This is a genomic window from Salipiger pallidus (genome assembly GCF_014643635.1).
Classification (GTDB): domain Bacteria; phylum Pseudomonadota; class Alphaproteobacteria; order Rhodobacterales; family Rhodobacteraceae; genus Salipiger; species Salipiger pallidus.
In genome coordinates this window covers 672,062-725,788 of record NZ_BMJV01000001.1, presented here as the reverse complement: position 1 = coordinate 725,788, position 53,727 = coordinate 672,062, and the positions used below count along the sequence as shown (strand labels likewise).

Sequence of the window (53,727 nt, the reverse complement as noted above, 5' to 3'; positions counted from 1 at the left end):
GCTACTGCGCGGCGCGCGCCTGGGACGGCCGACTGGAACAGGGCATCCACGGATGGCATGTGGCCTGATATGGGGCCATTCGCGTCGAGTATAATGCGCATTGGCCGCCCGCCTGCCAGTTGCATATGTGCCCGACAGCCCGCGGCTAGGACCACCTGTCCGCACCCCACCAGATCTCCGCTTCTGGCGGGGCGAACGGAGGCCGCACATTGCCTGTCCAGGAGACGCGTAAGGCTGTCACCAAACCCGCCACCGGTGTGTTGCACAATGAAGGTGGGGGGGCAATCGGCGGGAAAACTTGAAAGGACATTCAATAAGGCATCTACGCCACCAGTAGAAGCACCGATGAGGATGAAGCGGTTGCTGTGCTTCGCCCCGCCGTCGGACATCACAGTGGTCGTGCCGTGAGGTGCGCTCGCCAATCTCGGGACCTGACTGCGACCATATCTCCTTGCAGTACGCGTCACGGTGCGCAACGTGCAGGCCAGCTGATCCCCCGGGATGTCATGGTGTACAGGAAACAGGTCCGAATGCTTGCCCCAAGGTGAGGCGGATGCATTCCCTCCCTGGTCAAGGTCCTCGGTAATGACAAGCCATCGCACGTCGAGTGCCGCGAACAGTGCGCGCATGACCTCGAATTCCGGAAGCCGTGCCAAGCGCCCGGCAATTACCACCGCAAGCGGCTCACGCTCTTCCACCTCGGTGTAGGTGGTCATCAGGTCATCTGTTTCAGCCACCACCTCGATTTCCGACGATGCCCGGAATTCGGTGGCAAGCCGGCGACGCAGAGACCTGTCCGGAGTTGCGATAATCAAGGATATCATGCTCATCTGCGCCTCTTTGGTCCGGCATGGTTCAGGCATCATGCGCAATCGGTCTGGTACGGGAACGCCGCGGCTTCGGGCTCTGTGAAAGCGAGACGTACGTGAAACGGTCAGAAGAGCTCCGGGCTATTGGCGGTGAGAGTCACCTGTTTGAAGCCACCCAATCTGTGCCCCAGCTCACGTAGCGGAATCGCTGTAAGTTCGGGGGTGAGATCAATGGGGGTATCATCATCAAGACGATGTGAAAGGTCTGCCATATATGTTGCGATCGCCTCTGTGGACTGGGCGAGCATGTCCAGCTCCTGCAGGGCAGTGATGGTGACGTGTCCAAGACCTGCCTTATCGGACGAATAAAACGCTTCCATGCCGTGCTCCAGCCGGGCGATCCGCAGCTGAAGAGATCGGATTTCTTGCGAAATGAGCAAGATCGCTTCACAGGGAGAAAGGTGTATGTCCTTCAGGGGCATGTCAGAGCTTTCCAACCACGTTTTCAATGCACTGCTTCATGGCGACGGAGGTAAAGGGCTTCTTGATCATGTTGTTGAGCCCCCATTTCTTGGCAGCGGCGACCATGTCCGGGGTCGGTTTGCCGGTTACGAGGATAAAGCCGATCCTCTGGGTTGCCTTGTTCTGGCGCAAGGCTTGCAGAAGGGCGAGACCATCCATGTTCGGCATATTGAAATCGGACAGCACAAGGTGGACTGGGTTCGCAGCCATGCGGGCCAATGCTTGTTGACCATCATTTTCGGTCAAGTAGTTCTTGATCCCAATTTCATCGAGTGCCTGCGTTATCAGGCCACGACTGGTCGCCATGTCATCGACTACCATAATGCGGAGTGAATCCTTCAGACTCATCGTGTTCTCCTAGTTCGCTAAGGCCGCTTCCGGCCCTTTGATTCTTCGATAGGTTGTGACGCCCGCTGTCGAGAGAAGTTCGAGTGCGGGGCCTGATACTCGTTCTGAATGACCGATGAAGAGATACCCACCGACCCTGAGCTTGTCGGCGAACCGCTGCCAGAGCACCTGCTGTGTGTCTTGATCGAAATAAATAGCTACGTTCCTGCACAGGATCGCGTCAAATGGGCCTTGAAAAGGCCATGTTTCCATTAGGTTTAGCTCGCCAAAGGTAATGAGCTCGCGAGCTTCAAGTGCAATTTCGAATTGTCCGTCCTGCACTGTTGTTTTCGTGGTGAAGCGTTCTCTGAGTTGCGGCGGGATCGACTGCAGATCCTCCTGCGGGTAGGTGGCGGTTCTTGCCTTTCGGACGATGACCGGGTCGATATCTGTTGCAAGGATGCGTAGATTACGCACGGCATTGTCTGGCAACTCAGCCATAAGTGTCATGGCAAGAGAATAAGGCTCTTGGCCGGACGAACAGCCCGCTGACCAGAGACGGATCCGTTTCTGGTCTCTTAGTTCCGGCACGAGCTGCTGCTTGAGCGTTTCGAAGTGATGTTTCTCGCGGAAGAAACTGGTGACGTTGGTTGTGAGCGCTGAGATGAGCTCAAGCCTTTCATCTTCTTCTCCCGGCGCTTTTAATAGTGACATATAATCTTGGAAACGTGACAACTGTCGTGATCTAAGACGCCGTGCCAGACGAGAATAGACGAGGGGCTTCTTGCTTTCGGCGAGGCTCAGACCGAATTCGGAACGAGCGAGGGATGCTAGCGAACGGAAGTCTTCGTCCGTAAAGCTGAACTCTCGGGCCCCGGTTTCGGTCGGGAAGGTTGTCATACGGCACCCCCCATGTCGTTATCCAGAACCGCATCGAGATTGACGACACGCACCATGCTTTCACCGACAGAGATGACACCCAGGATAGCCTGTCGTGCCGCCTCGGACTTAATATCGGGCGTCTCCTGAATGGCAGATTTTGGAACAGACAGAATTTCCGAGACAGATTCAACCAAAAGGCCGATGGTTGTGCCGCCCGAGGCCGCAACGATTACCACGTTGCGTTCGTTGTCGGCGGTAACCCCCAGGCTGAAGCGGGATGCCAAATCGAAGATAGGGATCACGGCACCGCGCAGGTTCATGACGCCAAGTACATCTGCCGGAGTGTGTGGGAGCTTGGTGACAGGCGTCCAGCGACGGATTTCGCGGATTTGTGTGATCTCTAGGCAAAAGCTTTGGTCACCGGACGAAAAGGTGATGAATTCGAACTGGGTTTCGGTCGGGGCTTCGACAACATCAAGCATGGCGCAGTTCCATTCTGGGGGCTGAAGCAGGCATCATGTAAGGTGCCGCAGGGTTGAGTTTCACAAGTTCGTCAGGATCGAGAATCAGCGCGATTTTTCCGTCTCCAAGTATGGTGGCAGCCGAGACGCCGGGAATGGCTCCGTAGTTGCTCTCAAGGCTCTTGATGACCACTTGCCTTTGATCGTGGATCGCTCCGACGCGAAGGGCGGTAAGGCCTTGCGCTTCGGTGGTGACCAGCAACAACACCCCGCTGCTGATTTCCTTTGCACCACCTGACAGACCAAGGTTTCGTGCCACGTCCACGATGGGCACATAGGCCCCACGTACGGAAATGACCTCGCCCGTCGTGCCGATGTGGTGCAGGTCTTTCTTGTTTGGGCGGATGGTCTCGATGATCGATGCAATCGGGATCACCATGGTCTGATCCGCAATCGAGATCACGAAGCCGTCCATCACGGCGAGGGTAAGTGGCAGGACAATCGTGAAAGTGGTGCCAGCGCCCGGTGATGAGGCAATCGATACCCGCCCTCCGAGGGCTGCCACCGCGTTCTTCACCACATCCATGCCAACGCCACGCCCTGACAGGTTCGACACTTCAGAGGCGGTCGAGAACCCGGGCAGGAACAGTAGGTTATCGATTTCTTGCTCCGAAAGTTCGGCCTCTGCGCCGATGAGCCCTTTTTCGATGGCCTTTTCAAGAATGCGGGGACGGTTCAGGCCAGCTCCGTCATCTGCGATCTCGATGAACACGCTACCGGATCGATGAGACGCGGATAGTCTGATCGAGCCAATGGGATCCTTTCCGGCCTCCTGCCGCTTGTCAGAAGTTTCCAGTCCATGATCTACAGCGTTGCGCACCATGTGAGTCAGCGGGTCTGCGAGGCGTTCGATCACGGTCTTGTCGACCTCGGTGGAGTCGCCGACGGTGACCAACTTGGCTTTCTTGCCGGTAGCTTCTGATGCCTCTCGCACGATCCGGGACATGCGCTGGAACAGCGGTTTCACCGGCTGCGCCCGGATCGCCATCACTCCCTCCTGAATGTCTCGGGCGAGCAGCTTGTAGGCTTCCAATTCGTTGGTGAGATGTGCCACCGCAGGCAGCTCGAGCTCTTCGATCCGCTGCGAAATCATCGCTTGGTTGATGATAAGCTCGCCCACGGTATTGATGAGCCGGTCCACACGTTCAAGATCCACTCGAAGCGTCGGGCGAGGGCCGCGTGGTTCATCCTTCTGTGCGGCTTGCTTGGTAGGCGGCGCCGATTCGGACTTGGCCGCCTTGGGCGTCGGCGATGTTGCAACGGGTGTGTCTGCGACTGCTGGGGCGGCCACCTTGGCATCGGTGGTTGCGCCGCCGGAGATGGCAGGGGGGATGGCCTCCTCGGATGAGAACGTTTCATCCACCGAGATTTCGAGCTCGCAAAGAGAATCCACGAATTCAAAAACTTCATGAAGGACGGTTTCGTCCTCGGCAGTTTCCAACGTAAGACGCCAGTCGATCACCGCGTCGTTTGGATCGAAGGCATCGAAATCAGGCAGACGCGACAGGTTGGCAGTGACCTTCAGCACGCCGAGTTCCGCAAGGGCATCGAATAGAAGCAGAGGCTCATGGCCGTTGGCATAGAGGGCGGCAGTGGGCTTGAAGCTGATCTCGAAGCTCTTCACTGCGCTTTCCGCGCCCGCGTCGTCGGCTTCGCGCTCATCGCCGTCCATGTCGATGTCGATAGGGGCAGCATCCAGATCAAGGCTCATGGCCTCGAAGGTGAACTCCTCTTCTTCGTCGGTATCCCCAAGATAGGCTTCGAGCTCCTTGAGAATTGCCTGTTCTGACTCGGCATTTGGCTCTCGGTCATCGCGTGCTGCTTCCACGAGGTCGGCAAGCTGGTCACCCGAACGGTGGAACAGGTGCATCAAATCTTCGTCGACCTTGATCTGGTGAGAGCGCACCTTGTCCATCACCGTTTCAAAAGTGTGGGCGAAGCTAACAAGCCGATCGAGGGCAAAGGCGCCGGCGCCACCCTTGATCGAGTGCACTGCGCGGAACACGGCGTTGACCACGTCCATGTCCTCGGCGTTTTCTTCCATCGCCGACAGCCCTTCGACGAGCGCTTCCAGAAGCTCCTCGCATTCCTCGAAGAAAGTATCGCGGATCGAATTCATCGACATGTTTTACACCACGTGTCCTGTGAGCCTGCGAAGCACCGAAACAAGAGAACCGTCATCGAACGGTTTCACGATCCAGCCCGTTGCGCCTGCATCCCGGGCCCGCGCCTTGAGGTCCGGGCCGCTTTCCGTCGTCAGCACAATGATCGGGACCGTCGTGCGGTTGGGGCCATTGCGCAGGGTTTCAATCACTCCGAAACCGTCCATGTTGGGCATGTTGATGTCGGTGATCACAACGTCTGGCTCCACCTCGGAGAACTGTTCGACCCCCTCTACGCCGTCACAGGCGGAGTGATACTCGAAGCCCGCACCCTCGAGAGAGACGCGCAGTAGGTTCCGAATGGTTCGGGAATCGTCGATCGCGAGAACTTTGGTGGTCATTGAACGGCTTCCTTGTCGAAATGGTCGGGGGCGAGGCCGAGCCTTTCCAGCCCGGAACGGAACGTTTCATTGACCTCGACGAGTTCGAACGGCAGCCCTTCCGCTGCCCATTGCCGTCGGGCAACGAGCAGGATCTGAAGCCGATGGGAATCGATCCGGCTCACGTCCTGAACGGAGACCCTCACGGGCATGTGGCGCGCCCCGAGAAGGAAGGGGACAAGCGCATCCTCACCGTTGCGGTTGCGCGCGGGTTCTAGGGCGTGGAACTGTACATCGGACATCGTGGAATCGGCACCTCTGGCAGCGTCGAGAACGGGAAGGCCGGACGGCATGATGGCTCTACCGGACCTGCACGATGCATAAGGGCGGTGTCTTAACAAAGCGTTCTGGACCGATGAGAATCCGCCCCCGGGTTGCAGCCTGTCACGAATGCGCCCACTACTTCGCAGGTGACGACAGGAGGTTTCGACATGCGCAATGGTGGACAGCTCGTGGTGGAGTGTCTTGAAGGCCTCGGGGCGCGGCGCGCGTTCGGGGTTCCGGGCGAAAGTTATCTCGCGGTGCTCGATGCGCTGCACGGCAGTCGCATCGATTTCGTGAATTGCCGGCAGGAAGGTGGCGCGGCCTTCGCCGCCGCAGCCCATGGCAAGCTTACCGGAGAGCCGGGCATCTGCATGGTCACCCGCGGCCCCGGCGCGACGAATGCCTCCATCGGGGTGCACACGGCCATGCAGGACAGCGCGCCGATGATCCTGCTGGTGGGGCAGATCGCAACGGACATGCGCGAGCGCGAGGCCTTTCAGGAGGTCGACTACCGCGCTGTCTTTGGCACCATGTCCAAGTGGGTGACCGAGATCGACCATGTGGACCGTATCCCAGAACTCCTGTCACGGGCCTGGACCGTGGCGACCAGCGGACGGCCCGGGCCCGTCGTCATCGCGCTGCCCGAGGACACCCTGTCGGCCACGAGCGCCGCTGCCCCCGTCGTTGGGCCGATTGCCATCCATCCCGCCGAGCCTGCGCCTGCCGCCATCGAGGAGGCGCGCAGGCTGCTGGCCGGCGCCGAGCGTCCGCTGATCGTCCTTGGCGGGGCGCCGTGGGATCGTGCTGCCTCGGAGGCGCTGATGCGATTTGCCGAAGGGTCTGACGTGCCTGTCATCACCTCGTTCCGCTACCAGGATCAGGTGGATCATGGCTCGGACGTGTTCTGTGGTGATGCCGGTGTCGGCATGGCTGGCAGTGTGCGCGGGCTGTTGCGTGACGCGGATGTGATCCTCGCGCTAGGCACCCGGTTCGGGGAGAACATGACCGACGGCTACGAGCTGCTGTCCGTGCCGGACCCGGTTCAGAAAATCGTCCATGTGCACGCTGGCGATGGTGAAATCGGCAAGGTCTACCGCCCGGCGCTGGGCGTCACCGCATCCCCCGAGCGTTTCGCGCTTGCCCTCGGCGCGCCGGTGCAGGGGAGCTGGTCGGACTGGCGACGTGCCGCGCGCAAGGCGCACCTTAGCTTCATCGACAAGGCACCTGCGCAGCCCGGGCCGGTGGACATGGTCGCGGTCTGTGCGCACCTGCGCGAACGCCTCGCGGGGCAGCCGCTGGTGCTGACAAACGGGGCAGGGAACTTCACCGTCTGGCCGACGCGCTTCTTCCGCTTCACGCCGGGAATGCGGCTGCTGGCGCCGCAGTCGGGCGCCATGGGCTACGGGCTGCCGGCGGCCATCGCGGCCAAGCTGGAGCGTCCCGGGGCTCCGGTGATCTGCTTCGCCGGCGACGGGGACATCCAGATGACCCTTCAGGAGCTCGCCACCGCCCGGCAGGCGGGTGCGGGCATCATCGTGATCGTGGTCAACAACGGCACCTACGGCACCATCCGCGCCCACCAGGAGCGGGAATTCCCCGCGCGGGTCAGCGGCACCGACCTCGTGAACCCTGATTTCGCCTCCATCGCACGGGCTTGCGGGCTGCACGGTGAGCGTGTCGAGAGCACCGGGGCCTTCGCCGCGGCGTTCGAGCGGGCCATGGCGTCGCCCACCGGCGCGCTTCTGGAGCTGACCGTCGACAAGGAGGCCCTCACTCCGTACCGCACCCTGACCCAGATCCGGGAGGGGAGCTGAGCGCGGATCAATCTTGTGTCCGGATGACCACTTTTCCGGTCGATTTGCGGCTGCGCAGAAGCTCGAGCCCCTCCATGGCGCGCTCGAGCGGCAGCACGTGGCTGACGTGCGGGCGAATGCGACCTTCCTCGTACCAGCTGAACAGTTGCGCGAGTGAGCCGGTCAGGATGTCGGGGGCGAACGTCAGGTAGCCTCCCCAGTAAAGGCCCATGACGGTGAGGTTCTTCACCAGAAGATGGTTGGCCTTGACCTGCGGCACTTCGCCGCTGGCAAACCCGATGCTGAGAATGCGCGCCTCGGGCTTGCAGGATCTGAACGCCGCGGTGAACTGGTCGCCGCCAACCGCATCGTAAACTACATCCGATCCACCAAGTGCCAGAACTTGCTCACGAATATCTTCTGATTGTGCATCGATGAGATGATCCGCACCGGCCTTTCGCGCGATCTCGAGCTTTTCCGCGCCGCGAGCGCAGGCGATGACCCGCGCGCCCATCAACTTTCCGATCTCGACCGCGGTCAGCCCGACACCTCCCGCAGCGCCGAGAACAAGCAACGTTTCACCGGCTTGCAGTTTCGCGCGATGGGCGAGCGCCAGGTGGCTCGTTCCGTAGGCGATCTGGAACGCAGCGGCGTCCTCGAAGCTCATTGCGCTCGGCATCCGGACCGCGCGGCGGGCATCGAAAACCCCCTGTTCAGCAAGGCCACCTTGGCCACCAAAGACCGCCACCCGATCCCCGCGCGAAAGCCCTGACACCCCGTCTCCGAGGCTTTCGACGGTCCCTGCAACCTCCATGCCAAGAGTAAACGGGAGCGCTGGCGTGTCCTGGTAGCGCCCCTCCATCATGAGGAGATCGGCGAAATTTAGTCCACACGCCATGATTGTAACCGCCACTTCGCCCGCCTGTGGAGTGGGGGTGTCGAGGATGGCAATCTTGGGTTGCAGGTCATGTGACGTGAGATGCAGTGCGCGCATAGGGTCCTCAAATCTTTGAGAGAATGGTCGATGATCAATTTATGGATGTCAAATATCTGTTTTGCGTAAAACGTTAATACGAAAGGATAATAACGCAATCTTAAAGTGTGCGTGATTTGCTATGCCTACCGCTACGCGCGCGCTTGGCTTGCCCTTTCCCGTTATGCGATGTATCTTTTGGCGCATCGGGAAGAGGGGCCATCGCGAACGTCAGGCCGGCCTTGTCGGCACCTTTCGTGTGAACTAATGACAAACGCCCTGATCGGGTGAAAGAAGGAAAAAAACAAAATGACGCATCCGGTTGATGTCCATGTCGGCAAACGCATTCGCCATCGCCGCTGGCTGGTGGGCATGACCCAGCAACAGCTGGCCGAGCAGGTCGGGATCAAGTTTCAGCAGATCCAGAAATACGAAACCGGGGCCAACCGCGTCAGCGCTTCCCGTCTTTGGGACATCGCCGATGCCCTCGACGTTCCGGTGAGCTTCTTCTTCGAGGGCATCGAAGGTGAACAGGCCGAGGCAGAGGCTGCCGGCGAGGCAGCCGCAATGCCTGCGGACATCCTTGGCGACAAGGAAGCCCTGGATCTCGTGCGGTCTTATTATGCGATCCCCGAGAACCAGCGCCGCCGTCTCTTCGAACTTGCCCGCGTTCTCTCCGACGTCGCTTGAGCCTGTTGCGCCGCTGCGTTAACTGATCTCTTGATCAGTGACGGAGCGGCGCAATGGCAGATATCTCGAAAGAGCTCGTTTCAGACCTCTGGAAGACGGCTCATGCGCTCGCGGATGCCGCGCGCGCGGCAATCCTTCCACATTTCCGGGCCACTGGCCTTGACGCTGAAAACAAGCTGGCCGGCGGCTTTGATCCTGTCACCGTCGCCGACCGTGCCGCCGAGGTCGCGATGCGCGACATCCTTGCGGCTCAGCGCCCGCAGGACGGCATTCTCGGTGAAGAGTTGGGCACCACCACGGGCACCAGCGGCCTGACATGGGTGCTCGATCCCATTGACGGAACACGTGGATTTCTCAGCGGCACGCCCACTTGGGGCGTTCTGATCGCGGTCAGTGACGAGAGCGGCCCGGTTTTGGGCATCATCGATCAACCCTACATCGGAGAGCGGTTCTGCGGCGGTCCCGGCCTCGCCGAGGTGACGGGGCCACTTGGGACGCGCCCCCTTGCAAGCCGCGCGCCGCGCCCCCTGGATCAGGCGATCATGTTCTCGACCTTCCCCGAAGTCGGCTCTGCCGAAGAGCGTGCCGGGTTCGAAAGGGTTCGCGATGCGGTTCGCCTGACCCGCTATGGCATGGATTGTTACGGGTACGCCTTGGTGGCGGCAGGCCAGGTGGATCTTGTTATCGAGGCGGGACTGTATCCCTATGACGTCCAAGGTCCGATCGCGGTGATCGAGGCGGCTGGCGGTATCGTCACTGACTGGCAGGGCAACCCCGTGCACATGGGCGGGCGCGTCATTGCTGCTGCCAATGCTGAAATTCACGCAGAAGCGCTGGCACTGCTCAACGCCTGAACGCCACCCTGAAGACCTGCCGGTCCGTCCCGGAAGGGGCTTCCCATTGGTCGGGCAGGGCGGCAGCATGGGCCAAACCGCAGGAGCGTTCCATGCCCGAAACGTTGATCCGCAACGCCCACACCATCCTGACCATGGATGACACCGCCCGCGAGCTCTGCGGCGCCGACGTCCTTCTGAGGGACGGTGTCATTGCTGCGATCGGTCAAGGCCTGCAAACTTCCGGAGACATCGTCGATGCCGCCGGCTGCGTGGTCACTCCGGGTCTGGTGAACACGCACCACCATCTCTACCAGACCCTGACCCGCGCGGTGCCTGGCGGCCAGGATGCGCTGCTCTTCGGCTGGTTGCAGACTCTCTACCCGATCTGGGCGCGGTTCGGCCCGGAAGAGATGCGCGTCTCGGCGCTTACGGGCCTCGCCGAGCTGGCCCTTTCGGGATGTACGCTGACCTCCGATCACCTTTACCTTTATCCCAACGGCGCACGGCTGGACGATACCATCGATGCCGCGCGCGAGATCGGCTTGCGATTCCATGCGACCCGCGGAGCCATGTCGATCGGCGAAAGCGCCGGTGGCTTGCCGCCTGACAGCCTGGTGGAACGCGAGGAGGCCATCCTCGAGGATTGTATCCGCGTAATCGATGCGTTCCACGATCCGCGCGACGGGGCAATGGTGCGCGTCGGCGTTGCGCCCTGTTCGCCATTCTCGGTCAGCCGTGAGCTGATGCGCGACGCTGCGATCCTTGCGCGGGACAAGGGGGTGATGATGCATACTCACTTGGCCGAAAATGATGAAGATATCGCTTATTCCCTCGAAAAGTTCGGCTGCCGCCCCGGTCAATATGCCGAGGAGCTGGGCTGGACGGGGCCTGATGTCTGGCATGCCCATTGCGTGAAGCTTGACGGGCAGGAGATTGATCTCTTTGCAAACTCCTTGACCGGCGTTGCGCATTGCCCCTGCTCAAACTGCCGCCTTGGTTCGGGCATCGCGCCGGTGCGGGCGATGCGCGACGCGGGCGTTCCGGTCGGGCTCGGGGTCGACGGCTCTGCGAGCAACGACGCTGGAAACCTGATGGTCGAAGCGCGGCAGGCGATGCTGCTGCAGCGGGTAAGCCGCGGCGCCGACGCCATGAGTGCCCGCGAGGCTCTTTATGTCGCGACGCGGGGCGGGGCCGAGGTGCTGGGGCGCCGTGATTGCGGTCAGGTCGCCGTGGGCAAGCGCGCGGATCTGGCGCTGTGGGATGTGACTGGCATCGATAGCGCCGGCAGCTGGGACAAGGCGGCTCTTCTGCTGGCCGGGCCGCAGCGGGTGCGCCATCTGTTCGTCGAGGGCAGGCAGATCGTGCGCGACGGGATGTTGACCAGCATTGATCTTTTCTCAACCATCGAGAGACAGACTGCACTGGCGCGGCGGCTGGCCGGATAGGCGGGTCTGTGCCTGATCCCTGCTTGGACGGGGGATGGCCTTGCACTGCCTTGGTTTGGACATAACGCTGAATGACACTGGCTGTGAACGCGTGGCCATGCCCGGCAGTGCAGGGCGTGCTGCGCGCTTGTGCTGACGGCGTACCGGGCCGCTGTGATGGTTGCAGTATACAAGGTTCAAGACGGCCTAAACTGCACAAGCCGGCGATCCCAGGCATTGCCTGGTCGCATCGATGAGACCGCTCGGCGGCAGGACTTGAGATGACGAAGGAGCTTCCCGCAATGTCCCTGAACGAACACAAGAGCCGCAGGTCCGTGCTGCGGGGGCTGACCTCATTGCCTTTGCTTGCCGGTGCGGGAGGCGTTTTGTCCGCCTGCGGCGCCTCGGTTCAGCCGACGCCTGACGTGGAGCTCGACGGTCGGAGCCTGCCTGCAGATGTGCGCGAAACCGGTTCGATCAATGCCTTCCGCGCAAGCCAAGGGCTTGGGGCGATTGAACCTGATGCAACCCTACAGCGCATCGCCGCGCTGCACGCGCAGGACATGCAGCGCATGGGCCAGATGAGCCATAGGGGATCGGACGGCAGCACCCTCAAGATGCGCCTGCAACGGCAGGGCTACCGGTTTCGCAACGCGGTCGAAAACGTCGGCTGGTCGGATCGGGGCATGGACCATGTCATTGACATGTGGATCGATTCGCCCGGTCATCGCCGCAACATGCTGTTGAAAAGCGGGGAGGAGTACGGTCTGGCGGGCTCGGGGGTCTACTGGGCCCTCGTCGTCGCCGAGCCACGCTGAGCCAGATCAGGCTCGTGGCAGGTAAAACCGGCAGGAACCCGCCTCAAAGTCCGATGCTACTGGCCAATGGCGCGGGGATGACTAGATCGGAAGCAACCGTTCTTAACAGGGGTGATGTACGACCACAGGTCTGCCCGCCCCGAGATGTCCGCGCCGGAGTTGCCATGAAGACCCTGTTTGCCACGACCGTCCTTTGCCTTCCCCTACTGGCCTGCGCCGAGATCGACGTCCGCTCTGATCCGGGCGCGGATCAGCGCAGGGGCGCTGCCGTGGTGACACCTGCTGCGGTCAGTACCTCACCCGCCACCAATGCGGCGCCGTCTCGCGACGGGACTGGTTCTGACGGGCTGTGGTACATGTACGGGCAGGGCAATGATGCACCCGATGCGGCAGTGAACCCCGGACAGGCGCTCAATGCCTATCGGCAGGCGCATGGTCTGCAGCGGTTGCAGCAGAACGGCCGGCTTGCTGCAGCCGCGCAGGCCCATGCCCGCGATGTGGCGCGTATGGGCAAGGTGGGGCACACCGGTTCCAACGGGTCGACCGTGGGGGCGCGCGCCAAGGCGCAGGGCTACAACTATTCCACCGTGGGCGAGAACGTCGCCTGGACCTCGCGCGGATTCCCGACCGTTATGCAGATCTGGGACGACTCGCCCGGCCATCGCAAGAACCTGCGCATGCGCGAGGCCACCCAGTATGGCATCGGCCGATCCGGCGACTACTGGGTGCTCGTGGTGGCCCGTCCGCTCTAGGCGCGGGCGAGCGCGCCGACCGCTGCGGTGATCGGCGTACTGCCGTCGGTAAGCTCGAGGATCTCGCGGCGGATGGAGGGGCGGTCGATGAGCTCGGCCAGCACCATGGCCACGCTTCCCCGGCTGACTGAGGCGTAGGGCAAGGCCTGCGACAATGCCACAGGGCGGGCCTCGTCGCTGTCGATAAGCGTGCCGGGGCGCAGGATCACCCAGTCGAACGCAGTGGCGGCGAGCGCCGAATCCGCGTTCTTCTTGGTTTGCATGTAGAATTCGAATTTCTCGTTCGGCTCCTTGCCACGCCCGGCGTCAGGCATGGCGGACACAAGGTAAAGCCGCGAGATGCCGTGCGTCCGCGCCGCGTCGATCATCCGCAGCGGGCCATCGCCGTCGATCTTCGCCGTCCGCTCGAGGCCGCTGCCCGCCGCACCGGCCGAGAACACGATGACATCATGCCCTTTGGCGAGCTCAGCAAAGCCGGAGCCGTCGATCTCCATGAGGTCGGCAAGGGCAGTGGCCGCGCCGGACTGCCTGAGTGCCTCGGCTTGGTCTGGGCTGCGGTGCAGTGCGGTGACCTCGTGGCCACGTTCGATGAGCAGGGGAAGCAGGCGGTGACCGACGCCGCCGGTGGCGCCGACAAGCAGGATGCGGGACATGAGGAGACTCCTTCGGTGATTGGCGCTGCCATCTAGGGCAGTGCCGCGCCAAGTCATCCCCGCATCGGCTTGCCTGCTACCCACGTGCCCGCGATGGCGCGGTCGTCGCCCATCATGATGGTGGGGAAAAGGGCCTCCCAGAGCGTCTCGGCCTCCGCGGCGCGCTGTGCGATGGCCGGGGTCGAGGCCATGTCGAGCACGGTGAAATCCGCCTCCATCCCCGGGGCGAGGTTGCCGATGCGGTCGTCGCAGCGCAGCGCCCGGGCGGAGCCCTGCGTCGCCAGCCACAGCAGTTCCGCCGGGTGGAGGGCCCGTCCGCGCAGCTGGGCGATCTCGTAGGCCGCCGCCATTGTACGCAGCATTGAGAAGGAGGAGCCGCCACCTGTGTCCGTTGCCAGCCCGATACGCTGGCCTTCGCGCAGCAGCCCGTCCATGTCGAAAAGGCCCGACCCAATGAAGGTGTTCGACGTCGGGCAATGCACCAGGCCCGCGCCGACCTCGCGCAGCCGGTCCCGTTCGCGCGGCTCGAGGTGGATGGCATGGCCGTAAAGCCCGCGCGTGCCCAGCAGCCCATGCGCCTCATAGGTGTCGAGGTAATCGCGTGCGCTGGGGTAGAGCGACTTGACCCAAGTGATCTCGTCGGTCTGCTCAGAAAGGTGGGTCTGCATCAGGCAGTCCGGGTTCTCGGCCCACAGAGCGCCGAGCGCCTCGAGCTGCGCTTCGGTCGATGTGGGCGAAAAGCGCGGCGTGATCACATAAGCGGCGCGGCCCTTCCCGTGCCAGCGCTCCAGCAGGGCGCGGCTGTCGTCATAGGCCGATTGCGCCGTGTCACGCAGGAAGTCGGGCGTGGTCTCGGGGCGGTCCATGCAGGTCTTGCCTGCAAAGACGCGCATGCCCCGCGCCTCGGCCGCCTCGAAAAGCGCATCCACCGACGCGGGGTGGATGGTGCAATAGCTGCACACGCTCGTGGTGCCATGGGAAAGCAACAGGTCAAGGTAGCGCCCGGCCACGTCACGCGCATAGGCGGGATCGGCAAAGCGCCGTTCCTCGGGAAAAGTGTAGAGGTTGAGCCAGTCAATCAGCCGCTTGCCCCAGCTCGCGATCATCGCGGTCTGCGGATAATGTGCGTGCGCATCGACAAAGCCTGGCACGATGAGGCGCTTGCCGTGATCCTCGACCTCGGCTTCGGGGTGGGCCGCGCGCAGTTGAGCTGCGTCACCCACGGCCACGATCCGGCCCACGTCCACCAGCATCGCGCTGCTGATACGCACCGCGTCGGGCCCGGCTTCGGTGGGGGCGGCGTCGAAGCTCAGCACCTGGCCGAGATGAAGGGTGGTTGCTTTGGGCATGAGCGATCTCGTCTGGGAACCATGGCACGATGGCCTCGGGGGGGCGGAAGTGCAATGCGCCCCTGTTGCATCTCGCGCCGATATCCTACCATTTGCGCGAAACGCAAGGCAGCGGAGCAGGCATGACCGAAGCGACCGAAAACAAGACCCGCCCCGAGGACGAAGAGCGCGCCGAGGATCAGCCCGGCGATCCTTCGGACACCCCGAAGGACCCCGAGGACGGCCCCGAGCTCCCGCCTGAAGAGGACGGGCCCAGTGACGACGACGCCTACGCGCTGCAGCCGAAATCGGTAGCCGCCATCCTTTATGCCGTGGACGTGGAGGACCGTGAACAGCTCGTCGAGCTGATGGAGCCTCTGCACCCCGCGGACATCGCCGACCTTCTCGAGCAGATCAACGCCTACGACCGGATGCGGCTGATCAAGCTTTACGACAAGGAATTCGACGGCGACATCCTGTCGGAACTCGACGAGTCGATCCGCGAGGACGTGATCGCGGCGCTGCACCCCGAGGTGCTGGCCGACGCGGTGCGGGATCTCGAGACCGACGACGTGGTCGACCTGATCGAGGATCTCGACGCGGCGCAGCAAAGCGCCATCCTCGGGGTGCTCGAAGAGGGCGACAGGGTCGCGGTCGAACAGTCGCTGACCTACCCGGAATATTCCGCTGGCCGCCTGATGCAGCGCGAGGTGGTAATGGCCCCCGAGCATTGGAACGTGGGTGAGGCCATCGATCATCTGCGAAGCTCGCAGGATCTTCCCGATCAGTTCTACCATCTTGTGCTGGTGGATCCCAAGCTTCACCCGGTGGGCAATGTCACCCTTGGCCGGCTCATGGCCTCGCGGCGCGAGGTAAAGCTGGCGGATCTCATGGAGGAGACTTTTCACGTCATCCCCGCCACCCGTCCCGAAAAGGACGTGGCCTATGCGTTCAACCAGTATCACCTGATCTCGGCCCCCGTGGTGGACGAGAATGAACGGCTGGTTGGCATGATCACGATCGACGATGCCATGGCCGTGCTCGACGAGGAACACGAGGAAGACATCCTCCGCCTCGCCGGTGTGGGCGAGGAAAGCCGCCTGTCGGACACAGTGCTGGAAACCACCCGGCAGCGCTTCCCCTGGCTGGCGGTGAACCTCGTGACGGCGATCCTTGCCTCGCTGGTGATTTCGCAGTTCGAGGCGGCACTGGCGCAGGTGGTGGCGCTGGCGGTGCTGATGCCCATCGTCGCCTCCATGGGCGGCAATGCTGGCACGCAGGCGCTGACCGTGGCGGTCCGCGCGCTGGCCACCAAGGACCTTACCGGCTCAAACGTCTGGCGGATCATTCGGCGCGAGATCGCCGTGGGCCTCGTCAACGGCGTGGCCTTCGCGGTGATCATGGGCCTCGTGGGCCTTGCATGGTTCGGCTCTCCGGCGCTTGGGGTGGTGATCGCCTCGGCGATGGTCATCAACCTGGTGATCGCGGGGCTTGCGGGGATCGGCATCCCGGTGCTGCTCGAGAAGCTGAAGGTCGACCCGGCGCTGGCCTCGGGTGCCTTCGTGACCACGGTGACCGACGTTGTGGGCTTCTTCGCCTTCCTCGGCCTTGCCGTGCTGGTGCTGCTGTGAGCCTCGCCGAGGCCAAGATCGAAGCGCGCAAGGCCGCCCGCGTCCGCCGCCGCGCGGCCCACGCGGCCGATGTCGGCGCGGGGGCAGGGCGCCTGTCCGAGCTTTTGGCTGGTCATCGTGGCGTGCCGCTGTCGGGCTACATGCCCATCCAGTCCGAGATTGACCCGATCCCCGCCATGGCCGAGGCCGCGGCCTGGGGTCCGGTCGCCATCCCGGTGATCGAGGCCGAGGCCGAGCCGCTGCAGTTCGCGCTGTGGGAGCCCGAGATGCCGCTCGTCGATGGCCCGTTCGGCGCGCGGATTCCCCAGTCGCCTGTGTTCATCCGCCCCGAAATCCTTATCGTGCCGCTGCTGGCGTTCACCCGGGAAGGCTCGCGGCTGGGCTATGGCGGGGGGTTCTATGACCGCACGTTGCAGGCCCTCCGGGCGTCAGGGCCAGTGCTCGCGGTGGGCTTTGCCTATGCCGCGCAGGTGGCCGAGGCACTGCCCTTCGACCCCAACGATGAGCCTCTGGACCTCCTCGTCACCGAGCGTGAAATCATATCGTTCTAGCGTGGAACCGGTCGCGGCTTTCGACGTTGTGACACCGAAGCCCGGCAGCGCGCCGGGGCTGCGACACCCGCAGCACCTAGAATTTTGACGCACGAGTGAGGAGCCGATCCATGCCGCAGAACTTTGTCCCCTTCCTGAAGGAAAACGCCCGCACCGAGATGATCGAGCTGCTGAACGCGCGGCTTGCCGACACCATCGATCTGGCGAACGCCGTGAAGCAGGCGCATTGGAACATCAAGGGCGTCGGCTTTATCGGTGTGCACGAATTGCTCGATGACGTCGCGGATCACCTGCGTGAAGGTTCGGACCTGATGGCAGAGCGGGTTGTCATGATGGGCGGGCTTGCGCAGGGTACGTCGAAGACCGTCGCCGAGAAAAGCTCGCTTTCGGCTTACCCGACCGAGATCGTGAAACTCGACGATCACGTTGAGGCATTGGTCGAGCGCTACAACGATTTCACCACCAAGCTCCGCCAAGGCATCGAAGCCGCGGACGAGGCCGGTGACGAGGATACCGCAGACCTTCTCACCGAAGTGAGCCGTACCGCTGAGAAAGATGCGTGGTTCATCGGCTCCAACGGCAACAAGGCGGTTTGAGCTAACTCAAGGCATGTACCAAAGGCGTCGCGTTCCCTCACGCGGCGCCTTTTTATGTACGTGCCTCACAACCTTGGCCTCTGCCTTGCTTTGCCCAGCCGCTATGTAGAAAGGGAGGCAAACGAGGTCGGGCAAACCGACCACAGTGCTTTCTCCCATCTTGCACAGACGTCCCCAAGGCGAGGGAACAGCAAAGAAAATAGAAACATTGAGCAGGTCTGCGCGGCATCACGTGTGGCGGCTCCCCCACTTGGCACGCCGCAGCGCTGTCGCCGGATGGGAGGCGGCCCCCGTCCGGCGCGGGCCCAGCATTCTACAGTATAGGCTGGCACACGGCATGCGGTTCAACTCGGAGCGGGAACACTCCCTTTTCACTGACACCGCGTCTGACTGTGACATTTCTTGAGTTCCCCAAAAGAGAGGCCACCGGCTCGCGCTCGCGTATGCGGGCGACCAGCAGCAGCTGGCAAGCGCCTGCTCCAAGGTCATGGCGCACCTGCTAAGAGCGCCAGTGCCTCCTGTTGGGTCCCGTGATCTCCGCCAACGCCCTTCGGTGAGGGCGGCATCCCCTTGTTCGCTTAATCCGTCAGATCGGTGAAGACGAGGTGAACATTGGCCGGCTGACTGCGCAGCCGCCGCATATCAAGTTCCGCGCCGCGCCTTTCTAACGAGTAGCTGAAGCGCCCGCACTGGCTCACAATGTGCGCGACCACCCCCGGGTCCGACATGGCGCCATAGACGAGCACCAAGTCTGTTCCGCTGAACCCTGACTGCCGGTCGAACCTGTAGTCACGTCATGACAGCTCAACCACCCCCAACGCCTAATCCGCGAAAGCACGCGGTTTGTAGACTTCCAGATCGAGCACCTGTGCCGGTCGCCGCACCTGCTGTCATGGCGCACGCGGTGCCACCGGGCCGCTCCCCTCCACCAGCCGCGCCTGCACGTCAGCAGTGTGCCAGAACGATGGCGCCTGCCGTCCGTCCTTGAGGATCGGCAGCGCCATGATCATGGCCACCCCGCCAAGGAGCAGCTTCCAGCCCTGCGTCAAACCCAAATCTCCCTTGGCCCATTGCGCTGTCATGTGCTCCGAAGATCGCCGCCTTAACGCGAAAGCCGAAGGGCCCGATCAGGGCGCTTAAGGCAGGGAGGCCGACAATGTAACGCGTGGCCCCGGGCCGGATGACGCGCCGCCACGCCTTCTTCTCGTTCCAAATACGCCGGGGGGGACTTGCGCAGCCAAGGTGGGCGGAGCCCCCGTCAGCCTCATCGCCGGGCGCAGGGCAGAGGGCAGCGCCGGACAGGTCCGGCCGGGCAGTCAGGGGCAATGCCAGACACATTCGGCTGGGGGGCGACGGGCCAACGCAAAAGGGCCGCGGATCTCTCCACGGCCCTCCTAACTGTTTCCGGTAACGGCATCAGCCGCCGAAATCGTCCAGCATGATGTCTTCCCGGTCCACGCCCAGATCGAGCAGCATGTTGATGACCGAGCTGTTCATGATGGGCGGGCCACACATGTAGAACTCGCAATCCTCGGGTGCCGGGTGGTTCTTGAGATACTCTTCCAGCAGCACGTTGTGGATGAAGCCGGTGTAGCCGGTCCAGTTGTCGTCCGGTTGAGCGTCCGACAGAGCCACGTGCCATTCGAAGTTGTCGAACTCCTCGGCAAGCTGGTCGAAGTCCTCGACGAAGAACATCTCGCGCTTGGAGCGGGCGCCGTACCAGAAGGAAATCTTCCGGTCGCGGTTCTCGAGCCGCTTGAGCTGGTCGAAGATGTGGCTCCGCATGGGCGCCATGCCGGCACCGCCGCCGATGAAGACCATCTCTTTCTGGGTATCGCGGGCGAAGAATTCGCCGAACGGGCCGGAAATGGTGACCTTGTCGCCGGGCTTGAGGTTGAAGATGTACGACGACATCTGACCAGCGGGGATGCCGGTCGAGCCCGGGGGAGGCGAGGCGACGCGGACGTTAAGCATGATCATGCCCTTCTCGTCCGGATAGTTCGCCATGGAATACGCGCGTTCGATGGGCTCATCCACCTTCGACTCGTACTGCCACAGATTGAACTTGTCCCAGTCTTCCCGGTACTCCTCGGCCACATCGAAATCGGTGTACTTCACGTGGTGCGCAGGGGCCTCGATCTGGATGTAGCCACCGGCGCGGAAGTTCACGTCCTCGCCTTCGGGCAGCTCCAGAACGAGGGCCTTGATGAAGGTCGCAACGTTCTCGTTGGAGCGCACGGTGCACTCCCACTTCTTCACGCCGAAGACCTCTTCGGGCACCTCGATTTCCATGTCCTGCTTGACCGCGACCTGGCAGGACAGCCGGTCGCCGCAGGCGGCCTCACGCTTGGTGATGTGCGATTCCTCGGTTGGCAGGATCGACCCGCCGCCCGAATGCACCCGCACCCGGCACTGCGCGCAGGTGCCACCACCACCGCAGGCGGAGGGGACGAACATCTTCTGGCCCGCCAGCGTCTGCAGCAGCTTGCCGCCGGACGGGACCGAGATGGTCTTCTCGCCGTTGATGGTGATGTTGACGTTGCCCGAGCTCACCAGCTTCGAGCGGGCCGCGAGGATCACGGTCACCAGCACGATCACGATCACCGTGAACAGCGCAACGCCTAGTCCGAAAGTCATCATGGGTTGCGTCTCCTTACAGGTTCACGCCGCTGAAGGACATGAAGGCAAGAGCCATCAGTCCGGCGGAGATGAAGGTGATGCCAAGCCCCTGCAGGCCATCGGGGATGTCCGAGTACTTGAGCTTTTCGCGAACGCCCGCCATCGCGGTGATCGCCAGCGCCCAGCCGAAGCCCGACGAGATGCCGTAGGTGGTCGCCTCGGCGAAATCGTAGGAGCGTTCCACCATGAACAGCGAGCCACCAAGGATGGCGCAGTTCACGGTGATCAGCGGCAGGTACACACCCAGCGCGTTGTAGAGCGGCGGGAAGTACTTATCGAGCACCATCTCGAGGATCTGCACCAGCGCCGCGATCACCCCAATGTAGGAGATCAGGCCGAGGAAGGTCAGGTCCACGTCCGGGAAGCCCGCCCAGGACAGGGCGCCCGGGGCCAGCAGGTAGTTCAGGATCAGGTTGTTTGCGGGCACGGTGATGGCCTGCACCACCATGACCGAGACGCCGAGACCGATCGCCGTTGCAACCTTCTTGGACACGGCCAAGAAGGTGCACATGCCTAGGAAGAAGGACAGCGCCAGATTCTCGACGAAGATCGCCTTTACGGCAAGGGATACGAGCCCTTCCATCAGTGAGCCTCCACCGTCTGGATCTTGTATTCACGCTCTTCGACCTGCGCCGGCTTCCAGGTGCGGATCGCCCAGATCAGCAGGCCGATAATGAAGAACGCCGAAGGGGGCAGCAGCAGCATGCCGTTCGGAACATACCAGCCGCCGTTGTTCACGGTCGGCAGAATGGTGATGCCGAACAGCGAGCCTGCACCAAAGAGTTCGCGGAAGAAGCCCACGATCAGCAGCAGCAGCCCGTAGCCAAGCCCGTTGCCGACGCCGTCAATGAAGCTCGCCACCGGCGGGTTCTTCATGGCGAAGGCCTCGGCGCGGCCCATCACGATGCAGTTGGTGATGATGAGGCCCACGAACACCGACAGGGTCTTCGAGATCTCGTAGGCATAGGCCTTGAGCAGCTGATCCACGAGGATCACCAGCGATGCAATCACGACCATCTGCACGATGATCCGGATCGAGCTGGGGATCTGGTTGCGCAGCATCGAGATGAACATCGAACTGAAGCCGGTCACCATGGTCACCGCCAGCGCCATGACAAAGGCCACGGACATGGACGAGGTCACCGCGAGCGCCGAGCAGATGCCAAGCACCTGCAGGGTGATCGGGTTGTTGTCGACCAGCGGGTCGACGAGTTGCGAACGATAGGTCTGTGCCATCAGTCGATCTCTCCTGCTTGCAGCCGCTCGAGGAAGGCACCGTAGCCGGTTTCACCCATCCAGAAGCGCACCAGGTTGTGCACCCCGCGCGAGGTCAGCGTGGCCCCCGCGAGCGCGTCCACGTAATACTCCTGCCCTTCGGGCGGCGCGGACTTGGCGACGGTGATCGCCAGGTCGCCATCTTCGGCGAACAGCTTCTTGCCGTTCCACAGAGCACGCCAGCGCGGGTTGTCCACCTCGGCGCCAAGGCCGGGGGTCTCGCCGTGCTGGTAGAACTGCAGGCCGAAGATGTCGTTGCCGTTCCCCTCGAGGGCGATGAAGCCGTAGAGGGTCGACCACAGGCCGTAGCCTTCGATCGGCAGAACCACCTTGTCGATCCCGCCCGCGTCGTCGCGCAGGATGTAGACCATGCGGAAGGCTTCCATGGAGCCACCGAGACCGGCGGGATCCTCGTCAAGCGCGCGGATGATCGCGGGGTCGTCGGCGGCCGCGAGGTCGCCGAAGCTGTCGATGTCAAAGTCTTCGGTGAACTCACCGGTCGAGAGATCGAGCACGTGGGGCTCGAACGCCTCGAAGGCATCGTTCACCGGAACGGTCTCGTCGTAAACGCCCGCCACCTGCAGGACGTTGAGCCGCATGTCGCGGGTGGCGTTCTCTTCCTGCACCGGGCGCAGCGAAACGGCGGCGGCGGACACCACGATCGAGGCGACGAGGCAAAGCCCCACGGCGACGGTCACGGTCTTGGCTATGCTGTCGGGCGGCAGATCCAGGAAGCGCCGGATCGGGCCCTTGTGTTCCTGTACGTCAGACATTGCGCTTTGCCCTCCGTTTGATGTTGGCCTGGACGACGAAGTAGTCGATCAGCGGTGCGAAGACGTTGCCGAACAGGATGGCCAGCATCATGCCCTCGGGGAATGCGGGGTTCAGCACACGGATCATCACGACCATGAAACCGATCAGGATGCCGTAAATGTAGCGCCCTGCATTGGTGTGCGATCCCGACACCGGCTCAGTCACCATGAACACCAAGCCGAAGGCATAGCCGCCCACCACGAGGTGCCAGTACCACGGCATCGCGAACATCGGGTTGCTGTCAGACCCGATGAAATTCAGCAGCAGGGAGAAGCCGATCATGCCCGCAAGGCAGCCCACCACCATGCGGTAGTTGGCGATCTTGGTGAACAGCAGGAAGCAAAGACCGATGAGCGCCGCCAGCGTCGAGGTTTCCCCTAGCGAGCCCGGAATGAAGCCAAGGAAGCTGTCCCACCATGTGAAGCCCTGTGCGGCCAGTGCCTGCATGCCGTCGGAGGCGGTCACGGCCAGCGCGGTCGCGCCGGTGAAGCCGTCGACGGGCACCCAGACGTTGTCGCCCGACATTTGCGCCGGGTAGGCGAAGTAGAGGAACGCACGGCCCACGAGGGCAGGGTTGAGGAAGTTCTTGCCGGTGCCGCCAAAGACTTCCTTGCCGATCACCACACCGAAGATGATCCCCAGTGCCACCTGCCACAGGGGGGTCGTGGCGGGTAGGATCAGCGTGTAGAGCATTGAGGACACGAGGAAACCTTCGTTCACCTCATGCTTGCGGATGGTCGCGAAGATAACCTCGAAGATACCGCCCGCGACCAGCGTCACGATGTAGATCGGCAGGAAATACAGCGCCCCGTGGGCCATGTTGGCGAGCGGGTTGGAAGCGTCGAAGCCGATGCCGAGGGTTTCGATGATCGCCGCGCGCCAGCCCGATGCACCGTATTCGGCGATGGCGAGGTTGCTCTGGTAGCCCGTGTTGTAGAGGGCCATCAGGATGCACGGGATCGTTGCGATCACGACGTAGGTCATGATCCGCTTCATGTCGATGTAGGACCGCGCGTGGGGCGCGACCGTGGTCACCGTCTTCGGCGTGTAAAGGAAGCTTTCGACCATCTCGTAGATGGGGAACCACTTCTCCCACTTGCCGCCCTTCTCAAAGCTCGGCTCGATCCGGTCGAAAAAGTTACGCAAGCCCAAGGTTCACCCCTCTTTCTCGATCTTGGTGAGGCTGTCGCGCAGCGCCAGCCCGTATTCATACTTGGCCGGGCAGGCGAACCCGCAGAGCGCGACGTCTTCTTCGTCAAGCTCGAGCACGCCAAGCGCCTGTGCCGTGTCGGTGTCCATCACCAGCAGGCTGCGCAGCAGCTGCGTGGGCAGATAATCCTGCGGCATCAGCTGTTCGAAGGTGCCGATCGGCACCATGGCGCGGCGGCCGCCATTGAGGTTGGTCGTCAGCTTCACCTTGCGCATCTTCGCCAGCGCCGAGCCGAGCACCGGCTGGAACGCGTACTTGGACGGCATCGGGCGGATCCAGCCCAGTGGGATCTGCTTGCGGTCTTCCTCGATCAGCGTGATCTGGCGGGCATAGCGGCCAAGGAAGGCGTTGACGCCCTCACCGGCACGGCCCGACAGGACGGACCCCGAAATGATGCGCACCGGCAGATCGCCGGGCAGATCGTTCGCGGCGAGCTCGGTCATCGACGCACCGGCCTGCGTGCGCAGAAGGCGTGGGTTGGCACAGACGGGGCCGGCGAGCGCTATGATCCGCGAACTGTCGTGCTGACCGGTGATAAGAAGGCGGCCGATCGCCAGCACGTCCAGGTAGCCGATGCTCCAGACGGTGCGCTCGGTGGTCGGCGGCTCGAGGAAATGCATGTGCGTGCCGGCAAGACCAGCGGGGTGGGGGCCCGAGAAGCTGGCGGCAGTGATGCCGTTCAGTTCGGCGCCGGGCAGCGCGTCGCGGTCGGCCTGGCACAGGTAAGTGTTGCCGCCCGACAGGGACGCGATTGCCTCGAGCCCGCGCTCGAACGCCTCGGGCTCCGCGAGGATCGCGATGGCGGGGTCGGCGGCCAGCGGTTCGCTGTCCATGGCAGTGACGAAGATCGCCGCCGGGGTCGACGCGGGCGCCGGTACCTTGGAATAGGGACGGGTGCGGAATGAGGTCCACAGGCCCGCGGCGCAAAGCCGTTCGACCAGACCCTCGCGGGTACTCACGTCACCGACGGCCGAGAAATCGACGGGCGCGGCCGCGCTGTCGTCCACCTCGATCTCGATGCTGATGAGCTTGCGTCGCGCGCCGCGATTGATAGCCTTGATCCGACCGGACACCGGCGAGACGATCAGCGCCTCGGGCATGTCCTTGTCGAACAGAACCGGCGCACCGCGCGCAATCACATCACCTTCTTCGACCTGGATCCTTGGTTTGAGGCCGATATAGTCGGCTCCCAGGATGCCGACGGTGCCCACTTGCGTTGCATCCCCGACATCAGGAGCAGGCGCTCCCTCGATCGGGAGGTTCAAACCTTTGCGTAGCGTAAAACGCTTCACCTTCGTCGCCCTCTTTTCGGAATCTCCGCTGGCTTTTGCAACAGACTGGCGCGAAGCGAAACCGCATACCGCGGCGGACGGCAAAAATTTTTGTGTTGTAAACCCACCCAATGTCGCGGAAAACGCCACCTGATCCGCTCATATCCGTTACGCCGATACCAGGCCGACACCAGCAAGAGGTTCGTTCGTGCACACCCCGATCAAGTTTTCCCGCCGTTCCTTCATGGTCATGCCGCTGGCATTCGCAGCCTGCAAGCCGAGCGCAGAAGTTTTTGAAATCAGCGGCTTGACGATGGGAACCTCCTACAACATCGTCGCCGTGGACAAGGGCAGCAATGTCGCCCGCGCCGATCTTCAGGCCGCCATCGACACCGCCCTCACCGAGGTCAACGGCCAGATGTCGAACTGGGATTCGGGCTCCGAGATCTCGCGCTTCAACGCTGTGCAAACAGGCGACGCCTTCGAGATGTCCGGCCCTCTCGGACACGTGATGCAGGCCGCTGCCGACGTCAACCTGCGCAGCGAGGGCCGCTTCGACACCACCATGGGCCCGCTCATCGAGCTTTGGGGCTTTGGTGCCCCCGGCGAGCGGTCGATGCCTGCCGATGTCGAGATCGAGCGCGCGCTGGCTGCCTCTGGCCATGACAACACGCTGTCGGTGGGCGAAACCAGCCTGTCGAAGGTGCGTGGTGACGCGCAGGTCTACCTTGCTGCTATCGGCAAGGGCTACGGCGCGGACCGCGTCGCCACCGCTCTGGAATCGCTGGGAATTTCCGACTACATGGTCGAAATCGGCGGTGACCTCTACGCCTCGGGCCGCAATCCCTCGGGCCAGCCCTGGCAGATCGGCATCGAAAAGCCGGACTCGCTGACCCGCGGTGTGCTCGACGTGGTCGGCATTTCGGGCGTTGGCCTCGCGTCCTCGGGCGACTACCGCAACTACTTCGAGCGGGACGGCAAGCGCTTCAGCCACGTGATTGATCCGGCCACTGGTCGCCCGATCGAGCACCACACCGCCGCCGCCACCGTCATCGCCGAGAACGGCATGATGGCGGACGCATGGGCCACCGCGATGCTGACCCTTGGTCGCGAGCGCGGTCTCGAGATCGCCGAAGCTCATGACATTGCCGTTGTTTTCATCGAACGCGATCACGCGGCGGGCGAAGGTCAGTTCAAGACACACGCGAGCTCGCGCTTCGGCGCAATGACCGCCTGAATGCGCCACAGCATGGGTTGACCGGCGCGCGCCGGTCCCCATCTAAGGCAATAGCCCCGGCCCTTCGGTGGGCCGGGAGCAGACGAAAGACATTTCTTTCGACGGAAAGGACGCCCCCATGACCACCTTCGCCCTGACCTTCGTGGTCTTCCTCATTGTCATGCTGGGCATGGCACTGGGCGTCATGCTCATGGGCAAGCGGATCAAGGGCAGTTGCGGCGGTCTCAACGCCATCGGCGATGCGGATCAATGCCTTGTCTGCAAAAAGGAAATCGACCCGGATAGTCCGCTGCGCGAGCGCCTGAGCGATTGCCCACGCGCCCGCAAGATGCTGGAGCGCGCAGGCGCCGAACCCGAGGCGCGCTAAGCCTTTAGCCCGCGTCCAGCGGCACGAATCCAAGCACCGCGAGGCCCGCGGCGGCGAAGGCTCCGAACAGCCAGAGCTGCCATCGCGGGCCTTCCTGTTTCCAGACCCTGCGATACTGGTAGCCGCTCAGGCAGGACAGCACGAACAGGATCGTGGCGAAGAGGGGCGTGAGGCTCAGGTCGTCCAAGACAAATCTCTTTCTGGTTTTTCGCTTTTCCGCGTTATGCTTGTTGCGGCACGCAACGGCAAACACTTCGGAGGAGGAGCGTTCACCATGCCTACATCCTATCAATCCCCCATGCGGCAGGACCACGAGCCGCAGCGCAGCAAGAGCCAGGGCGCCCAGAGCAACCTTGCCGCCGGCACGATTCGGGTGTCGGACCTGCTTGGGCGCAAGGGCAACGACGTGCATTCAATCCGCCCGCAGGACACGCTGGCGTTCGCGGTGGAGCGGTTGAGCACACTGCGCATCGGTGCGCTGGTGGTCACCCATTCGACCGGCGCCTTGGCAGGTATCCTGTCCGAGCGCGACATCGTGCGGAAGGTGGCCGATGTCCAGGGCGGCGAGGCGCTTGAGCTGACGGCGTTCGACGTGATGACCCGCGAGGTCGAGACGGCGGACGAGGACGAGCCGCTTATCTCTCTGCTGCGCCGGATGTCCGAGGGACGATTCCGTCACATGCCCGTTCTGGACGAAGACGATACCCTTGTCGGCATGATCACCATCGGTGACGTGGTGCACCATCGCCTGCTGGAACTCGAGCACGAGGCGCTTCAGCTCAAGCAGCTGATCGTTGGCTGACTTTTCAGGCGGTATCGGTGGCGGACTGTTATCCGGCCCTGCACCGCGAACCGGAGGGGGCCGAAGCCTGCACCGTCACGTGCGATGTGGGCGCACCTTGGCCTGTCTTGGTCAACCAAGATGGGGCGGCCTGCCTTCGTTGATCACGATTGGCCAAGCCATGGCAATAAAATAGGGGCGAGCCAATGCTCGCCCCCTCGATCGTTCCGGCGGACCTTGGCCCGCTGCCTGCAATGGTGGCCCGGAGGCCCGGTCAGAGGTTCAGGGCGTGGTCGCCCCGGGAAGCTCGATGTTGATCTCGAGGCTCGACATCTCGTCACCGCGTTCCATGCGGATGTCGACGTCAGTCTCCTTGATCGCAACGTGCTTACGGATCGCCTCGACGATGTCGCGCTGCAACATGGGCAGGTAATCGGGCTGCTTGCCGCCACCGCCGGAACGTTCGTGCGCGAGCAGGATCTGCAGGCGGTTCTTGGCGGTCTCGGCGCTCTTGGGGCGGCGCGGCCTGCGCGCGAAGCTGAAGATGCTCATGACGCCCGCCCGAAGATCCTGTGCAGCAGGCCCGGACGGCGTTCGCCCTCGATGCGCATCTCCACGTCATTGCCCACGAGGCGGCTTACCGCGTCTTCATAGGCCCGGCCCGCGACCGACGGCTGGTCGAGCACCACCGGTGTGCCGGTGTTCGACGCCTTCAGGATCGCCTGGCTTTCCGGGATGACGCCCAGCAGCGGCACCGCGAGGATTTCCAGCACGTCCTCGACGGTCATCATCTCACCGCTTTCGACACGGACAGGATCGTGGCGGGTGATCAGGACCTGGGCCTTCACCGGCTCGGAATCCTTGGTTTCGGCGCGCTTGGTCTGGCTGCTGAGCAGGCCGAGGACGCGGTCGCTGTCGCGGACCGAAGACACCTCGGGGTTGGTGACGACCACGGCCTCGTCGGCGAAGTGCATGGCCATCTGTGCGCCATGCTCAATGCCTGCAGGGCTGTCGCAGATGATATAGTCGAATTCCTGCTTGAGCTCGTCCAGCACCTTCTCGACGCCCTCCTTGGTGAGGGCATTCTTGTCGCGGGTCTGCGAGGTCGGCAGGATGCTCAGGGTGTCGAGCCGCTTGTCACGGATCAGCGCCTGCTTGAGCCGGGCATCGCCCTGGATCACGTTGATGAAATCGAACACGACCCGGCGTTCGCAGCCCATGGTCATGTCGAGATTACGCAGGCCCACGTCGAAGTCGATGACGACCGTCTTGAAGCCCTGCTTGGCAAGCCCTGCCGAGATTGCCGCTGATGACGTGGTCTTGCCCACGCCGCCCTTGCCGGACGTGATCACGATGACCCGGCCAAGAGGCGCCTTTTCCTTGAGATCTGTAGTCATCAGATCACCTCCACACGAAGTTGTTCGTCTTCCAGATAAATATGCGCGCAGCCGTCCTTTGAGACCGTCGCGAGGGTTTCGCTGGTCTGGTAGAGGCCGGCAATGGCGATCAGTTCCGCGTCGAGCTTCTGGCAGAAAATGCGCGCGGTCTCGTCCCCGTGCATGCCTGCCATCGCCCGGCCACGCATCCGCCCGTAGATGTGGATGGAGCCCTTGGCAACCAGTTCCGCACCTGACGCGACCGATCCGATGATCGTCAGGTCGCCGTGTTCGGCAACCACCATCTGTCCCGAGCGCACCTGGCCCTTGATGACCTTGTTCTCGGCCTCGGGTTCGGCAAGCCGCGAGCGGCGCTTGGCGCGCCGGTCCTCGGGGGAGGGGGCGTCGCGGCCGGGGGTGACCTCGATCAGGCCCAGTTCCTGCAGGGCATCTTGCGAGACGGTGCCACCGCTCTGCACGCCGAAGACCCGCAGGTTGCGGCGGCGCATGTTGGCCACCAGCACCCGCAGGCGCCCGGTTTCGGTGGTGCCCGGCGCGTTGCTGAGGTCGAGGACCATGGGGGCTTCGTCGTAGAACTGCGGCGTCTGCTTCAGCTGCACGTCGAGATGTTCGTAAAGGGCGTCGATGTCGTCCTCGGCGTCGATCCGCAGCGCGAGTGCCGTGAGGAACCGGCCTCGGATCTGGAACGGGGCGATATGGGCCGACGCGGGGTCCCGTCGGTTCCTGGCGGTTGTGTCAGACACTTGGGTCCGGTGCTCCTGCTCATTGGCGGCTCGCGACTCAGCGCCGCTCCGCTCTTGTCGGGTGTCCATTCTTCACGAATGGGAGAGTTGGCGAAAGCGGGTTCGCGCCGTTTCAGCGATAACCCGCCGTTGTTTTTTGCCCAAGAGGCGGGAAGGGGGCTCTGCCCCCTCTTGGCGCGCAGCGCCAATTCACCCGCCGGCGTATTTTCAAAGAGAAGAAGGGCGGGTGGTGTCTCTGCCTTCGCTTTGTGGACGGCTGGCGCGTTGCTTGTGGCTGGCGCCAGCCATTGTCTTTGGTGGCCGCTGGCTGGCCTCGCCTTGGGCGCGTACCGGCCAATGTCGCACTTTACAGTGCGCGCCAGCCAATGTCGTCTTTACAGTGCGCGCCAGCCAATGTCGCGACGGCAAAAGCCCTGCGGCCAGTCCACCGCATCCACCAGCGCGTAGGCCCGCTCCTTCGCCTCGGCGAGGGTGGCACCGCGAGCGGTGGCGTTCAGGACCCGGCCCCCGGTGGCGATGACCTTGCCGTCCTTCAGCGCGGTGCCCGCGTGGAACATCTGGGTGAAACTGTCTTCTGTGAGGGCGTCGAGGCCGCCAATCTCGGTGCCTTTTTCGTAGGCACCGGGGTAGCCGTTCGCAGCGAGCACCACGGTCATGGCGTGATCGTCGCCCCAGGTTACCTGCATGTCGCCAAGGCGGCCCTCGGCGCACGCGTGGATCAGGTCGAGCGCCTGTGCGCCGAGGCGCATCATCAGCACCTGGCATTCGGGATCGCCGAAGCGCACGTTGTATTCCACGAGGCGCGGCTGGCCGTGTTCGATCATCAGACCGACGTAGAGCACGCCGGAATAGGGCGTCCCGCGACGAGCCATTTCCGACATGGTGGGGCGCACGATCTCGTCCAGCGCCTTTTGCGTAACCTCGTCAGTCATGATCGGGGCGGGGGAATAGGCACCCATGCCGCCGGTGTTGGGGCCGCTGTCGCCTTCGCCGACGCGCTTGTGATCCTGAGCGGTGCCGATGGGCAGCACATCCTCGCCATCGACCAGAACGAAGAAAGATGCCTCTTCGCCGGTCATGAATTCCTCGATCACCACCTCGGCGCCCGCGCCGCCGAAGGCCCCGCCGAACATGTCGTCAATGGCAGCCTCGGCCTCGGCCACGGTGGTCGCGATGATCACGCCTTTGCCCGCGGCAAGCCCGTCCGCCTTGACCACGATGGGCGCGCCCTGATCCTGGACGTGGGCCTTGGCCGACAGCGCATCGGTGAAGTGGCCGTAGCCTGCGGTGGGGGCGTGGGCGGCGTCGCAGATCTCTTTGGTGAAGCTTTTCGACGCCTCGAGCCGGGCTGCGGCCTGCGAGGGCCCGAAGACCGAGAAGCCCGCCTCGCGCAGGGTATCGGCGACGCCCGCGGCGAGCGGTGCCTCGGGGCCGACGATCACGAGGTCGATGGCATGGGCTTCGGCAAAATCCACCACGGCGCTGCCATCCTCGGTATCGAGCGACGCGCATTCCGCGATCTGAGCGATGCCTGCGTTGCCTGGTGCGACGATGAGCTTATCGCATTTGGGGTTCTGCATCACCGCCCAGGCCAGCGCGTGTTCGCGCCCGCCGCCACCTAAGATGAGGATGTTCATGCGCCGTCTCCTGCCTATGCCTTGGCCTTGCCTGCGGCGCGTTCTAAGGTTGCGGCCAAGTATAAGCAAGCGAGCAGGCCAATCATGTCTCTGATCGAGGACGAGCCCGGAAACACCCCTGAATTCACCGTGTCCGAACTCTCCGGCGCGGTGAAGCGCACCATCGAGGGCGAGTTCGGCTTTGTCCGTGTCCGGGGTGAGCTGGGGCGGGTGACCGTACCGCGCTCGGGGCATGTGTATCTCGACCTCAAGGACGACCGCTCTGTGATCTCGGGAATCATCTGGAAAGGGGTTGCCGGCAAGCTCGAGATGCGGCCCGAAGAGGGGATGGAGGTCATCGTCACCGGGCGCATGACGACATTTCCCGGACAGTCGAAATACCAGATCGTCATCGAGGACATGCGCCCTGCGGGCCTCGGCGCGCTCATGGCGATGCTGGAAAAGCGGCGTGCGGCGTTGCAGGCCGAGGGGCTGTTCGATGCCTCGCGCAAGCAGGCGATCCCATATCTGCCGGAAGTTATCGGGGTCGTGACCTCGCCTTCGGGGGCGGTGATCCGCGACATTCTCCACCGGCTGCGCGACCGCTTTCCGCGCAAGGTGCTGATCTGGCCGGTTGCGGTGCAGGGCAAGGCAAGCGCCGGCGAGGTGGCGCGGGGGATCGAAGGGTTCAACAAGCTGTCCCCCGGCGGCGCGCTGCCACGGCCAGACCTCATCATCGTCGCCCGTGGCGGCGGATCGGTTGAGGACCTGTGGGGCTTTAACGAGGAAATCGTGGTGCGTGCCGCCGCTGCCTCGCAGATCCCGCTGATTTCCGCCGTGGGGCACGAGACCGACACGACCCTCATCGACCACGCCGCCGACCGGCGCGCGCCGACGCCCTCTGCGGCGGCCGAGATGGCGGTGCCGGTGCGCATGGAGCTGCTGGCCTGGGTCGACCAGGCGGGCGGGCGGATGACCGGAGCACTGGCGCAGCGCATCGACGCGCGCGGTCAGCGGCTGCGCGATCTGGCCCGCGCGTTGCCGCGCGCGGACACGCTGCTGGATTACCCGCGTCAGAGGCTCGATCTGCTGGCGGACCGGCTACCCCGAGCGCTGATCCGCGGCACCGAGCAGCGGCGCGTGGCGCTGTCGGATGCCGCCGGGGCGCTGCGTCCATCGCTGCTGGGACGGACGCTGTCGCAGGCCCGCGAGAGCCTTGGGCGGCGGACCGACAGGCTGTCCATCCGGCCCATTCAGCGCGAGATCGTGCAGGGGAGGGATCGGCTCGACACCCTGACCCGGCGGCTTGAGGAGGCAGGCGAGCGGCGGATCGAAGCGCCCTCGCAGGCGCTCGGGTCGCTGTCGCGGCTGCTGGAGACACTGAGCTACAAGGGCACGCTGGCGCGCGGATACGCGGTGGTGCGCAGTGGCGAGGGCCACGTCCTGGCCAGCAAGGCCGAGGCGCGCGATGCGGCGGGGCTCGAGATCGAGTTCGCCGATGGAAAGCTGGCGCTCGGGGGCAGTGCGCCCAAGTCGTCGGGCAAGGGCAAGGCCGCGAAGCCGAAGCCCGAACAGGGGTCTTTGTTCTAAACAGAGTGGGCCTTCGGGATGATCCGAAATGGCTGTTTGGCGGGGGATGTCGGAGGGCGTGGATGTCGCGGCGATTTGCGTCGTCCGGATAGGGATATGGTGGCTGGTCCGCGAGCGTTTCGGGAAATGGTCTTCTGAGGCGATGCCTTGCCGCCTTCTTGACGGAAGGGGACATGGGTGCTCAGCGTCTCAGCGTCTCAGCGTCTCAGCGTCTCAGCGTCTCAACCTGAAGCGCCCAACAGGGCGCTAATCGACAGAGCTCAGACTCCGATCTCGGGGCCGAGGCAGACCATCGGCTCGTCGTTCTGACGGGCCTCGTAGAGGACGGTGCTGGCGGGATCGTTCTCGAACACCGCGCGCAGGCCCGAGCCTTCGCGGAAGAAGCTCCAGCATTGCGGCGCAGGCTCGTCCTCGTAGACGAAGCAGATCAGCCCGGCCTTTTCCTCGTACCATGTACCGTCCTTGCAGCGCCCGTCGAGGAAGGACCAGCGCACGCGGCGGTCGCCGAGGTATTCCTCGACCCCGTAGGCAGATCCCTCCATGCCGAAATAGAGCGTCTTGCCCGTGACGTAGTTTTCGAACTCCGCGCCGGACATCGGCTCGGCCGCTTGGGCTGAGACGGGCAGGGCGAGGATGGCGGCGAGGATGAGATGGCGCATGGCCCGACACTGCCAGAGCACCGCCGGGCTTGGAAGAGCCGAGGTGGCGCGAAGGCCGCGAACAGCGTGACTTTGCCGTGATGTGACCCGAGGGTGCCGCTCCGGCCAGCGTCTTCGAGATTAGCGCTCTGTACCAGCCTTTGATACTGGTCTGCGATACCTGCGCCGCTATTGCCAGCGCCGTGCGCGGTGATCCATCAGACGCCGCCACGCGGGTGGGACTAGGGCGATCACCGCCATCACCGGCAGCGATTGCGGGAGCATGGGCATTTGGGTCCGGTCGAGGGAGAGGCCGGGGTAGGGGCGCTGCGGATGGGCGTGGTGGTCCGAATGGCGCGGCGCGTTCAGCATCAGGCCGGAGGTGAAGCCATGCGGCGCGTTCCAGCTGTGCCGTAGGCTGACCGGCTCGGGCCGGCCCGGAGCGACCTCGCGGCGGCGCAGGCCGTAATGCTGCACGTAATCGGACAGCAGGAGCTGCGCCTGCGCGTAGCTTGCAAGGCCCAGCAGCACCAACACGCCCTTGCCCCCGGCAATCCCGTAGGCCAGCGCCAACGACAACGCCGCGCCGATCCCGTAGACCGCGTAGGGATGCAGGCCAGCGCGCCGCGTGCTTCGGCGGGCACGCAGGGCAGTCTCTGCCCGCAGCCCCTGCCGGAAGCTGCCGATCCATGCGCGCGGTGCAAAGGCATAGAAGCTTTGACCCAGAGGGGCCGAGTTCGGGTCGCGGTCGGTGGCGGCGTGGACGTGATGCACGCGGACATGGGCCGAGGCATGGTGTCCGAAGAGCAGCGAAGAATAGACCGCTACCCCCAGCCGCCGCAGCCCCCGCGCGGGACGGTGGATGAGCTCGTGGGCGTTGGAGTTGCTCACCTGCCCGAAGAACAGCCCCAGCGCCACGAACAACACCACGCGGGCTGCGGTTTCCATCCCGGTGGCACCTGAAACCACGTAGGTGCCGCCATAAAGCAGGGGGAAATGCAGCAGCCCCAGCAGGGTGGCAAGGCCGTCTCCTGCGGGGAACTCCGCCTCTGGGTGGTCGGGTGCGGCCAGCGCCACGATGCGGTCCATGAAGAAGGCGACCACCGTGATATAAAGCAGCGCCATCACTGCGAGCCAGCCGCCAAGCGTCAGCCCCGCCAGCAGCAGGGCGACCATGGCCAGCGTCAGGATGGTGAAACGTGCCATGCGCGGCTCCCTCTGTCGCATCCGGCATAGCAGGCGGGCAGCGGCGGCGGAAGCGTCAGGCCCCTTCGGCTTCGGAGGCCAGCCAGTCGCAGAGCAGCATCGCCTTGTCCGAGGCGTGGGGATGCACGCGGATGTAGAAATCCGAGGGCGAGGCGATTTCCTCGTCGACCAACGGCACCAGCCGCCCCGAGGCGATATGATCCTGCACCAGCTCGGTCCAGCCGAGCACCGCGCCCATGCCGTCCTGCGCCGCCTGCAGCGCCACCACGTAGTTGTTCACGGAGTAGCCTCGCCCGCGCGGCAGGCTGAGCCCGAGCGCGGCAAACCAGTCGCGCCAGCCGGTCCAGCCTGTCTCCTCTTCGTTGAGGTGGATGAGCGGGCCGCGCATCAGGTCCTCGAGGGCGGTGATGCCCTTTTCTTCGGCAAAGTGCGGGCTGCCCACCGCCTGGATGCGCCCCTGGAACAGCAGGCGGCAGTCCTCGGACGAATCGAGCGGGCCGTATTCGATGCTCAGATCGCAGCGCTGATCGGCAACGGCGGCGTCGCTGACCATCTGCGCCACGGTGACATCGGGATGGACCTTCCAGAACGCCGCCAGCCGCGGGGTTAGCCACAACGAGCTTACGGCGGTCGAGGCGCGCACCGTCACGTCGGGGCTGTCGGGACCGGCGCGCAGGTGGCTCAGCGCCTCAGAGATGGTCTCGAACCCGCGTTGCACCGCCAGAAGCAGCCAGGCCCCGCTTTCGGTCAGCTCCACGCCGCGGTGGTGGCGGCGGAACAGCGGCACGCCCAGCTCGAACTCCAGCGCCTTGATGCGGTGCGATACGGCGGCGGGCGTGACGTTCAGTTCCTGCGCCGCTGTTTTAAAACTCTGCTGGCGCGCGGCGGCCTCGAAGCAGGAGAGCGCGGCAAGGGGCGGCATGTCGTAGGGGCGTTTGGGCATAGCCTGAGTAATGACCTTTTTTCGGGGTGTGTGCTCGGCCATGGGGCAGAGTGATAACCTGACTTAATTGAAATAACCCAAGCGTGAGATTTTTTGCAATTGCCAGCGTACGGCATGATGGATGATCTGGCCGAAATCCGCGCTCTAGTCAGGGAGTCTGCCACCGTGGAAACCCAAGCCTCCGTCTCCGATCTTCTGGCCCGTCGCAAGGCCGGTCATTCGCTGGAACAACCCTTCTATACCTCGCCGGAGATCTTCGCGCTCGACATGAGCAGGATCTTCTACCGCGAATGGCTGTTCGCCATTCCGTCGGCGGTCCTGCCGAAGGCGGGCAGCTATGTGGTGCACAAAATCGGCACCTATAGCATGATCATCGTAAAGGGGCAGGATGGCGTGATCCGTGCCTTCCACAACTCGTGCCGCCACCGCGGTTCGGTGCTGTGCAAGACCGCGCAGGGCCACGTCCCCAAGCTGGTCTGCCCCTACCACCAGTGGACTTACGAGCTGGATGGCCGTCTGCTCTATGCTCGTGACATGGGGGCCGATTTCGACCCGGCCGATCATGGGCTGAAGCCGATCCACTGCCGCTCCGTTGCCGGCCTCGTCTACATCTGCCTCGCCGACGAGGCGCCTGATTTCGACGAGTTCGCCAAGACCGCCGAGCCCTACCTTGCAGTGCATGACCTGGCCGATGCCAAGGTCGCCATGCAGACCACCATCGTGGAAAAGGGCAATTGGAAGCTGGTGTGGGAAAACAACCGCGAATGCTACCACTGCACCGGCAACCACCCGGCGCTGTGCCGGTCCTTCCCGCTGGACCCCGACGCCACTGGTGTGCGCGTGGATGGCAGCATGTCGCCCAGCTTGCAGGCGCATTTCGAACGGCTCGAGGCGGCGGGCACCCCGTCGAAGTTCGTACTGGGAGGTGACGGGCAGTACCGTCTTGCGCGGATGCCGCTGCAGGAAAAGGCGCTGAGCTACACCATGGACCTCAAGCCGGCGGTGTCCAAGAACCTTGGCCGCGTGCCGATGCAGGACGCGGGCACGTTGCTCAAGTTCCACTATCCCACCACCTGGAACCACTTCCTGCCGGATCACTCGATCACCTTCCGCGTGACCCCGATCAGCCCCACCGAAACCGAGGTGACCACCACCTGGCTGGTCAACAAGGACGCCGTGGAAGGCGTGGATTACGACCTGCAACGCCTGACCGAGGTCTGGCTTGCCACCAATGACGAGGATCGCGAAGTGGTCGAGAACAACCAGGAAGGCATCAATTCGCCCGCCTACCGCCCCGGTCCCTATTCCCAGATGCAGGAATCCGGCGTGATCCAGTTCGTCGACTGGTATTGCGAGACCCTTGGCCGCGCCCTCGAGCCGCAACTCAAGACCGTGGCAGCCGAATAACATGGCGGCGCATCACTACTGGACCGACAGCGAAACCCTCGAGTGCGTCTCCGTGCTCGAGGAAGTTCCCAACACCGCCACCTTCTGCTTCCGCGCGCCCTCGGGGGCCCTGTTCGATTACGAGCCGGGCCAGTTCGTCACCCTGGAACTGCCGGTTCCGGGCGGGCCGCTCTACCGGACCTACACGATCTCGTCCTCGCCCTCGCGACCGCTGTCGCTGACCGTTACGGTCAAGGCGCAGCCGGGATCGCTCGGCACGCGCTGGATGCTTGATCATCTTCGCCCCGGCATGAAGATCAACGCCATGGGGCCGGGCGGCAGCTTCACCAACAAGGGTGATCCGTCGAAGAAATACCTGTTCATCTCGGCGGGCTCGGGAATCACCCCGATGATGTCGATGACCACGCATCTTTACGACCGTGGCGATGACGTGGACGTGGTCTTCGTCAACTGCGCCCGCCGCCCGTCCGAGATCATCTTCCGCGAGCGGCTCGAGCACATGGCAAGCCGCGTGCCGGGCATTGAGCTGCGCTGGGTGGTCGAGGACAAGGACCCGTTCAAGCCGTGGACCGGCTACCAGGGCATGCTCAACCAGCTCATGCTGGGCCTGATGGCGCCCGACTACCTCGAGCGTGATGTGTTCTGCTGCGGCCCCGAGCCGTTCATGACCGCCGTGCGCGAGGCTCTGGCCGGCCTTGGCTACGACATGGAGAAGTACTCGCAGGAGAGCTTCCACGCCCCGGTGCAGGATGCCGAGGATGTCCCCGAGGATTCGCTTCCCGAAGAGGGCGCCACCTCCGAGATCCGCTTCGCGCTGTCCGACAAGATCGAAAAATGCGCCGAGACCGATACGGTTCTGGGGGTTGCACGCAACGCCGGGCTCAACATCCCGTCTGGTTGCACCTTCGGCGTCTGCGGCACCTGCAAGGTCCGCAAGACCAAGGGCGAGGTGCACATGGTCCACAACGGTGGCATCACCGAAGAGGACATCGCCGAGGGTTACATCCTTGCTTGCTGTTCGCACCCCATGGGCGCGGTCGAGGTCGAGGCCTGAGACAAGCTTTGCGCGGCGTCAGCAGGCGCCGCGCAACGTCATCAGCACCTTGATGATGCGCAAGATGACCAACAGGTCGAGGCGCGGTGAGGCCTTCCGCAAATAGATCACGTCCATGGCAATACTGCGCCGGTAGGATACGTCACTGGGTCCGCAAACCTGCCATAACCTGGACAGCCCGGGTCGTACCGCCTCGTAGAAGGCACAGTAGCGGCCATAGAGGCACAACTCTGCAGACCTTTACATTTCCAGAGGCATGTTGCGGGACGACTCGTCCAGCAAGTGTTGAAAAGCGCAGTGCGCAAACAGGTTTCAGAAAATAGTGTCCCAGCGTTTATCTTATGCCTGCGCTGATTTCACACAGGCTTCATATTCGCTCCAGTGAATTCAAAGCATGCAGTTGAGATGATGCGAACAGGGCTGTCCTGCAACGGCGTTTCTTTGGCGGCTGCAATGCGGCAGTCAGGGCCGTCTGGATCGGCCCGGGAAACAGCGCTTCACGAGCTCGGCGGTGGTGACCACCGAGACCCCATGCTCGGCACACCGGTTCAGGAGTGTTTCCAGCTGCTTTGGGGTGCAGTCATAGGGGCTGGGCGACGGCGTCACCGCATGGCTGAACAGCATCGCAGCACCGCCGTCGCGGGCCAGCCTGTCGATCAGCTGCAGCGCGTCCTGCGCGGTGCCTTGGTCAAATGGCGCGGCAGGCAGCAGCGCAAGGTCCGCCTCGCCGCCCTGTAGCAAACCCGGCCGCACGCCGCGACAGCTGTCGAAATGGGCACCGCACAAGGCCTTCCCGCGCGGAGCGATGCGACCGAACGGATAGGCGAAGTTGCGCGCCGGTCTCAGGCCCATGGCCTCGAAGGCGCGGGCGTTGGCATCGATGTCCGCGCGGATGGCCGTCCGGCTGTGCTTGCTGTAGTCGATATGGGCATAGCCGTGACAGCCGATCTCGTGGCCCTCGCCGACAAGTGCAACGAGGTCTTCGTGCGTGGCGCAAGGCCAGCCGGTATCGGTCCGGCTCAGTCCGGCTGAGACGTAGAAGGTGGCGTTTGCGCCATGTGCACTCAATAACTCTGCGCCGATATGGGCAGTGGATTGCGGTACGTCATCGAACCCCAGCGCCAGTAGTGGACCGGACGCGGAGACCGGCTGCATGCGACGGAACGCCCTGCGCGCAAGATAACCCGCAGCGGCATTGCGAAAGCGGTCGGGAAGGGCTCTGAGCGGTGTCATGGCGGCGTGGCGATCCTGGTGGTCATGGGTGGAGCATGGGGCGGGCTTGTGGCCTGGGCGCTGCAGCGTTTGGTTTGCGCACGTCGCGTCGTGAACCATCTAGGGCAGGAATGGCAATGGCCTACAAGGGCTTGTCGATCGCAAAGCGGCTCATCCAGTCGGCGCTGCGCCCGCTGGGGTACAAGTTCGTGCAGGCCGAGGCATATGAGGCACGGATGGGGGCATTGCCGCGCACGAACACCGGCTTTTCCAAGCTGTTATGCATTGGTTTCAACAAGACCGCCACCACCACACTGAAACAGGTGCTGTGCGACCGCGGTGGCGGATGCCCAAGCAGCTGGAACAGGAAGAGATCCTCGAACTGGTGCCGGACAACGGCACCTACGCCCGCCGGTGTGACTTCTGCGATGATTTCGACGCCTTCCAGGACATGCCGCTTTCACAAGGCTCGCTTTATGTGGCCTGCGATGCGCCGTTCCCCGGGGGCTCGGTTCATCCTGACGGTGCGCGACCCCGAGGCATGGTTGGACAGCTACATCCACTTCTGCCGCGGGCAATTTGGCCTAGAGGACGTGCAGCGTTCCAATCAGGCGGTGTTCGCTGACCTCCTGCTGTATCTGCGCAAGGGATACGTGCACGAGGTGTTCTTGCGCCTTCTGTGGAAGATCAGGCGGGCCAGCCGGTGACGCAGTGGGACCTGGCCGTCTACAGGGACGTCTTGTTGTCGCTCTACAAGCGGCGCAGCGCGCTAGTGCGCGACCATTTCCACCATCGCCCCGAGGCCCTGCTTGAGTTTGACCCGGCGCGAGAGGGCGGCACCGGACCGCTGCTGCGGTTTCGCGGGATCGGCGGTATTGCGCCGGGTCCATACCCTCGTGCCAACACCGGCGCGCCGGTCATGGGCTGAGCGCTGCCGGGGGCTGTTCCCGGCGCAGTCCATTCCCAGCCCGTTCGCCTGCGCGGTGGCAAGGTCCTCACGGGCCACACCTGCAACCCGCCGCTGCTGTGGCAGGGGAGCGGCTGGGAGGATCTGCGATTTGATGCCGCCTCTGGGCGCAGCGGTGGTGATGACACTATCTTCTTCGGTGCGCTACTGGCCCGCGGTGCCCGCTTTGTGGTGACGCCAAAGCCCATCGTGCGTGAAGAGACCGCACCGTTGCGGCTATCCTTCCGCTGGCTGGCGCGCGACTGTTCCGCTTGGGTCAGACTTGCGGCGAGACGGCGCAGGGGCACTGCGACCGCGTGGCGCGGCTGATTCTGGCGGGGGCGAGGTGGCAGCCTGCGCGGGAGGCGCGATTCTGACCGCCGGGGTGGCGGACAAGCGGATGCGCTAGATCATGCGGGGACTCATGCACGCCGGGGCCTGCGCGGGCTGCCTCGCGCACCCAAGAGCGCAGCTTTACGGAAAACACCGACTAAGCCTGCCTGAGGAGGTGGCGACACCGGACCAGCGATACAGCTTTTTCTCTGCAAAACAGGAAAACACGAACCGACGCGTGAGAATGAATAGGACGGATACCGCGCAATTCAAAGCCGCGAGGCGCTGTGTTCTACCGTGTGGCGTTTGAAGGGAAGAAGTGAATGGTGCTGCTGGACAGGATTGAACTGTCGACCTCTCCCTTACCAAGGGAGTGCTCTACCACTGAGCTACAGCAGCACTGTTTTCACTAGCAATTCCGCCGTGTCTTACCCGATCTTCCTTGCGATGCAAGGGGTCTTCTGGGCTGGGCGGCGGAGCTGCCCGACACCGTCTGGCGCTGTGTGCCATCTGGTGTGGGCGGGTCTCTAAACGCTCTTTTCGGGGGGCGCAAGCCCAATCTGGACGGTTTTTTTCCGCTGCTTTAAGAAAGGTGCATGGAGCGCAAGACAGGCAGCACTAAATCCGGCAAGAACGACCGGGACGCACGGCTCAAGGCCGCGCTGAAAAGCAACATGGCCCGCCGCAAGGCACAGGCGAAGGCACGCGCCTCCGGCAGGGCCACTGAAAATAACGCATCGGATTCGTCCGAAACGAGCAGCGACAAGAAGGACTAGCAGGACATGGATTCCATCATCGTCACCGGGAACGGGCCGCTTTCCGGCCAGATCCCGATCGCGGGCGCAAAGAACGCGTGCCTCACCCTCATGCCCGCGACTCTGCTGTCGGACGAGCCGCTGACGCTGACCAACGCGCCGCGCCTGTCGGATATCCGCACCATGACGCAGCTGCTGCAGTCGTTGGGTGCCGAGGTGCAGGCGCTGCAGGACGGTCAGGTGCTGGCGCTTTCCAGCCATAATCTGACCTCGACCCGTGCCGAGTATGACATCGTGCGCAAGATGCGCGCCTCGATCCTAGTGCTGGGGCCGCTGCTGGCGCGCTTTGGCGAGGCAGAGGTGTCGCTGCCCGGCGGCTGCGCCATCGGAGCCCGCCCCGTGGACCTGCACCTGCGCGCGCTCGAGGCGATGGGCGCCGAGCTTGACCTGCGTGAAGGCTATGTCCACGCCAAGGCCCCGGCTGGCGGGCTGACGGGCGGGATCGTCGAGTTTCCGCTGGTCAGCGTGGGCGCCACCGAGAACGCGCTGATGGCAGCGACGCTTGCCAATGGCAGCACGGTTCTGAAGAACGCCGCGCGCGAGCCCGAGATCGTCGACCTAGCACAATGCCTGCGCAAGATGGGGGCCCAGATCGAGGGCGAGGGAACTGACACCATCGAGATCCAGGGCGTCGAGCGCCTTGGCGGGGCCACCCACCGCGTGGTCACCGACCGGATCGAGCTGGGCACCTACATGCTGGCCCCGGCGATTTGCGGCGGCGAGGTGGAGTGCCTCGGGGGCCGGATCGACCTGCTGGCTGCCTTCTGCGAAAAGCTCGACGCGGCAGGCATCTCGGTCGAGGAAACCGACGCCGGGCTGAAGGTCGCCCGCAAGAACGGACGTCTCTCTGCGGTCGATGTGACCACCGAGCCGTTCCCCGGCTTCCCCACTGACCTGCAGGCCCAGATGATGGCCGTGCTCTGCACTGCCGAGGGCACCAGCGTGCTCGAGGAAAAAATCTTTGAAAACCGCTTCATGCACGCGCCCGAACTGATGCGCATGGGCGCGAAGATCGACGTCTCCGGTGGCACTGCCCGGGTGACCGGGGTCGAGCGGCTGAAGGGCGCGCCCGTGATGGCCACCGATCTGCGCGCCTCGGTGTCGCTGATCCTTGCGGGGCTTGCCGCCGAGGGCGAGACGATGGTGAGTCGCGTCTATCACCTCGACCGGGGGTATGAACACGTCGTCCGCAAGCTCGAGGGCGTGGGCGCGAAGATTCAGAGGGTGAAGGGCGAATGAGCGACGCACGCTTCGAAGATGCCAGCGGCGGGCCGCTGAACCTCGGGGCGATGGACCCTGACGACCTGCAAGTGCTTTCGGCGCTGCTTCAGGATGCGGTGCTGACCGTGGCCGATATCTCGTGGCAAAAGCGCAAGCGGCGGCTGGCACTGCTGGTCAACCGGTTGCGCCGCGAGGACGGGGTACATGTCTCTCCGCCCGAGCGGGTGCGCAGTCTCGTGACGGTGGAGAATGTACTGGGCGTCGCGGGGCAGGGGATCGACCCGGCAAACCGCGACTCGGTGCTCTCGGTGCTTTCGGTGGATTTCGAGCCGGGCGAGGACGGAGCGGGCTTTGTCGTCTTTACCCTTGCCGGGGATGGTGCCCTGCGCGCCGAGGTCGAGGCGCTCGAGCTTGGCCTGCGCGACGTGACACGACCTTACGGCGCGGTGTCAGGCCATCTGCCGGACCACGGATCCTGACGCTGACCGGGGGAGGGGGCTCTGCCCCCGTCTCCGGCGGAGACTCCCCCGGCGTATTTTGAAAGAGAAGAAAGGCAGGGGCGCGCTCGACACCCCACCGCGGCCCCCCTGATTGCTCTGGCTTCAAGTATCCCACGCGGGAGGCAGGCTGATCCCGGCGGCCGGGTGCCGTGCCCGGCGCGGCGCGAGAAACCTGCAACCCTTGCGGGGGCGGGGGGCGCGGCTTATGACCGGGCCAGCTTTTTGAAGGAACACTGATGCCCGTCTTTCTAGATACCAGCGACGCCGATTTCGAGCTGTCCTTCTCGCAGCTGCTGACCGCCAAGCGCGAGGACAGCCCTGACGTCGACGACACGGTGGCCGCGATCATCGCCGATGTGCGCGCACGGGGCGATGCCGCACTCGTGGAGCTGACCGCGAAGTTCGACCGGCTTGAGCTGGAGCCATCAGGGCTGCGTTTCACGCCCGAGGAAATCGAGGCCCATTGTGCATCGGTCCCGGCCAACGAGCGGGCCGCGCTGGAAATCGCGGCTGAGCGCATTCGGGCCTATCACGTCCGGCAGATGCCGGACAATGCGCTATGGACCGATCCGGATGGTGCCACGCTCGGCTGGCGCTGGGGCGCGGTTGCGGCGGCAGGGCTTTACGTTCCCGGCGGGCTGGCCAGCTACCCTTCCTCGGTACTGATGAACGCCATTCCCGCGAAGGTGGCCGGGGTCGAACGGCTCTGCATCACCGTGCCGACCCCCGATGGCGTGGTGAACCCCCTCGTACTTCTGGCCGCTCGCATCGCCGGGGTTGACGAAATCTATCGCCTCGGCGGCGCGCAGGCCATCGCCGCGCTGGCCTATGGCACCGAAACCGTGGCCCCCGTCGACAAGATCACCGGGCCGGGCAACGCCTTCGTGGCAGCGGCCAAGCGCCGGGTGTTCGGCAAGGTTGGTATCGACATGATCGCCGGCCCGTCCGAAATCCTCGTCATCGCGGACGGCGACAACGATCCCGAGTTCGTCGCTCTCGACCTGCTTAGTCAGGCCGAGCATGACGAAAGCGCGCAATCCATCCTCGTGACAACCGACGCCGCCTTCGGCAAGGCCGTCTGCGCCGAGATCGACCGCCTTCTGACCGAGCTTGACCGTGGCCCCATCGCAGGGGCAAGCTGGCGTGATTACGGCGCAGTTATCGTGGTGCGCGACCTCGACGAGGCGGCACTGCTGTCGGACCGGGTGGCGCCAGAGCACCTCGAGCTGTGCGTCGCGGATCCGCTGGCCCTGTCGAAAAAGATCCGCCACGCGGGGGCGATCTTCCTCGGGCAGTGGACGCCGGAGGCCATCGGCGATTACGTCGGTGGGCCGAACCATGTTCTGCCCACGGCGCGCTCCGCACGGTTCTCGTCGGGGCTGTCGGTGCTCGACTTCCTCAAGCGCACCACGCTGGCGCAGATGACCCCGCAGGCGCTGCGGGCCATCGGCCCCGCCGCAGAGACGCTGGCCGCCTCCGAAAGCCTGCAGGCGCACGGCCTGAGCGTCACCGCCCGGCTGCGCAAGCTTAACGACTGAGGGGCCGCAGGCTAGGGGGCTTGCCGTCCCGAGCCATGGCGCAGAGGTAGACCGTCGCCGCTGTCGGCCAAGCATCCGCGTAGGCGCGCGACCGATGGACGACACGCTGCGGTCTGCGCTTTGGCCAGTCTTGGGGTGATGGAGGTGGCGAAGGCCTGACCCTCGGCCGGAATAATTGCGGCTTGAAGATGTATCGGCGCGATTCCTGTGATCATCCAGCAGCCGGCAGCCGGAAAAACAGCAGCCCACGAACACGCTCGCATTGCGGCAGGAGGGGCGCCGCGCTACTCCTATGGGCGCCCCCGGAGGAGCTATGCCCATGAGCCACATCGCGCAAATCGAGCTCGACGACGCCAACCTGCCGCCTCCCACGCCGGAGATCGAACAGGAGCGCCGCGTCGCCATGTTCGACCTGATGGAAGAGAACAGCTTCGAGCTGCCGCAGCGCGACGAGCGCGAGGTGCCTGCCGGGCCCTACCGCCTTGGCCTGGCAATCCGTGACAAGCGGCTGGTCTTCGATATTGCCACCGAAGCGGGGGAGCCGGCAGCGCAGTTCCTGCTGTCGCTGTCGCCCTTCCGACAGGTGGTCCGCGACTACTTCCAGATCTGCAAGAGCTACTTCGACGCAGTGAAATCCGCCGCCCCCTCCCAGATCGAGACCATCGACATGGCCCGGCGCGGCATCCACAACGAGGGCGCGCGCATCCTGCAGGAACGGCTCGAGGGCAAGGCGGTGGTCGACACCGACACCGCACGGCGGCTCTTCACCCTCATCTGCGTGCTGCATTACGGGGGCTGACAGTCGTGCAGAACCTGCCGCAATCGGTGCTTTTCTGCTGCGATCACAACGCAGTCCGCTCGCCCATGGCCGAGGGCATCATGAAGAAGCTCTACGGCTTCGACACCTATGTCCAGTCCGTGGGCGTGGTGAACGACCTCGACGTGGACGGCTTTGCCATCGCCGTCTGCCGCGAAATCGGGGTGGAGCTCGACAAGCACCAGTCCCGCAGCTTCGAGGACCTTGAGGAGATGGGCGAGACGCTCTCGGGCTTCGACGTCATCATCGCCATGTCCCCCGCCTCGCAGCGCGCGGCGCTGGACCTCACCCGGTTCTATCACTTGACGGTCGAATATTGGCCGATCATGGATCCCACCGGGCTCGGGGAAACCCGCGAGACCAAATTGAACGCATACCGGCAGACCCGCGACCAGATCCGCGAGCGCCTCAAGGAGAAATGGGGAGACAGATGAGCCGAGACACCATCAGGGCCTACTTCGAGGCCTTCAACGCGGACGACACGGACGCCATGCTCGACTGCCTGCACCCGGACGTGGCCCACCACGTCAACGAGGGCAACATCCGCGTCGGCAAGGTGAAATTCGCCGAATTCTGTGCCCACATGTCGCACTGCTATCGCGAAAACCTGACGGACATGGTGATCTTCGCCTCGGAGGACGGCACCCGCGCCGCTGCTGAATACACCGTGAACGGCACCTACCTTGCTACCGACGAAGGCCTGCCCGAGGCCAATGGCCAGACCTACCGCCTGCCAGCTGGCTCGTTCTTTTCGCTCGAAGGGGGCAGAATCACCCGCGTGGTGACCTACTACAATCTCTCGGACTGGATCGCCCAGGTGTCGAAGGCCGCCTGATGCGGGTTGAGGTTCTCACTGGCGCGGCGCTCGATGCCGCGCTTGATGACGTGGCAGGGCTGCGCATCGCGGTGTTCCGCGACTGGCCCTATCTCTACGATGGCGATTTGGCCTACGAACGCGATTACCTCGAGGTCTACCGCACCAGTCCCGGTGCGGTGCTGGTGGGCGCGTTCGCCGGCACCCGCCTCGTGGGCGCGGCCACCGGCACTCCCATGGAGGACCACGCCAGCGATTTCGCCGAGGCATTCGCTGGCTCCGGGCTCGAGCTCTCCACGATCTTCTACAACGCCGAATCCGTGCTGCTGCCCGAATACCGGGGGCAGGGGATCGGGCACCGCTTTTTCGACCTGCGCGAAGCCCATGCCCGCGACCTGGGGCGCACCCATGCCGCCTTCTGTGGTGTGCAGCGCCCGATGGATCATCCGGCGCGCCCCGCCTCTTACCGCCCGCTCGATGCCTTCTGGCGCAAGCGCGGCTACGAAAAGCTGGATGGCGCCGTCGCCCATTTCCACTGGAAGGATGTCGGGGACAGCGAACAAACCGACCACCCCCTGCAATTCTGGATCCGCCGCCTCTGACCCCACTCCACGCCCGCCCCTTCTCTCTTGAAAAATACGCCGGGGGAGTCCCGTAGGGACTGGGGCAGAGCCCCCTCCGGCCCCAGCCGAAAGCGCCACCGATGAAACTCGCCGCCGCCGCCTATCCCATGAGCTTCCTCGAAAGCTGGGACGCTTATGTGCGCAAACTCACGGACTGGGTCGAAGACGGAAAGGCGCAGGGTGCGGACCTGCTGGTGTTCCCCGAATACGGCGCCATGGAGCTGGCCACGCTGGCGGGCCGCCCCACGGCGAGGGATCTGCAGGCTTCTCTGCAGGCCGTTTCCGATCTCGTGCCGAAAGCTGATGCGCTCCACGCCGAGCTTGCGCGGAAACACGGGCTGCACATCCTCGCCGCTTCGGCGCCGGTCTACGATGACACGCTCGGGACGCTGCCGGTAAATCGCGCCCGCTTCTTCGCGCCCTCGGGCGACATGGGCGTACAGGACAAGCAGATCATGACCCGGTTCGAACGTGAGGAGTGGGGCGTTGCCGGGGGCGGGCCGCTGACGGTCTTCGACACGTCGCTTGGCAAGATCGGCATTTTGATCTGTTACGACAGTGAGTACCCGCTGCTGGCGCGGGCGATGATGAACGCGGACCTCATCCTCGTGCCCTCCTGTACCGAGGCCGAACACGGGTACCACCGGGTGCGGATCGGAGCGATGGCCCGGGCACTGGAGCAGCAGTGCGTCACCGTCATGGCCTCGACCGTGGGCGATTGCGACTGGTCCGAGGCGGTGGACACCAATTGCGGCATGGGCGGCATTTTCGGCCCGCCGGATACCGGTTTTCCGGCCAATGGGGTGCTGGCGGAAGGCGTTCTGAACCGGCCCGGCTGGACCATCGCGGAACTCGATCTTGACGCGGTGGCGCGGGTCCGCGAGGATGGAGTCGTGCTCAACCGCACCCATTGGGACGAACAGACCGGGCGTGACGCGCCCGCGGCGCTGCGGCCCTTCAGCTGATGCGACGGCCTGCCGCGATTTTCGGGGCGGGCGTCCATATCCTACTTGAAAAAGCTTCCGATTGAGCGCATATGCTCGGTTGTTCCGCGGATTCAGAGCGGAATGGCAATGAACGGAGTGACCATGGCCAAGGAAGACATTCTCGAATTCCCCGGCGTCGTCAAGGAACTCCTGCCCAACGCGACATTCCGGGTCGAGCTCGAGAACGGCCATGAGATCATCGCGCATACGGCAGGGAAAATGCGGAAAAACCGCATTCGTGTTCTGGCTGGCGACCGCGTACAGGTGGAAATGACCCCCTACGACCTGACCAAGGGTCGGATCAACTATCGCTTCAAGTAAGCATCGCATGCGTTTGTATTCGCTGCATGAAACCGTGCGGCGGGTCCGCACGTGACCGGGGGTGACGATATGCCCGCGGTCCCGAGCCTGATCCTCGGATCCGGCAGCCCCCGCAGGCGCGAGCTGATCGCGCAGCTTGGGGTGATCCCGGCCGGGATCCAATCCCCGGACATCGACGAAGACCCCCGCCGTGGTGAGTTGCCGCGCCCCTATTGCGCGCGTCTCGCCCGTGAGAAGGCAGAGGCGATAGACGCCGGGCCGGATGACATCGTGCTGTCCGCCGACACCACCGTGGCGCTTGGTCGCCGCATCCTCGGCAAGCCTGAGGATGAAAAGCAGGCCGCCGAATTCCTTCTCGCGCTTTCGGGTCGTCGTCACCGGGTGATCACCGCCGTGGCCGTCCGCCGTGGCGCGCGCATCTGGGAACGGGACGTGGTTACGCAGGTGCAGATGAAGAACCTGTCCAACGAAGAGCTGAACGCCTATCTCGCCTCAGGCGACTGGCGCGGCAAGGCGGGGGGCTACGGCATTCAGGGCGCGGCAAGCGCCTTCATCCCGTGGATCAACGGCAGCTTCACCGCCGTCGTGGGCCTTCCCATGGCGGAGACCGCCAACCTGCTGATCGCGGCGGGCTATCCCCTTTACAAGGATCTGTCATGAAGGGTTCCACCATCGCGCTCGACACCGTCGGCGAGGCCGAGGCGGCAGCGCTGATTGTCGACGGGCGGCTGCATGATCTGCTGATCGACAGCGACGCGCCGCGTCCGGGCACCATCTACCGCGCCCACGCGCTGCGCCCCATGAAGGGGCAGGGCGGCATGTTCCTCCAGACCCCGGATGGCAACGCATTCCTGCGGCAGGTCAAGGGCGTTGCTCCCGGCGACGCGCTGCTGGTGCAGGTCACTGGCCATGCAGAGCCGGGCAAAGCGATCCCGGTCACCACGCGCATCCTTTTCAAGTCGCGCTATGCCATTGTCACCCCCGGCGCGCCGGGCATCAACATCTCGCGCCGGATCAAGGATGACGATCTGCGCGACGAGCTGATGCTCGTGGCCAAGGAGGTCATGGAAGGTGAGCACGGCCTGATCCTGCGCTCTTCCTGTGAAGGTGCTGACCCGGAGCACATCGCCGAAGACATTGCCGCCATGGCGCAGCTTGCGGCTCAGGTCATGGCCGATGGGTCGGGCGAGCCGGAGATGCTGGTGCAGGGCGATGGCCCGCACGAACTGGCCTGGCGCGAATGGCCCGCGACCGAGGTCGATGGCGAACCGGGAAGCTTCGACCGCCACGGCGTACTGGATGAGCTCGAGGCGTTGCGTAGCCCCGAGGTGCCGCTGCCTGGGTCCGGCTCCATGTGCATCGAGCCGACCCGAGCGCTGGTGGCGGTGGATGTGAACACCGGGGGCGACACCTCGCCTGCGGCGGGACTCAAGGCCAATATCGCCGCTCTGCGCGAACTGCCCCGGCAGCTGCGGCTGCGCGGCCTTGGCGGCATGATCCTCGTGGATGCAGCGCCCGCGCCCAAGAAGGACCGCCGCCAGATGGAGCAGGTGCTGCGCGCCGCGCTCAAGCTCGATGACACCGAGACGGTGCTGGCAGGCTGGACCCAGCTGGGCCTCATGGAATTGCAGCGCAAGCGCGAACGGGTGCCGCTGCGCGAGGTGCTGCGATGAGCTGTCCGATCTGCGCGAAGGAAACGGTAAAGGAGTACCGTCCGTTCTGTTCGCGACGCTGTGCCGACGTGGATCTGTCGAAATGGGTTTCCGGTGAATATGCCGTACCCTCAACTGATCCCGAGGACATCGAAGAAGCCATAGACGCGGCGGAGCGTGCGGCTCGCGAGGGCAAGCCGCACTGATTTCCTGTCCCGGCGGCCGCCCTTGCGGGCGTCTTCGGGAGCCACACTTCGGGGCGGCAATGCGCGAGATCTGCCCCCTTGAGGCCAAGGGCCTCATCCCCCCGGAAAATTTTCGGCACGACGAGACTGAGGGGGGCAGACGGCGGAAGCGGCGTCCCGGGTCGATATGGTGTGAAGCGCGGCGGCAGCTTTTGAGCGCCGCGCCAAGGTGTCAGTTGGCGCAAGTGGCGATGCGCTGTGCCAGGTCGGTAACGAGGGCGGGGTACAGCCCTGCGCCCAGCTCCAGCTTCGTGCCGAGCGGATCGAGCTCTGCCACGGGCAGGCCTGTGCCCTCGGTCACCGTCTCAAGCAGGCGCGGGTCGAACTGGGGCTCGGCGAAAGCGCAGGCAATCTCCGCATCTTCGATCCGGTCGCGCAGCGCGTCGAGCTGGGCGGGGCTGGGAGCGGAGGCATCCGACAGTCGCAGAGCGCCGAGCACTTCGAGCCCGAACGTGGTTTCGAAATATTGGTAGGCGTCGTGGAAGACCACGTAGTGCTGCCCATGGGCGACTTTCAGGCTGTCGTTGGCGTTGGCTACAGCGTCCTCGATGTCGGCGCGCGCTTGCTCTGCATTTTGGCTATAAGTGTCTGCATTTTCCGGGTCGGCCTCGGTGAGCGCATCCGCGATGGGTTGCAGCCAAGCGATCGCGTTCTCCGGGGAGAGCCAGACGTGAGGGTCCTCCGTGCCGTGGTGTTCATGATCGTGACCGTGACCGTGGCCGTCCGAATGGGCTTCGGCATGATCGTGATCATCGTGATCATCGTGATCATGCTGGTCATCGCTTTGCGTGGCGAAGATCACATCCTTGCGCATGGGGAGCATAGACGTCACGTCCAGCTCGCCAAGCGTGACCTGCTGCGCGCCTTCCGCGATCGTGTTGATCTTGTCCTCGAGGCCCGGCGCTAGGTTGGGACCGATCCAGAAGACAAGATCTGCATCTTGCAGGTTCCGCGCCTCGGATGGAGACATGGCATGATCATGTGGTGAGGCGCCTTGGGGAATCAGGAGCTCGGGGCTGCCAAGTTTGCCCATGACCGCAGCCACGAGCGATTGCACCGGGGCAATGTCGGCAACGGTTCGCGGAACCTCAGCGATGCTGGGGGTGGCCAACAGCAGCGCGGGAAGGAGGGGTCTCAACATGGCGTGTCCTGTTATGTTATAACGAATCGCCACTTGATAGCGCCGCTGATATAACATATCAACCCTGAAACTCGGGGTCCGACGATCCCCGCCGGATACGGAGGCTCATGATGACAGCGAGCGGATTCGATACCCACGATCACGGGCACTGCATGGCGCAAGCGCTTCAGACGGCCGAGGAGACCTGTGCCCGAAAGGGGCTGCAGCTCACGGCGCAGCGTCGCCGTGTGCTGGAGATCCTGCTGCGTGAGCACCGTGCCATGGGCGCTTACGACCTTCTTGACGTTTTGCGCGCGGACGGCTTGGGGGCGCAGCCGCCGACGGTATACCGGGCGCTGGATTTCCTTGTGGGGCATGGGTTTGCGCATAAGCTCGAGCGGCTCAATGCGTTTATTGCCTGCGCCCATCCCGGCGAACGGCACGCGCCGTCCTTCCTGATCTGCAAGAGCTGTGGCCTCGTGGCCGAGATGCCATCGGAGGGGATCTCGCAGGCGGTGATGACGGCTGCTGGCGGACTTGATTTCGTGGTGGATCGGGCCGTCGTCGAAGCAGAGGGGACCTGTCGCAGCTGTCGCGGGGCCGCCGCATGAGCACGCGCTCCGCTTTGATCGAAGCCTCCGGGTTGAGAGTTTCCCTGGGCGGCCGTCCGGTTTTGCAGGGGGTGGATTTCAGTGTGGGTCCCGAGGAAATCGTAACGATCGTCGGGCCGAACGGGTCGGGAAAATCGACGCTGTTGCGCACAATGATCGGTGCGGTCCGGCCCGAGGCTGGGCACGTGAGGCGCCAAGCGGGGTTGCGGCTTGGGTATGTGCCGCAGAAGCTGGCGCTGGATCCGACGCTGCCGCTGGACGTGATGCGGTTCCTGTCGCTGCCGAGGCGGATTTCGGCTGCGGAGCGCCGGAGGGCGCTGGAAGACGCCGGGGCAGGGCAACTTGGGGATCGCCCATTGGCTGGTCTGTCGGGCGGGCAACTGCAGCGCGTGGTCCTTGCGCGGGCGCTTTTGGAGCGACCCCAGGTGCTGCTTCTCGATGAGCCGACACAGGGGCTTGATCAGCCGGGATCCGCCGCATTCTACCGGCAGATCGAGCATATCCGGTCACGGCTTGGCTGCGCGGTCGTCATGGTCAGCCACGAGCTGCACGTGGTGATGAGCGCTTCGGATCGTGTGGTTTGCCTGAACGGGCACGTCTGTTGCGAGGGGCGTCCCGAGGCTGTGGCCCAGGCTGCAGAATACAGGGCGCTGTTCGGGACCGGGACCAATGGCGCACTGGCGCTCTATCGGCACGAACACAGTCACGTGCATGATCCGGGATGCAGCCATGACCACCATCCCCATTCCCATGCGCGGACCGAACCCGCCACCGCTGCCGAGGGGCGCTGAATGCTGGACGATTTCCTGGTGAGGGCGGCCCTCGCGGGTCTTGGCCTGTCGCTTGCGGCAGCGCCACTTGGCTGTTTCGTGGCCTGGAGGCGCATGGCGTATTTCGGCGATGCGACGGCTCATGCGGCGATCCTTGGGGTGGCGCTGTCGTTGGCCTTTGCGCTTCCAATCAGCCTCGGCACCATGGTGGTGGCGTTGCTCATGGCTCTGACGGTAGGGGCCTTGTCGGAGCGCGGACTTGCCATGGATACGCTGCTGGGCGTGATGGCGCATAGCGCACTAGCATTTGGTCTGGTCGCTGTCACCTTCGTGGATGGTGTTCGTCTTGACCTTACCGCTTACCTCTTCGGTGACATCCTTGCCGTCACGCGAGACGACCTGGCGGTGATCTGGGGCGGTGCGGCGGCAGTGATCGCTCTGCTGGCGTGGCGCTGGCAGGCACTTTTGACATCGACCGTGTCTCCGGACCTTGCGTGGGCAAGCGGCATCGACCCGAGGCGAGAGCAGCGGATCCTGACGCTGGCACTGGCGCTGGCGGTCGCGGTGGCAATCAAGGTTGTCGGAGCGTTGCTGGTCAGTGCCATGCTTTTGATACCTGCCGCTGCGGCGCGGCCATTTGCGCGCAGTCCTGAAACCATGGTGTTGCTGACTGCCCTGATCGGCGCCCTGTCTGCGCTTGGGGGGCTTTGGGGCGCCTACCTGTTCGACACCCCGGCCGGCCCGTCCATGGTTTGCGCTGCCGCCATCTTCTTTGCGGTAACCGCAAGTCTTCGACGGGTGATGGGCTGAGCTGCTGCGTATCAACCGGTGAGCTTCAGCGGCGGCTCTGGCTGCACCGCGGCACTGACCCGGTCGCTGGTGGCGATCAGAGCTTCGACATTATGTGACAGTTTCGCGGTTGAGGCGGCAGTTTCTTCGAACATCGCGACGTTGTGTTGCGTTGCCACGTCAAGCTTGCCGACCGATGCGCTCAGATCGCGCAGCCCGCGCCCCTGTTTCTCCGTCGAGTGCGCCACGTCTTCCGAGATCCGTTCGACCGCGTC

Annotated in this window: 64 protein-coding genes and 1 tRNA gene (2 of these 65 only partly in view); 33 read left to right on the top strand and 32 right to left on the bottom strand. The window is 64.1% G+C overall.

Annotated elements, in window-relative coordinates; genetic code table 11:
* From IEX41_RS03585 to IEX41_RS03550, 8 genes are all read right to left on the bottom strand, one after another.
* Positions 1-830: the 5' portion of a CheB methylesterase domain-containing protein gene (locus IEX41_RS03585; RefSeq protein ID WP_188788830.1), read on the bottom strand. The gene continues 238 nt to the left of window position 1, outside the view; the window shows 830 of its 1,068 coding nt (coding positions 1-830); the start codon lies at positions 828-830; its stop codon lies off the left edge, out of view.
* Between the two features lie 104 nt (positions 831-934).
* On the bottom strand, positions 935-1,291 hold the full coding sequence (locus IEX41_RS03580; RefSeq protein WP_188788829.1) for a DUF8776 family protein: 357 nt from the start codon (positions 1,289-1,291) through the stop codon (positions 935-937).
* Position 1,292: 1 nt separating this feature from the next.
* The gene (locus IEX41_RS03575; RefSeq protein WP_188788828.1) at positions 1,293-1,679 is read right to left on the bottom strand and encodes a response regulator; all 387 of its coding nucleotides are present in this window, start codon (positions 1,677-1,679) and stop codon (positions 1,293-1,295) included.
* A 9-nt stretch (positions 1,680-1,688) separates the two neighbouring features.
* Positions 1,689-2,558, bottom strand: coding sequence for a CheR family methyltransferase (locus IEX41_RS03570; protein ID WP_188788827.1), 870 nt, complete (start codon positions 2,556-2,558; stop codon positions 1,689-1,691).
* A complete protein-coding gene (locus IEX41_RS03565; RefSeq protein ID WP_188788826.1) occupies positions 2,555-3,022 on the bottom strand; it encodes a chemotaxis protein CheW in 468 nt (155 codons plus the stop codon). The genes IEX41_RS03570 and IEX41_RS03565 overlap by 4 nt, the downstream gene beginning before the upstream one ends.
* Positions 3,015-5,186 carry a chemotaxis protein CheA gene (locus tag IEX41_RS03560; protein WP_188788825.1) on the bottom strand — a complete coding sequence of 724 codons (2,172 nt, stop codon included), beginning with the start codon at positions 5,184-5,186 and terminating at the stop codon, positions 3,015-3,017. The genes IEX41_RS03565 and IEX41_RS03560 overlap by 8 nt, the downstream gene beginning before the upstream one ends.
* A gap of 3 nt (positions 5,187-5,189) precedes the next feature.
* The gene (locus IEX41_RS03555; protein WP_188788824.1) at positions 5,190-5,564 is read right to left on the bottom strand and encodes a response regulator; all 375 of its coding nucleotides are present in this window, start codon (positions 5,562-5,564) and stop codon (positions 5,190-5,192) included.
* On the bottom strand, positions 5,561-5,896 hold the full coding sequence (locus tag IEX41_RS03550) for an STAS domain-containing protein (protein ID WP_229672911.1): 336 nt from the start codon (positions 5,894-5,896) through the stop codon (positions 5,561-5,563). Before IEX41_RS03550 ends, IEX41_RS03555 begins: the two co-directional genes overlap by 4 nt.
* Before the next feature lie 138 nt (positions 5,897-6,034).
* Here IEX41_RS03550 and IEX41_RS03545 point away from each other — a divergent pair, with 138 nt between their 5' ends.
* Positions 6,035-7,681 carry a thiamine pyrophosphate-dependent enzyme gene (locus tag IEX41_RS03545; RefSeq protein WP_188788823.1) on the top strand — a complete coding sequence of 549 codons (1,647 nt, stop codon included), beginning with the start codon at positions 6,035-6,037 and terminating at the stop codon, positions 7,679-7,681.
* 7 nt (positions 7,682-7,688) lie between these two features.
* Here the strand turns inward: IEX41_RS03545 and IEX41_RS03540 are convergent, their stop codons facing one another.
* Positions 7,689-8,654: an NADPH:quinone oxidoreductase family protein gene (locus tag IEX41_RS03540; RefSeq protein ID WP_188788822.1), complete on the bottom strand. Its 966-nt coding sequence runs from the start codon at positions 8,652-8,654 to the stop codon at positions 7,689-7,691.
* Between the two features lie 288 nt (positions 8,655-8,942).
* On the opposite strand from IEX41_RS03540, the gene IEX41_RS03535 reads away from it, so the two are divergent.
* From IEX41_RS03535 to IEX41_RS03515, 5 genes are all read left to right on the top strand, one after another.
* Entirely contained in the window at positions 8,943-9,323 is a 381-nt protein-coding gene (locus IEX41_RS03535; RefSeq protein ID WP_188788821.1) for a helix-turn-helix domain-containing protein, read from the top strand.
* Between the two features lie 53 nt (positions 9,324-9,376).
* The gene (hisN, locus tag IEX41_RS03530) at positions 9,377-10,177 is read left to right on the top strand and encodes a histidinol-phosphatase (protein WP_188788820.1); all 801 of its coding nucleotides are present in this window, start codon (positions 9,377-9,379) and stop codon (positions 10,175-10,177) included.
* Positions 10,178-10,269: 92 nt separating this feature from the next.
* On the top strand, positions 10,270-11,604 hold the full coding sequence (locus IEX41_RS03525; protein WP_188788819.1) for an 8-oxoguanine deaminase: 1,335 nt from the start codon (positions 10,270-10,272) through the stop codon (positions 11,602-11,604).
* Positions 11,605-11,885: 281 nt separating this feature from the next.
* A complete protein-coding gene (locus IEX41_RS03520; RefSeq protein ID WP_188788818.1) occupies positions 11,886-12,401 on the top strand; it encodes a CAP domain-containing protein in 516 nt (171 codons plus the stop codon).
* A gap of 164 nt (positions 12,402-12,565) precedes the next feature.
* Positions 12,566-13,153: a CAP domain-containing protein gene (locus tag IEX41_RS03515; RefSeq protein WP_188788817.1), complete on the top strand. Its 588-nt coding sequence runs from the start codon at positions 12,566-12,568 to the stop codon at positions 13,151-13,153.
* On the opposite strand, the gene IEX41_RS03510 is transcribed toward IEX41_RS03515, so the two are convergent.
* Together IEX41_RS03510 and guaD are read right to left on the bottom strand one after the other, a co-directional pair.
* On the bottom strand, positions 13,150-13,806 hold the full coding sequence (locus tag IEX41_RS03510) for an NAD(P)H-binding protein (RefSeq protein WP_188788815.1): 657 nt from the start codon (positions 13,804-13,806) through the stop codon (positions 13,150-13,152). The genes IEX41_RS03515 and IEX41_RS03510 overlap by 4 nt on opposite strands.
* A 53-nt stretch (positions 13,807-13,859) precedes the next feature.
* Positions 13,860-15,155: a guanine deaminase gene (gene guaD / locus IEX41_RS03505; protein ID WP_188788813.1), complete on the bottom strand. Its 1,296-nt coding sequence runs from the start codon at positions 15,153-15,155 to the stop codon at positions 13,860-13,862.
* Positions 15,156-15,277: 122 nt separating this feature from the next.
* Here guaD and mgtE point away from each other — a divergent pair, with 122 nt between their 5' ends.
* From mgtE to dps, 3 genes are all read left to right on the top strand, one after another.
* A complete protein-coding gene (mgtE, locus tag IEX41_RS03500; RefSeq protein ID WP_188788811.1) occupies positions 15,278-16,765 on the top strand; it encodes a magnesium transporter in 1,488 nt (495 codons plus the stop codon).
* The gene (locus IEX41_RS03495; RefSeq protein WP_188788809.1) at positions 16,762-17,316 is read left to right on the top strand and encodes a 5-formyltetrahydrofolate cyclo-ligase; all 555 of its coding nucleotides are present in this window, start codon (positions 16,762-16,764) and stop codon (positions 17,314-17,316) included. The genes mgtE and IEX41_RS03495 overlap by 4 nt, the downstream gene beginning before the upstream one ends.
* Before the next feature lie 110 nt (positions 17,317-17,426).
* The gene (dps, locus tag IEX41_RS03490; protein WP_188788807.1) at positions 17,427-17,912 is read left to right on the top strand and encodes a DNA starvation/stationary phase protection protein Dps; all 486 of its coding nucleotides are present in this window, start codon (positions 17,427-17,429) and stop codon (positions 17,910-17,912) included.
* A gap of 578 nt (positions 17,913-18,490) precedes the next feature.
* Here dps and IEX41_RS03485 read toward each other — a convergent pair.
* The 8 genes from IEX41_RS03485 to IEX41_RS03450 form a co-directional block, all read right to left on the bottom strand.
* On the bottom strand, positions 18,491-18,661 hold the full coding sequence (locus tag IEX41_RS03485) for a hypothetical protein (RefSeq protein ID WP_188788805.1): 171 nt from the start codon (positions 18,659-18,661) through the stop codon (positions 18,491-18,493).
* Positions 18,662-18,802: 141 nt separating this feature from the next.
* The gene (locus tag IEX41_RS03480) at positions 18,803-18,961 is read right to left on the bottom strand and encodes a hypothetical protein (protein ID WP_188788803.1); all 159 of its coding nucleotides are present in this window, start codon (positions 18,959-18,961) and stop codon (positions 18,803-18,805) included.
* A gap of 367 nt (positions 18,962-19,328) precedes the next feature.
* Complete coding sequence (gene nqrF, locus IEX41_RS03475; protein ID WP_188788801.1) at positions 19,329-20,552, bottom strand: NADH:ubiquinone reductase (Na(+)-transporting) subunit F; 1,224 nt, start codon at positions 20,550-20,552, stop codon at positions 19,329-19,331.
* 13 nt (positions 20,553-20,565) lie between these two features.
* On the bottom strand, positions 20,566-21,174 hold the full coding sequence (gene nqrE, locus IEX41_RS03470) for an NADH:ubiquinone reductase (Na(+)-transporting) subunit E (protein WP_188788798.1): 609 nt from the start codon (positions 21,172-21,174) through the stop codon (positions 20,566-20,568).
* Positions 21,174-21,827, bottom strand: a complete 654-nt coding sequence (locus IEX41_RS03465) for an NADH:ubiquinone reductase (Na(+)-transporting) subunit D (RefSeq protein ID WP_188788796.1) — start codon at positions 21,825-21,827, stop codon at positions 21,174-21,176. Before IEX41_RS03465 ends, nqrE begins: the two co-directional genes overlap by 1 nt.
* Positions 21,827-22,639 carry a Na(+)-translocating NADH-quinone reductase subunit C gene (locus IEX41_RS03460; RefSeq protein WP_188788794.1) on the bottom strand — a complete coding sequence of 271 codons (813 nt, stop codon included), beginning with the start codon at positions 22,637-22,639 and terminating at the stop codon, positions 21,827-21,829. Before IEX41_RS03460 ends, IEX41_RS03465 begins: the two co-directional genes overlap by 1 nt.
* Complete coding sequence (locus IEX41_RS03455; RefSeq protein WP_188788792.1) at positions 22,632-23,831, bottom strand: NADH:ubiquinone reductase (Na(+)-transporting) subunit B; 1,200 nt, start codon at positions 23,829-23,831, stop codon at positions 22,632-22,634. The genes IEX41_RS03460 and IEX41_RS03455 overlap by 8 nt, the downstream gene beginning before the upstream one ends.
* Positions 23,832-23,834: 3 nt before the next feature.
* Entirely contained in the window at positions 23,835-25,181 is a 1,347-nt protein-coding gene (locus IEX41_RS03450; RefSeq protein WP_188788790.1) for a Na(+)-translocating NADH-quinone reductase subunit A, read from the bottom strand.
* Between the two features lie 292 nt (positions 25,182-25,473).
* Between IEX41_RS03450 and IEX41_RS03445 the strand changes: the two genes are divergently transcribed.
* Positions 25,474-26,397 carry an FAD:protein FMN transferase gene (locus IEX41_RS03445; RefSeq protein WP_308421485.1) on the top strand — a complete coding sequence of 308 codons (924 nt, stop codon included), beginning with the start codon at positions 25,474-25,476 and terminating at the stop codon, positions 26,395-26,397.
* Between the two features lie 118 nt (positions 26,398-26,515).
* Positions 26,516-26,764: a (Na+)-NQR maturation NqrM gene (gene nqrM, locus IEX41_RS03440; RefSeq protein ID WP_188788788.1), complete on the top strand. Its 249-nt coding sequence runs from the start codon at positions 26,516-26,518 to the stop codon at positions 26,762-26,764.
* 4 nt (positions 26,765-26,768) lie between these two features.
* Here the strand turns inward: nqrM and IEX41_RS03435 are convergent, their stop codons facing one another.
* Positions 26,769-26,951 carry a hypothetical protein gene (locus tag IEX41_RS03435; protein WP_188788786.1) on the bottom strand — a complete coding sequence of 61 codons (183 nt, stop codon included), beginning with the start codon at positions 26,949-26,951 and terminating at the stop codon, positions 26,769-26,771.
* A gap of 87 nt (positions 26,952-27,038) precedes the next feature.
* Here IEX41_RS03435 and IEX41_RS03430 point away from each other — a divergent pair, with 87 nt between their 5' ends.
* Positions 27,039-27,566 (top strand): CBS domain-containing protein, encoded by a 528-nt coding sequence (locus IEX41_RS03430; protein ID WP_188788784.1) that lies wholly within the window; start codon positions 27,039-27,041, stop codon positions 27,564-27,566.
* 261 nt (positions 27,567-27,827) lie between these two features.
* Here IEX41_RS03430 and minE read toward each other — a convergent pair whose 3' ends face one another.
* From minE to purD, 4 genes are all read right to left on the bottom strand, one after another.
* A complete protein-coding gene (minE, locus tag IEX41_RS03425) occupies positions 27,828-28,097 on the bottom strand; it encodes a cell division topological specificity factor MinE (protein WP_188788782.1) in 270 nt (89 codons plus the stop codon).
* Positions 28,094-28,942 carry a septum site-determining protein MinD gene (gene minD, locus IEX41_RS03420; RefSeq protein ID WP_188788780.1) on the bottom strand — a complete coding sequence of 283 codons (849 nt, stop codon included), beginning with the start codon at positions 28,940-28,942 and terminating at the stop codon, positions 28,094-28,096. Before minD ends, minE begins: the two co-directional genes overlap by 4 nt.
* A complete protein-coding gene (gene minC, locus IEX41_RS03415) occupies positions 28,942-29,685 on the bottom strand; it encodes a septum site-determining protein MinC (protein WP_229672909.1) in 744 nt (247 codons plus the stop codon). Before minC ends, minD begins: the two co-directional genes overlap by 1 nt.
* A gap of 374 nt (positions 29,686-30,059) precedes the next feature.
* Positions 30,060-31,322, bottom strand: a complete 1,263-nt coding sequence (gene purD, locus IEX41_RS03410) for a phosphoribosylamine--glycine ligase (protein WP_188788776.1) — start codon at positions 31,320-31,322, stop codon at positions 30,060-30,062.
* A gap of 84 nt (positions 31,323-31,406) precedes the next feature.
* Between purD and xseA the strand changes: the two genes are divergently transcribed.
* Positions 31,407-32,891, top strand: coding sequence for an exodeoxyribonuclease VII large subunit (gene xseA, locus IEX41_RS03405; protein WP_188788774.1), 1,485 nt, complete (start codon positions 31,407-31,409; stop codon positions 32,889-32,891).
* A gap of 260 nt (positions 32,892-33,151) precedes the next feature.
* Here xseA and IEX41_RS03400 read toward each other — a convergent pair whose 3' ends face one another.
* The 3 genes from IEX41_RS03400 to IEX41_RS03390 all read right to left on the bottom strand — a co-directional run bounded on the left by IEX41_RS03400 (position 33,152) and on the right by IEX41_RS03390 (position 35,678).
* Positions 33,152-33,550, bottom strand: a complete 399-nt coding sequence (locus tag IEX41_RS03400) for a hypothetical protein (protein WP_188788772.1) — start codon at positions 33,548-33,550, stop codon at positions 33,152-33,154.
* Between the two features lie 168 nt (positions 33,551-33,718).
* Complete coding sequence (locus IEX41_RS03395) at positions 33,719-34,735, bottom strand: alkane 1-monooxygenase (RefSeq protein WP_188788770.1); 1,017 nt, start codon at positions 34,733-34,735, stop codon at positions 33,719-33,721.
* Between the two features lie 55 nt (positions 34,736-34,790).
* Positions 34,791-35,678 carry a LysR substrate-binding domain-containing protein gene (locus IEX41_RS03390; RefSeq protein ID WP_188788768.1) on the bottom strand — a complete coding sequence of 296 codons (888 nt, stop codon included), beginning with the start codon at positions 35,676-35,678 and terminating at the stop codon, positions 34,791-34,793.
* A gap of 165 nt (positions 35,679-35,843) precedes the next feature.
* Between IEX41_RS03390 and IEX41_RS03385 the strand changes: the two genes are divergently transcribed.
* Positions 35,844-37,085 (top strand): aromatic ring-hydroxylating oxygenase subunit alpha, encoded by a 1,242-nt coding sequence (locus tag IEX41_RS03385; protein WP_229672908.1) that lies wholly within the window; start codon positions 35,844-35,846, stop codon positions 37,083-37,085.
* 1 nt (position 37,086) lies between these two features.
* Positions 37,087-38,139 carry an FAD-binding oxidoreductase gene (locus tag IEX41_RS03380; RefSeq protein WP_188788766.1) on the top strand — a complete coding sequence of 351 codons (1,053 nt, stop codon included), beginning with the start codon at positions 37,087-37,089 and terminating at the stop codon, positions 38,137-38,139.
* A gap of 18 nt (positions 38,140-38,157) precedes the next feature.
* On the opposite strand, the gene IEX41_RS03375 is transcribed toward IEX41_RS03380, so the two are convergent.
* Positions 38,158-38,367: a sugar transferase gene (locus IEX41_RS03375; protein ID WP_188788764.1), complete on the bottom strand. Its 210-nt coding sequence runs from the start codon at positions 38,365-38,367 to the stop codon at positions 38,158-38,160.
* Positions 38,368-38,601: 234 nt separating this feature from the next.
* On the bottom strand, positions 38,602-39,372 hold the full coding sequence (locus tag IEX41_RS03370; RefSeq protein WP_188788762.1) for a polysaccharide deacetylase family protein: 771 nt from the start codon (positions 39,370-39,372) through the stop codon (positions 38,602-38,604).
* Positions 39,373-39,488: 116 nt separating this feature from the next.
* Between IEX41_RS03370 and IEX41_RS03365 the strand changes: the two genes are divergently transcribed.
* Both IEX41_RS03365 and IEX41_RS03360 read left to right on the top strand, forming a co-directional pair.
* Positions 39,489-40,058 (top strand): sulfotransferase, encoded by a 570-nt coding sequence (locus IEX41_RS03365; protein WP_188788760.1) that lies wholly within the window; start codon positions 39,489-39,491, stop codon positions 40,056-40,058.
* Positions 40,055-40,279, top strand: coding sequence for a hypothetical protein (locus tag IEX41_RS03360; RefSeq protein WP_188788758.1), 225 nt, complete (start codon positions 40,055-40,057; stop codon positions 40,277-40,279). Before IEX41_RS03365 ends, IEX41_RS03360 begins: the two co-directional genes overlap by 4 nt.
* 675 nt (positions 40,280-40,954) lie before the next feature.
* On the opposite strand, the gene IEX41_RS03355 is transcribed toward IEX41_RS03360, so the two are convergent.
* Positions 40,955-41,029 (bottom strand) — tRNA-Thr (locus IEX41_RS03355).
* A gap of 197 nt (positions 41,030-41,226) precedes the next feature.
* Between IEX41_RS03355 and IEX41_RS03350 the strand changes: the two genes are divergently transcribed.
* The 13 genes from IEX41_RS03350 (at position 41,227) to IEX41_RS03290 (ending at position 50,123) form a co-directional block, all read left to right on the top strand.
* Positions 41,227-41,406: a hypothetical protein gene (locus IEX41_RS03350; RefSeq protein WP_188788756.1), complete on the top strand. Its 180-nt coding sequence runs from the start codon at positions 41,227-41,229 to the stop codon at positions 41,404-41,406.
* Between the two features lie 6 nt (positions 41,407-41,412).
* Positions 41,413-42,684 carry a UDP-N-acetylglucosamine 1-carboxyvinyltransferase gene (gene murA / locus IEX41_RS03345; RefSeq protein ID WP_188788754.1) on the top strand — a complete coding sequence of 424 codons (1,272 nt, stop codon included), beginning with the start codon at positions 41,413-41,415 and terminating at the stop codon, positions 42,682-42,684.
* The gene (locus tag IEX41_RS03340) at positions 42,681-43,145 is read left to right on the top strand and encodes a DUF2948 family protein (protein WP_188788752.1); all 465 of its coding nucleotides are present in this window, start codon (positions 42,681-42,683) and stop codon (positions 43,143-43,145) included. Before murA ends, IEX41_RS03340 begins: the two co-directional genes overlap by 4 nt.
* A gap of 257 nt (positions 43,146-43,402) precedes the next feature.
* Positions 43,403-44,704 carry a histidinol dehydrogenase gene (hisD, locus tag IEX41_RS03335; protein ID WP_188788750.1) on the top strand — a complete coding sequence of 434 codons (1,302 nt, stop codon included), beginning with the start codon at positions 43,403-43,405 and terminating at the stop codon, positions 44,702-44,704.
* Between the two features lie 319 nt (positions 44,705-45,023).
* Entirely contained in the window at positions 45,024-45,503 is a 480-nt protein-coding gene (locus IEX41_RS03330; RefSeq protein WP_188788748.1) for a UPF0262 family protein, read from the top strand.
* Between the two features lie 5 nt (positions 45,504-45,508).
* A complete protein-coding gene (locus tag IEX41_RS03325) occupies positions 45,509-45,955 on the top strand; it encodes an arsenate-mycothiol transferase ArsC (protein ID WP_188788746.1) in 447 nt (148 codons plus the stop codon).
* The gene (locus IEX41_RS03320; RefSeq protein WP_188788745.1) at positions 45,952-46,356 is read left to right on the top strand and encodes a ketosteroid isomerase-related protein; all 405 of its coding nucleotides are present in this window, start codon (positions 45,952-45,954) and stop codon (positions 46,354-46,356) included. Before IEX41_RS03325 ends, IEX41_RS03320 begins: the two co-directional genes overlap by 4 nt.
* On the top strand, positions 46,356-46,937 hold the full coding sequence (locus IEX41_RS03315; protein ID WP_188788743.1) for a GNAT family N-acetyltransferase: 582 nt from the start codon (positions 46,356-46,358) through the stop codon (positions 46,935-46,937). Before IEX41_RS03320 ends, IEX41_RS03315 begins: the two co-directional genes overlap by 1 nt.
* 101 nt (positions 46,938-47,038) lie before the next feature.
* Positions 47,039-47,923, top strand: a complete 885-nt coding sequence (locus IEX41_RS03310; RefSeq protein ID WP_188788740.1) for a carbon-nitrogen hydrolase family protein — start codon at positions 47,039-47,041, stop codon at positions 47,921-47,923.
* A 123-nt stretch (positions 47,924-48,046) separates the two neighbouring features.
* Entirely contained in the window at positions 48,047-48,265 is a 219-nt protein-coding gene (gene infA / locus IEX41_RS03305) for a translation initiation factor IF-1 (RefSeq protein ID WP_007792573.1), read from the top strand.
* Positions 48,266-48,334: 69 nt separating this feature from the next.
* Positions 48,335-48,925 (top strand): Maf family protein, encoded by a 591-nt coding sequence (locus IEX41_RS03300; protein WP_188788738.1) that lies wholly within the window; start codon positions 48,335-48,337, stop codon positions 48,923-48,925.
* Positions 48,922-49,938: a ribonuclease E/G gene (locus IEX41_RS03295; protein WP_188788736.1), complete on the top strand. Its 1,017-nt coding sequence runs from the start codon at positions 48,922-48,924 to the stop codon at positions 49,936-49,938. Before IEX41_RS03300 ends, IEX41_RS03295 begins: the two co-directional genes overlap by 4 nt.
* Positions 49,935-50,123, top strand: coding sequence for a DNA gyrase inhibitor YacG (locus tag IEX41_RS03290; RefSeq protein WP_188788734.1), 189 nt, complete (start codon positions 49,935-49,937; stop codon positions 50,121-50,123). The genes IEX41_RS03295 and IEX41_RS03290 overlap by 4 nt, the downstream gene beginning before the upstream one ends.
* Positions 50,124-50,334: 211 nt before the next feature.
* Here the strand turns inward: IEX41_RS03290 and IEX41_RS03285 are convergent, their stop codons facing one another.
* Positions 50,335-51,303 (bottom strand): zinc ABC transporter substrate-binding protein, encoded by a 969-nt coding sequence (locus IEX41_RS03285; RefSeq protein WP_188788732.1) that lies wholly within the window; start codon positions 51,301-51,303, stop codon positions 50,335-50,337.
* A gap of 110 nt (positions 51,304-51,413) precedes the next feature.
* Between IEX41_RS03285 and IEX41_RS03280 the strand changes: the two genes are divergently transcribed.
* From IEX41_RS03280 to IEX41_RS03270, 3 genes are read left to right on the top strand one after another with little or no spacing between them, the layout of a single operon-like run.
* The gene (locus IEX41_RS03280; RefSeq protein ID WP_188788730.1) at positions 51,414-51,893 is read left to right on the top strand and encodes a transcriptional repressor; all 480 of its coding nucleotides are present in this window, start codon (positions 51,414-51,416) and stop codon (positions 51,891-51,893) included.
* On the top strand, positions 51,890-52,684 hold the full coding sequence (locus tag IEX41_RS03275) for an ATP-binding cassette domain-containing protein (protein ID WP_188788728.1): 795 nt from the start codon (positions 51,890-51,892) through the stop codon (positions 52,682-52,684). Before IEX41_RS03280 ends, IEX41_RS03275 begins: the two co-directional genes overlap by 4 nt.
* The gene (locus IEX41_RS03270) at positions 52,685-53,473 is read left to right on the top strand and encodes a metal ABC transporter permease (protein WP_188788726.1); all 789 of its coding nucleotides are present in this window, start codon (positions 52,685-52,687) and stop codon (positions 53,471-53,473) included.
* Between the two features lie 11 nt (positions 53,474-53,484).
* On the opposite strand, the gene IEX41_RS03265 is transcribed toward IEX41_RS03270, so the two are convergent.
* Positions 53,485-53,727: the final stretch of a methyl-accepting chemotaxis protein gene (locus tag IEX41_RS03265; RefSeq protein ID WP_188788724.1), read on the bottom strand. It continues 1,764 nt past the right edge of the window; only the last 243 of its 2,007 coding nucleotides appear in the window; its start codon lies beyond the right edge, outside the window — the gene reads right to left on this strand; the stop codon is at positions 53,485-53,487.

Coding starts and splice junctions, on each gene's coding strand:
- nqrE (WP_188788798.1), bottom strand. CDS start 21,174: ATGGAAGGGCTCGTATCCCTTGCCGTAAAGGCGATCTTCGTCGAGAAT.
- IEX41_RS03395 (WP_188788770.1), bottom strand. CDS start 34,735: ATGGCACGTTTCACCATCCTGACGCTGGCCATGGTCGCCCTGCTGCTG.
- IEX41_RS03555 (WP_188788824.1), bottom strand. CDS start 5,564: ATGACCACCAAAGTTCTCGCGATCGACGATTCCCGAACCATTCGGAAC.
- mgtE (WP_188788811.1), top strand. CDS start 15,278: ATGACCGAAGCGACCGAAAACAAGACCCGCCCCGAGGACGAAGAGCGC.
- IEX41_RS03580 (WP_188788829.1), bottom strand. CDS start 1,291: ATGCCCCTGAAGGACATACACCTTTCTCCCTGTGAAGCGATCTTGCTC.
- IEX41_RS03310 (WP_188788740.1), top strand. CDS start 47,039: ATGAAACTCGCCGCCGCCGCCTATCCCATGAGCTTCCTCGAAAGCTGG.
- IEX41_RS03540 (WP_188788822.1), bottom strand. CDS start 8,654: ATGCGCGCACTGCATCTCACGTCACATGACCTGCAACCCAAGATTGCC.
- nqrF (WP_188788801.1), bottom strand. CDS start 20,552: ATGATGACTTTCGGACTAGGCGTTGCGCTGTTCACGGTGATCGTGATC.
- IEX41_RS03535 (WP_188788821.1), top strand. CDS start 8,943: ATGACGCATCCGGTTGATGTCCATGTCGGCAAACGCATTCGCCATCGC.
- murA (WP_188788754.1), top strand. CDS start 41,413: ATGGATTCCATCATCGTCACCGGGAACGGGCCGCTTTCCGGCCAGATC.
- IEX41_RS03560 (WP_188788825.1), bottom strand. CDS start 5,186: ATGTCGATGAATTCGATCCGCGATACTTTCTTCGAGGAATGCGAGGAG.
- guaD (WP_188788813.1), bottom strand. CDS start 15,155: ATGCCCAAAGCAACCACCCTTCATCTCGGCCAGGTGCTGAGCTTCGAC.
- IEX41_RS03270 (WP_188788726.1), top strand. CDS start 52,685: ATGCTGGACGATTTCCTGGTGAGGGCGGCCCTCGCGGGTCTTGGCCTG.
- IEX41_RS03515 (WP_188788817.1), top strand. CDS start 12,566: ATGAAGACCCTGTTTGCCACGACCGTCCTTTGCCTTCCCCTACTGGCC.
- IEX41_RS03430 (WP_188788784.1), top strand. CDS start 27,039: ATGCCTACATCCTATCAATCCCCCATGCGGCAGGACCACGAGCCGCAG.
- IEX41_RS03525 (WP_188788819.1), top strand. CDS start 10,270: ATGCCCGAAACGTTGATCCGCAACGCCCACACCATCCTGACCATGGAT.
- infA (WP_007792573.1), top strand. CDS start 48,047: ATGGCCAAGGAAGACATTCTCGAATTCCCCGGCGTCGTCAAGGAACTC.
- IEX41_RS03295 (WP_188788736.1), top strand. CDS start 48,922: ATGAAGGGTTCCACCATCGCGCTCGACACCGTCGGCGAGGCCGAGGCG.
- IEX41_RS03565 (WP_188788826.1), bottom strand. CDS start 3,022: ATGCTTGATGTTGTCGAAGCCCCGACCGAAACCCAGTTCGAATTCATC.
- purD (WP_188788776.1), bottom strand. CDS start 31,322: ATGAACATCCTCATCTTAGGTGGCGGCGGGCGCGAACACGCGCTGGCC.
- IEX41_RS03275 (WP_188788728.1), top strand. CDS start 51,890: ATGAGCACGCGCTCCGCTTTGATCGAAGCCTCCGGGTTGAGAGTTTCC.
- IEX41_RS03445 (WP_308421485.1), top strand. CDS start 25,474: ATGGGAACCTCCTACAACATCGTCGCCGTGGACAAGGGCAGCAATGTC.
- IEX41_RS03545 (WP_188788823.1), top strand. CDS start 6,035: ATGCGCAATGGTGGACAGCTCGTGGTGGAGTGTCTTGAAGGCCTCGGG.
- IEX41_RS03570 (WP_188788827.1), bottom strand. CDS start 2,558: ATGACAACCTTCCCGACCGAAACCGGGGCCCGAGAGTTCAGCTTTACG.
- minE (WP_188788782.1), bottom strand. CDS start 28,097: ATGAGCATCTTCAGCTTCGCGCGCAGGCCGCGCCGCCCCAAGAGCGCC.
- IEX41_RS03330 (WP_188788748.1), top strand. CDS start 45,024: ATGAGCCACATCGCGCAAATCGAGCTCGACGACGCCAACCTGCCGCCT.
- IEX41_RS03400 (WP_188788772.1), bottom strand. CDS start 33,550: ATGCGCCATCTCATCCTCGCCGCCATCCTCGCCCTGCCCGTCTCAGCC.
- minD (WP_188788780.1), bottom strand. CDS start 28,942: ATGACTACAGATCTCAAGGAAAAGGCGCCTCTTGGCCGGGTCATCGTG.
- nqrM (WP_188788788.1), top strand. CDS start 26,516: ATGACCACCTTCGCCCTGACCTTCGTGGTCTTCCTCATTGTCATGCTG.
- IEX41_RS03280 (WP_188788730.1), top strand. CDS start 51,414: ATGACAGCGAGCGGATTCGATACCCACGATCACGGGCACTGCATGGCG.
- IEX41_RS03390 (WP_188788768.1), bottom strand. CDS start 35,678: ATGCCCAAACGCCCCTACGACATGCCGCCCCTTGCCGCGCTCTCCTGC.
- IEX41_RS03285 (WP_188788732.1), bottom strand. CDS start 51,303: ATGTTGAGACCCCTCCTTCCCGCGCTGCTGTTGGCCACCCCCAGCATC.
- hisD (WP_188788750.1), top strand. CDS start 43,403: ATGCCCGTCTTTCTAGATACCAGCGACGCCGATTTCGAGCTGTCCTTC.
- IEX41_RS03520 (WP_188788818.1), top strand. CDS start 11,886: ATGTCCCTGAACGAACACAAGAGCCGCAGGTCCGTGCTGCGGGGGCTG.
- IEX41_RS03350 (WP_188788756.1), top strand. CDS start 41,227: ATGGAGCGCAAGACAGGCAGCACTAAATCCGGCAAGAACGACCGGGAC.
- IEX41_RS03575 (WP_188788828.1), bottom strand. CDS start 1,679: ATGAGTCTGAAGGATTCACTCCGCATTATGGTAGTCGATGACATGGCG.
- IEX41_RS03290 (WP_188788734.1), top strand. CDS start 49,935: ATGAGCTGTCCGATCTGCGCGAAGGAAACGGTAAAGGAGTACCGTCCG.
- IEX41_RS03300 (WP_188788738.1), top strand. CDS start 48,335: ATGCCCGCGGTCCCGAGCCTGATCCTCGGATCCGGCAGCCCCCGCAGG.
- IEX41_RS03365 (WP_188788760.1), top strand. CDS start 39,489: ATGGCCTACAAGGGCTTGTCGATCGCAAAGCGGCTCATCCAGTCGGCG.
- IEX41_RS03315 (WP_188788743.1), top strand. CDS start 46,356: ATGCGGGTTGAGGTTCTCACTGGCGCGGCGCTCGATGCCGCGCTTGAT.
- IEX41_RS03320 (WP_188788745.1), top strand. CDS start 45,952: ATGAGCCGAGACACCATCAGGGCCTACTTCGAGGCCTTCAACGCGGAC.
- dps (WP_188788807.1), top strand. CDS start 17,427: ATGCCGCAGAACTTTGTCCCCTTCCTGAAGGAAAACGCCCGCACCGAG.
- IEX41_RS03380 (WP_188788766.1), top strand. CDS start 37,087: ATGGCGGCGCATCACTACTGGACCGACAGCGAAACCCTCGAGTGCGTC.
- hisN (WP_188788820.1), top strand. CDS start 9,377: ATGGCAGATATCTCGAAAGAGCTCGTTTCAGACCTCTGGAAGACGGCT.
- IEX41_RS03370 (WP_188788762.1), bottom strand. CDS start 39,372: ATGACACCGCTCAGAGCCCTTCCCGACCGCTTTCGCAATGCCGCTGCG.
- IEX41_RS03460 (WP_188788794.1), bottom strand. CDS start 22,639: ATGTCTGACGTACAGGAACACAAGGGCCCGATCCGGCGCTTCCTGGAT.
- IEX41_RS03510 (WP_188788815.1), bottom strand. CDS start 13,806: ATGTCCCGCATCCTGCTTGTCGGCGCCACCGGCGGCGTCGGTCACCGC.
- xseA (WP_188788774.1), top strand. CDS start 31,407: ATGTCTCTGATCGAGGACGAGCCCGGAAACACCCCTGAATTCACCGTG.
- IEX41_RS03550 (WP_229672911.1), bottom strand. CDS start 5,896: ATGCCGTCCGGCCTTCCCGTTCTCGACGCTGCCAGAGGTGCCGATTCC.
- IEX41_RS03465 (WP_188788796.1), bottom strand. CDS start 21,827: ATGGCACAGACCTATCGTTCGCAACTCGTCGACCCGCTGGTCGACAAC.
- IEX41_RS03340 (WP_188788752.1), top strand. CDS start 42,681: ATGAGCGACGCACGCTTCGAAGATGCCAGCGGCGGGCCGCTGAACCTC.